Genomic DNA, 57,671 nt, shown 5'->3' on the forward strand with positions numbered 1-57,671 from the left:
GGACTTTTGTTTCAACGAATTAAAAATGAACAAAGTTTTTATCTGCACTTCAGAAATTAATATGGCAAGCCAGCGAATTGCATTAAAACACAATTTTAAACAAGAAGGAATTTTAAGAGACGAATTTAGAAATGGTGATGGCGAATTGCAAAACACGGTCTATTTCGGATTGCTTAAATCAGAATATAATACTCATGAAAGATAAATTTTACGCCTACATACAAAAATTACAAGACCAGATCTGTGCAGGATTAGAAGCTGTTGACGGAAGTACAAAATTCCGTGAAGACCTTTGGAAACGTCCGGAAGGCGGAGGCGGAAGAACACGCGTTATCGAAAACGGAACTGTTTTTGAAAAAGGCGGTGTAAACATTTCTGCTGTTCACGGTAAACTGCCAGAAGCAATGCAAAAAATGTTTGGCGTTGGCGAAGCTGATTTTTTTGCGTGTGGATTAAGTTTAGTAATTCATCCTAAAAATCCGATGGTTCCTACTGTGCACGCCAATTGGCGATATTTCGAAATGTATGATGAACACGGAAAAGTAATAGAACAATGGTTTGGCGGCGGACAAGATTTAACGCCTTATTATTTGTTTGAAGAAGATGCAACCCACTTTCACAAAACGTGTAAAACAGCTTGTGATAAACATAATCCGGAATTTTATTCCAAATATAAAAAACAATGTGATTCGTATTTTTGGAATGCGCACCGTAACGAAGCACGTGGCATTGGCGGTTTGTTCTTTGATTATTGCAAAGCAAATGAAACAATGTCAATGGAAAATTGGTTTAATTTTGTATCTGAAGTTGGAAATAGTTTTCTTGAAGCTTATGTTCCAATTGTAGAGAAAAGAAAGAATTTAGAATATACCTCAGAAAACAGAAATTGGCAAGAAATCCGCCGTGGACGTTATGTTGAGTTTAATCTGGTTCATGATAAAGGCACTTTATTCGGTTTAAAAACCAACGGAAGAATCGAAAGTATTTTAATGAGTCTGCCTCCGCATGTGCAATGGGTTTATGATCATCATGCCGAAAAAGGAAGTGAGGAGGAGAAATTAGTAAATGTATTAGAAAATCCGCGCGAATGGATCTAAAACTGATTTATATAGTATTTTTTGCAAACGCTTTTGGGTGTTTTGCCCAAAAAGATTCGCTGCAAAATCCCTATTTTAAATCGTATGATGATAAAGTTACAGTTAGCTCTTATTATTTAGATACTTCCAACAATTTTCAAATCGGATTTACCACAAACGGTCAAAAGAATTACATTGACCTGATTCCGAATCGACAGGAACAATTAGGTTTGAGTTTAGGCTATAAGTTCGTTGACATAAGTTTTGGCTTTTCGCCGAAGTTTTTTGATGTAAACAAAGATAATTCAGATTCAAAATTATTTAGTTTCAATACCCGTTTTTATCATAAAAAATGGATGCAGTCTTTCACGTTCATTAATCAAAAAGGATTTTATGCCAGCGAAGAAAGTGTTCAAGTTCCTTTTCCGCGAATGCGAACTACAAAAATTGGAGGAACAACTTCGTATGTTTTTAACGATAATTTCTCTTATAAAACTTTAGTGAATCAAAACGAATGGCAAACTAAAAGTTCCGGTAGTTTTATTCCTAATTTTTCGTTTTATTACACGAATTTAAATTTAAATAATGAGCCAAATTCTTCCAACGGAGATTTTTATGTTTTTTCGTTAGCGCCCTCCTATTTTTATAATTTTGTGATTAGTGATAGAATATTAATCGGAACCGGAATTGCATTTGGCGCTGGAATTAATGATATAGATGGTGATGTTTCGGCACTTTATCAGCTGGATCTAAATTTAAAATTAGCATACAATACCGATCGGTTTTTTGCTTTTGCGAGTTTAAATACAATTAATTTTATTCAGAAAGAGTCTGCAAAAGATAGACTTAATGATAATATATCAACTGTAAAATTAAGTATTGGATACCGGTTTGATCCTCCAAACAAAGTAAAAGAGGTTTACGAGAAGGTGAATGAGAAGACTGGCCTTTGAAAATTTTAGAATGAACAATATTACATATGAGCTGAAGCTCGCAATAACGGAGTATTTATAATAAAATAAATTATCATTATGAGAAATATAAATAAGGCACAACTAGATCGCATGCATTCTGGAAAAGGATTTATCGCAGCACTTGATCAAAGTGGCGGAAGTACACCAAAAGCATTATCGTTATATGGCGTTCAAGAAAGCAGTTTTAGTAATGATGAAGAAATGTACACTCTTGTTCATGAAATGAGAACTCGAATAATTAAAAGTCCTGCCTTTGACAGTGACTATATTTTGGGAGCCATTTTATTTGAAAATACAATGGATCGCAAAGTTGACGGCCAATGGACTGCCGACTATTTATGGGAAAAGAAAAATATAGTTCCGTTTTTAAAAGTAGACAAAGGACTTGCTGATCTTGCAAACGGCGTACAATTAATGAAACCTATTGCTGGTTTAGACGAATTGTTAATCCGAGCTGTAGAAAGAAATATTTTTGGAACTAAGATGCGTTCTGTTATAAAAGAAGCTAATAGTGAAGGAATTCGAGAAATAGTTGAACAGCAATTTGCGGTAGGTTTGCAAATTTTTGAAAAAGGACTTGTACCTATTATTGAACCCGAAGTAGATATTTACAGCGCTGATAAAGAAAAGTCAGAAGCAATTTTAAAAGAAGAAATTAAAAAACAACTTAGCCTATTAGATGATAATGTGAAAGTAATGCTGAAACTGTCGATCCCAACTGTGAATGACTTTTATAAAGAATTAATATCTGATCCGCATGTAGTGCGCGTTGTGGCATTGTCTGGCGGATATGGTCAAGATGAAGCTAATTATAAACTATCTCAAAATCACGGATTGATTGCCAGTTTTTCAAGAGCATTATCTGAGGGACTTTCTGCAGGTCAATCTGATGCTGATTTTAATACTAAGTTAGAAAAGACAATTGCGGCCATTTACGAAGCTTCTATTACATAATTAGTCGAAAGATTAAAAGTCATAAAGTCGAAAGTCTTTATAATCAATTAATAAAAAAATTAAGATTGCAGAAAAATCTAAAATCTGCATTGTAAAATCTAAAATTAAACAACATGTTCCCATTACAAAGAAACCGCCGTTTAAGAACCAATGAATCAATTCGTTCTTTAGTTCGTGAAACAAGTTTGAGTCCACAGGATTTTATGCTTCCAATGTTTGTGGCTGAAGGAAAAGATGTAAAAGTTGCCATTCCATCAATGCCAGGAATTTATCGTCATTCATTAGACAATACAATTAAAGAAGTAAAAGAAGCTTGGGATTTAGGAATAAAAGCGGTGAATATTTATGTAAAAGTAAGCGAAAATCTTAAAGATAATAAAGGTGTTGAAGCCTGGAATAAAGACGGATTGATGCAGCAAACTATTCGCGCTATAAAAGATGCTGTTCCGGAAATGATTGTTATGCCTGATGTTGCGCTAGATCCTTATTCTATTTACGGACATGATGGAATTATCGAAAACGGTCAATTAATTAACGACGCAACTGTTGATGCCTTAACCCGAATGAGTTTAAGTCACGCTGAAGCCGGAGCCGATTTTGTTGCACCAAGCGACATGATGGATGGACGCGTTTTAGCAATCAGAAAAGCATTAGAAGAAAACGGACATCTCAATGTTGGAATCATGAGTTACAGTGCAAAATATGCATCTGCATTTTACGGACCGTTTCGTGATGCACTAGATTCTGCTCCTGTCGATTCTCAAAATATTCCAAAGGATAAAAAGACTTATCAAATGGATTATGCCAACAGAATTGAAGGAATTCGTGAAGCATTATTAGATGTTGAAGAAGGCGCAGATATTGTAATGGTAAAACCAGGAATTGCTTATTTGGATATTGTTCGCGAGGTAAAAAATGCCGTTCATGTGCCAGTTGCAGTTTACCAAGTATCTGGTGAGTACGCTATGGTAAAGGCCGCAGCAGAAAAAGGATGGTTAGATCATGACAAAATTATGTTAGAGCAACTTTATTGCATTAAGCGTGCTGGGGCAAGTATTATCTCAACTTACTTCGCAAAAGAAGCCGCTGTAATTTTAAATAAATAATGATGAAGAAAGTATTATTCTTATCCGCTGTTTTGGCTTTAGCATCATGTAAAAAAGAAACAACTGAAAACAAAGTTCAAACAAATACAGAAAATTATTCAGAAGGAGAATCAGCAGAAGCGAAAACTCCAGAAGCTTTAGGAAAAGCTATTTTTGAAGGAAGAGGAAATTGTACTTCTTGCCATCAAGTAGATCAAAAAATCATCGGGCCAAGCATTCAGGAAATTGGAAAAACCTACAAAGAAAAAAAAGGAGATATCGTTACTTTCTTAAAAGGAAATGCAGATCCAATTGTCGATCCAAGTCAGTTTTCTGTAATGAAAACAAATTTCCCAGTGACACAGGCAATGTCGGATGAGGAATTAAAAGCATTAGAAGCGTATATTTACAGCAATTCGAAATAAACAATACTCTTATATCATATAAACAAAAACGGCGCTAAATTAGCGCCGTTTTTTATATTTAAAATATTACCAGATTTTAACTCGTTTTTCTGGTTCTACGTACATCTTGTCTCCTTTTTTGATTCCAAAAGCTTGGTAAAAAGTATCCAAATTCTGAATTGGCACAACCGCTCTATACATTCCTGGAGAGTGCGGATCTGTTTTAACTTGGCTTTTAATAGCTTCGTCTCTAGATTTAGTTCTCCAAACTGTAGCCCAAGAAATAAAGAAACGCTGTTCTGGGGTAAATCCGTCGATTAATCCTGGATTTCCGTTTTCTTTTAAATACAATTGCAAACCGTCGTAAGCTGCGTTTGTACCTCCCAAGTCACCAATATTTTCTCCTAAAGTAAATTTACCATCAACGTGAATTCCTGGCAATGGCTCTAATGCACTATATTGAGCGGCAAGTTCTCCACCAAGAGCAGTAAATTGTTTTAAGTCATCAGCAGTCCACCAGTCAACAAGATTTCCATCAGCATTGTAACGTGCACCTGAATCATCAAATCCGTGTGAAATTTCGTGACCAATAACAGCTCCAATTCCACCATAATTTACAGCTTCATCAGCTTGATAATTGTAGAAAGGAGGCTGTAAAATTGCAGCAGGGAAAACAATCTCATTGTAAGATGGATTGAAATATGCATTTACAGTTTGTGGAGACATTCCCCATTCTGTTTTATCAACTGGTTTTCCTAATTTACCAACATTTTCAGCATAAGCCCATTTTGAAATATTTTTCATATTATCAAAATAAGTACCGCCTTCAGAAACATTTTTAAGCTCTAAAGCAGAATAATCTTTCCATTTGTCAGGATATCCAATTTTAATTGTTAATTTATTTAATTTCTCAATTGCTTTAGTTTTTGTCTCAGCAGACATCCAAGGCAAAGCGTTGATTCTGTTTTTATAAGCCAGCATTACGTTTGCAATCATTTTCTTTGCTTTGTCTTTTGCTTCAGCAGGAAATAATTTCTCTACATAAAGCTTTCCTAAAGCTTCTCCGGTTGCTCCGTTGATAACTTGCAAAGCAACTTCCTCACGTGGACGTTGTTTTAAAGCTCCTGTTAATGTTTTTCCGTAGAAATCAAAATTTGCATTTTCGATATCAGTACTTAAAGTTGAAGCTGCTCTGTTTAAAATAGACCATTTTAAATATTCTTTCCAAGCTTCTATTTTCTTTTCGGTAAAAGTTTTTTCCAGCGCAATCATATAACGTGGCTGCGAAACATTCACTGTATCTAATTTTGCCATTCCGATTCCTGCAAAATATTTATCCCACTGAATTGAAGGTGTATTCTTTTTCAAATCTGCAACTGCAGTTGGGTTGTATTGCTTTCTGCGGTCTCTTCTTTCGACACGGTCCAATCTTGGAGCTGACATTTCAACCTCTAAAGCCAAGATTTGTTTTGCACTTTCTTTAGCTTTTGCTGGAGTTTCTCCAAGAAATTGCATCATTCTAGCTACGTGAACTTCGTATTTCTCACGTTTTTCTTTAGAATCTTTGTCATCTGCATTATAATAATCTTTATCAGATAATCCTAAACCTCCAGGGCCTAAGCTAACAGAGTTTTTGTTACTGTTTTTAGCATCTGCTCCAACATAAACTCCAAAGAAACCAGCACCACCTTGAGGCTGCATTTCGATAAGATAGTTTTGTAAATCGGCTACATTTTTAATAGCGTCAATTTTCTTTAGGTAAGGCTTAAGCGGCTCAATACCTCTTTTATTTCTTCCAACAGTATCCATGATCGTGTTGAATAAAGCGATTGCTTTACCTTGATCTGTATTTGATTTGTACTTTGGATCTTTTGATGCTTCTTTTAAAATGGCAAGAGCATCATTGTCTGTCTTTTGACGTAATTCATTAAAACTTCCCCATGAATTTCTATCATTTGGGATTTCAGTTTTATCTAACCACGTTCCGTTTACATAACGAAAAAAATCGTCACCCGGACTAACTTTTGTATCCATGAAAGAGACATTGATACCTGGTTCTTTTGGTTTTGCATTTTGAGCCTGAACTGCTGTCAATGTAAACATTGCAGAAACAACACAAAACATAGGTTTAGTAAGCTGTTTAATCATTTTAATTTATAGTTTTTAGTATATCTACAAACATATTGTTATTATTTTAAATTCTATGTTAAATTTTTCCAATATTTGACTGGAGCATCTGTATTCAATTTTCGAATAGATTCGACCTAAAATTTTCATGAATATTATCTCACATTTTAGATCAATATTTAAATTGTTTTTGGAATATTTGTCAAAAGAACAAACATAAAAGTGAGAGCAAAAATTCAGAATGCCTTTTCAGGAAAAATAGAAGCCATCGGACTTCCAATTCTGGCTTTGTGCTGGGTAAGTTTCTTTTGGGGAACCACTTGGCTGGCTTCAAAAGAAGGTGTAAAACATATGCCGGCTTTGCAATTGGCGATGATTCGCCAGTTTTTAGGCGGGATAATGTATGTTGGATATTTTATTCTGAAAAAAGAACCTTGGCCAAGAGGCAAGCAATGGGGAACTATTTTGATTCTGGCCATTTTGAATTTTGTCTGCAGTAATGGCTTAAGCACTTGGGGCGTGCAATACATCAGCAGTGGTTTGGGTGCAATTATTGGAGCTATTTTCCCAATTTGGATTGTCATTATCTGTTTTTTTAAAGGCGAACGAATTGCTAAACTAGCGGTAACAGGACTTTTAATCTGCTTTGCAGGAATCTGTATCATCTTTATGGATCATTTGGGTGATTTTTTAAGACCTGATTTTCAATTCGGAATTTTCTTGTCTGTTGCTTCAACCATAACTTGGGCTTTCGGAATCTTGCATACCAAGAAAAAGGCAGCAAGTTTTAATCCGTATTTTAGTCTGGGACTTCAAATGTTTATTTCAAGTTTTATTTTATTTGGAATTACCCAAACTGCAGACATGAACATTCCTTTGACAGAAATACCTATAACAGCTTGGTGGGCAATTTTTTATTTAGTTATTATTGGTTCTATTTTAACTTTCATTGCTTTTATATACACTTTACAGCATCTTCCGACAGAAGTAAGCAGTATTTACGCATACATCAATCCGATTGTAGCCATTATTTTAGCCTTTTTCCTTTTTGGAGAACCATTAACACAAGCCATTGCAATTGGAGTTTTAGTTACTTTAACCGGATTGTATTTAGTTAATAAATCAATCCGGAAATCGAAGCTAAAATAATTTGCCGCCAATTCACGAATTTGTATTTGAATTGTAATTCATGAAATCGTGGCGATGAATGGAGTGTTCTTTGTTAAAAAGAACGGATAATTAGGCTTTTAAAAACCTCTTTTCGTATTTTTGCGCCAAATTATTTTTATGAAATCGTTTCTTTATAAATACCGAAAATTCTTCATTGTTTTAATTGTATTTTCTGTTGTCACCATATCTTTATTTTATTCGGCTTTAAAGCCACAAAAAACATTGCCAATTTACAATCCCGCAGATGTAAACCCAGAATTGGTTGACAGTACAGTTCAATACAAAAGTAAATACCATACTATCGCTGATTTTTCATTCGTAAACCAAAACGGTGATACTATCACACAAAAAAATTATGAAGGAAAAATTTATGTAGCCGACTTTTTCTTCACGACCTGCGGTTCTATATGCCCAAAAATGAGTACTAATTTATCTGAAGTTCAAAAAGCAGTTCTAAATAATCCTAAAGTAATGTTACTTTCTCATACGGTTTTTCCAGAGGTAGACAGTGTTTCTGTTTTAAAAGCGTATGCTGTAAAATATGGTGTTGTAGACAGCAAGTGGAATTTAGTAACTGGAGATAAAAAAGAGATTTACAAAATGGCACGAAAATCATATTTGGCAGTAAAACAAGGCCGCCCAGATCAGTTATATGATATGGTTCATACAGAGAATTTTGTTTTGGTTGATCAAAAACGCCGTGTTCGAGGTTTTTATGACGGGACAAACAAAGAAGAAATCAAACGTCTTATAGATGACATAAATTTCTTATGCGAAGAGTAAAATGCCTTATTTTTAGAAACATTTAGCATATTCAAAAGTGTTAAATGCCTTGCAATAAAGAATAATTGTATACTTTTGTAATCTAAATTCAATCTAAATAAGCTTGCAAAATACAATTCATACCCTAAAAAAAGGCGAAAAAGCCATTATCAAAGATTTTGATATCGATTTAATTCCTTTAAAATTATTAGAGATGGGTTGTTTACCGGGCAACCTGGTCGAATTACTTCAAATTGCTCCTTTTGGAGATCCATTGTATTTAGACATTAACGGCTCGCATGTTGCTATTCGTGTTGAAACTGCTCGTGAAATTGAAGTTGAACTTATCAAAACCAATTTGTAATGAGCATTCAGAATATTAATGTCGCCTTAATTGGGAATCCTAATACAGGAAAAACTTCCGTTTTTAATCAGCTTACTGGTTTAAATCAGCAAGTTGGAAATTATCCGGGAATTACGGTTGAGAAAAAAATCGGGTTTTGCAAATTACCTCACAACATCAAAGCCAACATTTTAGATTTGCCCGGAACGTATAGTCTGAATGCAAGTTCGATGGACGAAAGTGTTGTAATTGAACTTCTCCTTAATAAAAACGACAAACTATATCCTGATGTTGCAGTAGTGGTTACAGATGTTGAAAATCTGAAACGAAATTTACTGATTTATACTCAAATAAAAGACCTAGAAATTCCGACGATATTAGTCATTAATATGTCAGATCGTATGGAAACCAAAGGAATTACACTTGATATTCCGTATTTGGAGGAAAAACTTAAAACTAAAATTGCGCTTGTAAGTTCCCGCAAAGGTTTAGGAATTGAAGAATTAAAAGAATTAATTGTTTCCTATAAAACCATTCCGCACGAACCTTGTTTAAATGCTTCGGTCATCGATGAAGCTTATTTTGAAAAGTTACAACGTGCATTTCCAAACCAGTTATTATACAAATTATGGTTAGTGATTACGCAAGATGTTAACTTTTCGAATTTAGACCGTAATGAAATTCGAAGCACGTTTACCAAATCACATTCAGAATTAAAACGCTTACAGCAAAAAGAAACCATCAAAAGATATCAGTTTATAAATGATGTTTTGAAAGAAGGTTTAAAAGTCGATGCCACGATGGCCAAAGACTTTAGAGCCAAACTCGATCGCGTTTTAACTCATAAATTTTGGGGTTATGTAATTTTTCTGGCCATATTATTTTTAATTTTTCAATCGATATTCAGCTGGTCAACCATTCCAATGGATTTTATCGACAGCACTTTTGCTTCATTAAGCAGCTGGGTTGCTGAAAGATTGCCAAGCGGTATTTTGACAGATTTGCTTTCGCAGGGAATTATTCCAGGGATTGGCGGTGTTATTATTTTTATTCCACAAATTGCCTTCTTATTTCTGTTTATTTCTATTCTGGAAGAAAGCGGTTATATGAGCCGAGTGGTTTTTTTGATGGATAAAATAATGCGCAAATTTGGGCTTTCAGGAAAAAGTGTTGTGCCTTTGATTTCAGGAACGGCGTGTGCAATTCCGGCGATTATGGCAACCCGAAATATAGAAAATTGGAAAGAACGACTTATTACTATCCTAGTAACACCCTTCACAACTTGTTCAGCAAGATTGCCTGTTTATACGATTATCATTTCGTTGGTAATTCCGAATGAAAGATTATTTGGAATTTTGAACATGCAGGGATTAGCATTGATGCTGCTTTATTTATTAGGTTTTGGAACCGCAATTCTATCTGCCTATATCTTAAATAAAATATTGAAATTCAACTCAAAAACTTATTTTGTTGTTGAAATGCCAAGTTATAAAATGCCTCTTTTCAAAAATGTCGGAATCAATGTTGTCGAAAAAACAAAAGCTTTTGTTGTTGGAGCTGGTAAAATCATCTTGGCAATATCTGTTATTTTGTGGTTTTTAGCTTCATACGGTCCTGGAAAAGATTTTAATGAAGCAGAAACTATTGTAAAAGAAAGATTCGCAAATACAACTTTAAACGAAGTTCAGTTTGAGAACGAAGTAGCTTCTCAAAAACTGGAGAATTCATATATCGGAATTATGGGTAAAGCCATCGAACCGGCAATTCATCCTTTAGGTTACGATTGGAAAATCGGAATTGCGATTATCAGCTCTTTCGCCGCGCGTGAGGTTTTTGTTGGAACATTAGCTACTATTTACAGTGTTGGCGATAGTGATAACGAAGCAACAATTAAAAGTAAAATGCAAAAAGAAGTGAATCCAGAAACGGGTCAGAAGATCTTTAATTTTGCATCTGGAATTTCTTTATTGCTGTTTTATGCTTTTGCGATGCAGTGCGCGAGTACTTTAGCAATTACCAAAAAAGAAACCAATTCATGGAAATGGCCTGCAATGCAACTCATTTTAATGAGTGGGCTAGCTTATTTTGTAGCGCTTTTAGCGTATCAACTTTTAAAATAATCGATCATGGTACAAGAAATAATTGCCTTCGGAATATTACTTATTGCCGTTGGTTTTCTAATCAAAAAATTCTTTTGGAAATCTAAAAAGAAAAAAGATTGCGGAAGTAGCGATTGTGGGTGTTCTTAGAGGAAGGTTTAAATTTTCAAAGGGGCAAAGTGACAAAGGTTTAGAAAGCAATTTCGCAGAGACACAAAAAGAAAAAACACAAAGCTTCACAGAGATTTAAATTTCTTTGTGAAGCTTTGTGTTTTCTTGGCGAATCATTGTGGAATAAAAACTATTTAATTCCTTCCCACTCAGCATAAAACTGTGCTAGGAAAGTCTCCATAAATTTATGTCTTTCTGCCGCAATTTGTTTTCCTGCTTCGGTATTCATTTTATCTTTTAAAAGAAGCAGTTTTTCGTAGAAGTGATTTATAGTTGGCGCATTATTCTTTTTATATTCTTCTTTTGTCATGTTAGTTACGGGCGAAATTTCAGGATTGTATAAGGCTCTGTTTTTAAATCCACCATAATTAAATGCTCTTGCCACTCCAATCGCTCCTATTGCATCTAAACGATCAGCATCCTGAACGATATCTAATTCTATAGAGGAGAAGCTCTTTTCGAAATTTCCGCCTTTATAAGAGATGTTTTCGATGATATTTACAACATGCATTATGATTTCTTCTGAAACCTTTTGAGATTCTAAAAACAAGCGTGCTGTTTTGGGTCCAATTGTTTCATCTCCATTATGGAATTTACTGTCAGCAATATCATGAAGCAAAGCTCCTAACTGCACAACCGTAATATCGCAATCCGTTCCTTTTGCAATTAAAAGTGCATTTTTATATACGCGTTCGATATGAAACCAATCGTGTCCGCCTTCGGCATCGTTTAGTTTTTCTTTTACAAACGCGATTGTTTTATTTATTAAATCAGGATTATTCATAGCTGTATTTTCGTGTGATAATAATGGTAAGCGGATGACGCGGATTAGCGCCAATTTTTTTTGTATTCTTTTAAATAAAAATGTTGATTGTCAAAGTTTAAAACCTCAACAATCAACAATATATTTTTTAATCTAAATTCTAAAATTAGAAATCTAAATTTAAAGTCTCGCCGGTTCTACCCATTTAAAGATGTGACCTTCTGCAGGAATTACAAGTCTTTCAGAGATTCTTGCCATACGGGCTGGTAATTTCATTAAGTAATCACGTGCTTTTTCAGCTTCATCTGTCAAATTCGTGATTTTGTCAATTTCCCATTTGTCGATTAATTTTTGCATGATGTCTACATAATCATTTGCTGTGTACACTCCAATACGCTGTGCAGAATCAGAAAACTGTTCGAAAGCAGAACTGATTTTTTGACCAGATTCTCTCAAGAAATGTGCTGGCATAACGATTTTTTGTTTCATCATATATTGAAACGCCAACATCATCTCGCTTGGATCAACTGCAAAAATGCGCGTTACAAATTCGCTGTAAGCATGGTGATGGCGCATTTCGTCACCCGCAATCATTTTACACATTTTAGACAGCTTGTTATCACCAAATTTCTTAGCCATTTGAGCTACTCTATTGTGCGAAACGTAAGTTGCTAATTCCTGAAAACTAGTATATACAAAGTTTTTGTATGGGTCAGATCCAGTCCCGATATCAAAACCGTCGTTGATCAAATGCTGTGTTGTCATTTCGATTTCACGCATGTTCACACGACCAGACAAATACAAGTATTTATTTAATAAATCACCATGGCGGTTTTCTTCTCCAGTCCACTGACGGATCCATTTCGACCAGCCATTTCCACCATTTTCTATCTGGTTTATTCCTTCTACATCCATCAGCCAAGATTCGTATGTTGGCAAAGCTTCTTCAGTGATTGTATCACCTACAAGCGTAACCCAGAAATCATATGGTAATTCTTTAGCAATTTCGCGTAGTTCTTTTACCTCCTCAAAGAAGTTATCTCCTTCAGAATTAGGCAGAAAATCAGACGGCTGCCAAATTTTTTCTACTGGAATTAAATACTGTTCAACGAAGCTGTCAACGTTTTTTTCCAAAAACTGCATCACTTCTAATCTAATGTTTTTTATAGACATTACTTATTTTAGATTTGGGATTTTTGTTTCAAAGTATTTCTGAAATCAAAAATCTATTTATACTCGTTTACTCCTTCTACAACTGCCTTTTCAGTCAATCTCATTAACTCGGCAAAATCATAATCTTTTACTGCCATGGCTTGATGTGCGGTAAAGGTAAGATGATTTCCTAGACCAACTGGGAAAAAACCATACTTTACCATTTTCCATGAATTGTTTATGCTCACGGGTACAACATACGCTGAAGGCGCATATTTGCATAGAATTTTTAAACCGCTTTGAGCAAATTCTTTAGGTTTTCCTGTTTTGCTTCTTGTGCCTTCGGGAAAAATTACAGCAGATCTTGTGTTTTTTTCGATATATTCAGACAAGCTTTTGATTACAGGAATCGCTTGTTTAGGATCTTTACGGTCAATTAGCACTGAACCTCCGTGGCGTAAATTAAATGACACACTCGGAATTCCGCTGCCTAACTCTTTCTTACTTACAAATTTACAATGAAAACGTCTAAAGTACCAAATCATTGCTACGATATCGTACATACTTTGGTGATTCGATACAAAAATCAACGGAACGCCGGTTGGAATTGTCTCTCTTCCTTCAATTTTATAAGTTGTTCCCACAAGATTGGTACATCTTAAAAGGAAAAAATTCAAATAATCAACACTTACTTTATGCGCCTGATAACCAAAAAGATTAAGGCAAATCCATTGTATTGGGTGAAAAACCGCCAAACACAATCCAAAACATAAATAATAAATTACGGAGATTGGATATGAAATTATCTTTTGCATGCTTGAAAAAATTTAAGGCCAAAAGTAGTAAATATATTTTTAGCCGTATAAAAATTATATAAGTATCAACAAATACGGTACTTAAAAGAAAAAAACATCTATAAAACACACGAATTTGTACGAATTGTATTTACATTCAAAAACTCCATTTTACAAAAATAATCGATATCCTCTTATTTAAAATTATAAAAAAGTGCCAATTCATTTCATAAAACCCATGAAGGAATATTTATACAGCAAATAAAAAAATTACCTTTGTCCCTAAAATTGCAATTTTCTCTGAATTAAATGAATTTCACTTACCCTAAAAATGAACGCTTAAAAAGCAAAACCGTAATTGGATTACTGTTTTCTGAAGGAAAATCGGTTTCTAAATATCCATTGCGTTTGGTTTACCGTCAAGCGGAAGCTGATTCAGAAGAAAAAATTAAAATTGGAGTATCGGTTTCTAAGAAATACTTTAAAAGAGCCGTTGACCGAAATTACTTCAAACGCGTTCTTAGAGAAACGTATCGATTAAACAAACATTTGCTTTTAGAAAACATTCAACAGCCTTATTCTCTGATGTTTTTTTACCAGACTAAAGATAAATTATCTTACGAAGAAATCAACACAAAGACAATTCAATTGTTTGAGAAATTTCTATTGCAAGTAAATAAAACAGCCGATTCTGAAAACAAAACAGAATCGCAAAATCCTTTGTAATTAATTCTTTTCTGACTGTTCGTCGATAATCATTTACTGGGAATGCCTTTATTAATGATTTATTCTTATTTTAGTGCTTTATTTATTTCAGATATTACATAAACATGGCTACTTTTTTCAAAAGAAAAATCATTATACCAACCGTTGCGGCGGCATTTCTATTTATTGGAACCAGTTTCAAAGACGACTTTTTTGAAATTGCTAAACAAATAGAAATTTTTACAACCCTCTTTAAAGCGGTAAATACCAATTATGTAGACGAGACCAATCCGGGTGATTTAATGGACAAAGCCATTAAAAGCATGTTAGGAAGTTTAGATCCGTACACTGTTTATTTTAATGAGCAGGATGTTGTAAACTTTAAAATCAATAATACTGGAGAATATACCGGAATTGGCGCTTTGATTTCTAGAAAAAAAGACCGCTTAATAGTTCGCGAGCCTTATAAAAACTATCCTGCAGATAAAGCGGGACTAAAAGCTGGTGACGAAATTATTCAAATTGGAGATGTTTTGATTGCTGATTTTAAAGACGACGCTTCTCAATTATTAAAAGGAACAAAAAACACCAAAATTCAGATTAAATATTTACGTCAAGGAAAAACGTATACAACCGAATTGATTCTTGACGAAGTTGATATTAAATCTGTTCCGTTTTACGGGAAGATTGATGATAAAACCGGTTACATTGTTTTAGCACATTTTAGCAGAAAAGCTGCTGCCGAAGTAAAAGACGCTCTTGAAAAACTAAAAGCAGACGGTGCCAAACAAATTGTCCTTGATTTAAGAGGAAATCCCGGAGGTTTATTGAATGAAGCCATCGATATCTGTAATTTATTTGTTCCGAAAAACGAAGTTATCGTTACCACAAAATCAAGAATTGAAAAACACAACAATACTTATAAAACCACTAAAGAACCTGTAGATACTGAAATTCCGTTAGCAATTTTGGTTAACGGACGAAGTGCATCGGCATCAGAAATTGTATCTGGAGCTTTACAGGATTTAGATCGCGCCGTTATTTTAGGAAGCCGCAGTTTCGGTAAAGGTTTAGTTCAGCGTTCTGTTGATTTAACTTACGGAACGCAATTAAAAGTAACTATTTCTCGTTACTACACACCTTCTGGGCGTTGTATTCAAGCGTTAGATTATGCGCACAAAGACAAAAATGGTGTTGCTCAAAAAACAGATGCAAAAAACTTTAATGCTTTTAAAACCAGAAAAGGCAGAACTGTTTATGACGGAGGAGGAGTTTTACCCGATATCGAATTAGACGAAACCAAGACCAGTCCAATCACGACTGCTTTATTAAAAAATGACGGAATCTTTGATTATGCAACGACGTACTATTATAAAAATCCAAATTTAGGAGATAAAATTCCGGTGCTTACGGATGCTGATTATACTAGTTTCAAACAATACTTAAAAACAAACAAAATCAGTTTTGACACTGAAACTGAAGTGGCATTGAGAAATACTTTGGCTGCAGCCAAAAATGAAAAAATTGACGAAACCATAGCGCCTGAATATCAGCAATTATTAGCCGCACTTGAAAAAAGTGAAACTACGTTACTAGACAAAAACCAAAAAGAAATCAAGAATTTGATTCAAGAAGAACTGATCAAAAGATATCAGTATCAAGAAGGTTTGTATCAATTTTATATCAAAAACAATTCAGAAATTAAGAAAGCGGTCAGCGTTTTAAATAATCAAACTGAGTATAAAACGATTTTAAAAATGTAAAAAAGAGAATGAAACTTTGTAGAGCCTTATTTCTGTTTATTATTTACAATTTATCGGCGCAGCAAAAACCCATCGAAACCATTTATTTTGAGTTTGACAAATATGATCTCACCTCAAAACAAACCGAAGTTGTAACTAATTTCATTAAAAACATTGACACTTCTAAAGTAGAGTCAATACAAATTTACGGATACTGCGACGATCGCGGTACAGACGAGTATAATTTTAGATTATCGAATAATCGTGCTCTTACGATTCAGAATCTATTAGTTTCTGCTGGATTCAATCAGACAAAAATTGTTATTTTAGAAGGAAAAGGCCGGGTAGTTGTGCGGCCTGATACTGTCGAAAGCCTCAGTGAATCTCGTTCTCGGAATCGGCGGGTCGACTTGATCGCCGTGAGACGGAACAGCTTTGGAAAAGGAATTCGAAATTCATTTAAAGACAATCTAAAAGTTGGCGATAAAGTTTGTCTAGAAAGTATTTTATTTGACATTGGAAGTTCAAAACTCACCCATACTTCTAAAAAAGAATTAGATAAAATAGCCGAAACTCTCCTGCATCAAAAAAACATTAAATTTGAAATAAGAGGCCACGTTTGCTGTACTCCAGAAATATACAGCGACGGAATTGACAAAGCAACCAATGAAAGAAGACTTTCCTGGAATCGTGCCAAAACCGTTTTTTACTATTTGAGCTCGAAAAAAATATCTAAAAACAGAATGACTTATCAAGGATATGGCAATAAAAACCCCTTGGGAAAAGGCGACAATCTTGATCGCCGTGTTGAATTCGTCATTACTAAACTATGACATTTATTTGAATAAAAATTCTATTTACTTAAAGTTTAACTTTAAACAAAGTAGTTATTTTTTTAATTTTAAGAAAGTTACAAATCAATATTAAAATCAAAAATTATTATTGCAACATCATTACAATAGTGTTTTTAACCACGAATCATTTCGATATGCGGAATATCGTCTTCCAAATACATTTCGCTTGTTTGCATAAATCCATGGCTTTCATAAAACTTCTTTAAATACAATTGAGCACCAATTGTAATTTTATCTTTTCCAAAATTTGATTTTATTCCTGCAATGGCTTCACGCATTAAATCATGTCCCCACTTTCTATCACGATAATTAGCATCTACCACTACTCTGCCAATTGAAGAATTATCAAAGCTTATTCCAGCGTCAAATAAACGTGCATAAGCAACTATCTTACCGTCATATTCTCCAATTAGATGTAAGGCAAGCTTGTCTTTGCCGTCTGCGTCTAAATAAACGCAATTTTGCTCGACAACAAAGATCTCACTTCTAACTTTAAGCAAATCATATAACTCATGAACCGTTAATGCGTCAAACGGCTTTATTTTCCATTTTAATTCCATTCTATTTTATTTGTAGTTTTTTATCGTTGTTAAGTGTTAAAAGCAAAATTACATCAAATATTATCAAATAGAAATCCCGATTACAATTTGCAATCGGGATTTTCAAAACTTAGTTGTCTAAATTCCTATTTTTTCTTCATGATAATTTCCATGCTCTTATATTCTTGTCCGTTTTTCGTATCGAAAGTTTCTAATTTGCGGGTAGATGCATCAACAATGGTATATAATTCTCTATAAGGCGATTTTTTTCCATTTAACGGACTTACCATTTCGCCTTTAAATTCTATACTTTTGCTCGCTTCGTCATATTTTCCAAGTGCGACCATCATACCCGTTCCCATATTATCAATAAAAGTAGTGGTGTATTCTTTGCTGGCGTTATTATAAGCCAGTGTACTTTTCCCTTCAAATGGCTGACCCATCATAGTTCCGTTATAATTTGCTTCTTGATAACGGCCACCAAGTATCATCTTGATATTTGCTGTCGAAGTGGCTTTGCTCGGTTTTCCGTCGGGTTCTTCCCAAAAAGTCATATCACAGTTCCAAGTTCCTGTTTCATCTGCCATCAATTTGTGTGGAGCAGTAGGCGCAGCATATGCTTGCCATGCCTTCATTTGTGCTGCAGAATCTAAAACTGGTTCTGCAATTGCTTCTTCTGTTTTTACACTAGCAGTGTCTTTTGTGGTTACCATTTCAGTTTTTACTTCCTTTTTACAAGAAGCAAAACACAAAACTAACATTGATAATGCTACATAATAATTTTTCATAAGTATCTCATTTAATGTTTGTTATAAACAAAAGTATGAAAAATTATAATAAAATTATCTTTTATCTATTTTAACCGATTTTATAATGGCTTCTAAATCAAGCATTAAGTCACGTTCTTGATTGGATGGTGAGTAGCAGAAACCTTCGATAACCAATATTCGATTGTATGTTTCATCAATTATTGCATAATTGATAAAAGGTCCAGCCATGAAATCGTTTTTAAGCTCCCAAGTTCCTTTTGTTTCATACGCTTTCTTTCCGTCTAAAAGTGTGTTTGAAAAATAAGGTGCATAAGCTTCACCGGTAATCATGCGTGTATTGGGTTCTCTTCCTTTGATGTAAGTCCCAATAGAATCTCGCATTCTAATGATATTAGCGACAACGTTAGATTTCTTTTTAAAATTACGAAGCGGAATCTGGTAAATAAGCAAACTTGTATTACCGCTGATTATATCATTTTTAAGCCAAATAAAATTCTTTTTATGAAGCATGTATTCATATCCCGTTGGAATCTGGAGATCGATATGAAATTTGTTTTTGATGACAGCCGGATTCAGTAATGATTTGCTGTTATCCTGCTGAATTTTTTCGATTTCAGCATCTCGAATCATTTTGATAATTTGTGCAGAATTGAGTTCGATACTGCAAATAATATCATCTACAGATTTTCCGTAAATACGAAAAGTATTGTGGGGCAGATTTTTGCTTCTTGTGATTTCAAATTTATCTGTTGTGGCTTTTTTTACAACAATAATACTTCTGCTGTCGGTAACAAAACCTTCTAGCAAACGGGCAGGATATTGATTGATTGTAAAAAGAGGCTCTTCTTGAGTAAGGCCCCAAACTGGAGATGCAAATTTATTACGAATACTGTCGCCTACTTCTCCATACCACAATTGGTCGTCAATGATTATAGAAATTGTGTTGGTTTTACCAGATACAGGCTGAGGCTGTTTATCGGTTTTTAAACACGAAATCAGCAAAAGAGGCAATAGTACTAATAAAAAATGGGTTTTATTCATTTTTTTAATTTATGAAATAAAACCCAAATTTAGATGTTTTTTTATTATCCGTTTATTTTAAGTTTCATTCCGGGTTTTATATCTCCGTCTTTAATACCATTCCATTTTTTAATATCTGAAATTGTAACTCCAGGATATTTTTTAGAAATGCTATACAAAGAATCTCCTTTTTTAACATAATAATCTTCGCCCATTTTAGCTGATGAAGCACCTTTCTTGAAAGAATCAACAGATGCATTTGTTGAAACTATTGCATTGTTAACTGTACTTGGCTCATCTATTTCTAGAACTGCTTTAGAAACTATTAATGTTTTTCCTAAACCAATGTTGTTTGAAGGCAGATTATTAAGTTCTTTTAAGTCAGCAATAGTTGTGCCGAATTTTTTAGCAATACTTCCTAAATTATCTCCTGCAGCTACAACATATTCTTGAGTTTGTCCAGACGTTTTTTCTTTTTCATCTGCAGTGGCAACAGCTTCAGTTGGTTTTTTATCTGTTTCAGGCATTGCTTTCAAATCTTTTGGATTTTTTGCAATAGGATCTGCATTCGATTTTATTTTTAAATTTTGTCCAAGAGCGATTGAGTTTCCTTTAATGTTATTCCATTTTTTTAAATCTAAAATAGAAACATCGTATTTATCTGCAATAGCGCCCAGATTATCTCCTTTTTGAACTTTATAGATTTCTGTTTCAGTAGGAATTGTTTTCTCCAGCTTTGCTTTTGCTTTTGGACCTACTTTCAAAGCCAATTGTTTTGACATTGTTCTAATTCCAGATTGGTGCTGAACGTATGCATAAATTTGATCTTCATTAGAAACAAAAGTTGCAATTTTATCTTTTGGAAGTCGCAAAAAGTGCGGTTCGCCTTGATAATGAGGCACAACATTTAATTTATACGAAGGGTTTAAAAGTTGAATCTGAGATTGTGGCATATCTAACAAATCAGCAATTTGTTTGAATGTCATCTCATTTTTGATGTTAACTGTATCTGTTTCGAAGTTTTTAACTACAGCTCTTTCAGGGTTAATTCCGTGTTCTTTGTGATATTCAAAAAGATACATTGTAGCATAAAAAGCTGGAACATAACCTTGTGTTTCTTTAGGAAGATTACTGCGAATGTCCCAATATTTGGTCTGACCTCCAGAACGGCGAATTGCTTTGGTAACATTTCCAGGTCCAGAGTTGTATGACGCTAAAACAAGTTCCCAATCGTTAAATACATTGAACATTTTGTTCATGTATTCACTGCAGGCTGCGGTTGCTTTCATAGGATCGCTTCGCTCGTCTATATAAGAATCAATTTTAAGTGCGTATTGTTTTCCGGTGCCGTACATGAATTGCCAAAGACCCGTAGCGCCCATTTTAGAAACTGCTTTAGGATTTAAAGCAGATTCTACAACGGCTAAATATTTAATTTCTAAAGGAATATTATGTCTTGAAAAAGACTCCTCAAAAATTGGGAAGTAATATTCTGATAAAGCCATTAATCGAGAAAACGATTTTCTTCGATTCTTAAGAAATGACTTTATTATGTTTTCTAAACCTTGATTGTATTCAATATTAAAAGGTGATTTTTCGTTCATCGCCTGCAGACGCTGTTTCAGCAATTCTGTTGGCAACTCTTCATCAACTGTAATATCAGTGTTAATGGTTTGAATGTCTTTTGATAAATCGTCATAAATATCTAAGCTTGTCAGCTCTTTCATCCACAAACTGTCTACTCTCGCAGCCATGTCATTTTTTTTGAAAGAACTTTTAACAGAATCTAGATAAGATAACTTAACTTCTGGTTTTATTTCTAAAGATGCTGTTGCAGTTTCCTGTGCAAACATCGATATTGAAAAAAAAGCTGTAACGACTAAGGAGATTTTCTTTATAATCATATAACATTTTTTTAAAATTCTATAAATCAAATAATTATAGAAGCTTTAGTTTTGCAAACTTAAAAAGTTTACCGCCTAAATATACGTAAAAAAATGTTAATTGTGATTTTTTAGTCTAAAATTGCCGCAATTCCTGGTAAAACTTTTCCTTCCAGCATCTCTAACATCGCTCCACCACCTGTAGAAACATAGCTCATTTTATCTTCTAGACCAAATTGTTTTACAGCAGCAACAGAATCTCCGCCTCCAACTAATGAAAAAGCTCCTTTTTCAGTAGCTTCAGCAATATACTCACCTAAAGCAATAGTTCCTTTTGCAAAAGATTCCATTTCAAAAACACCTAATGGACCATTCCATAAAATAGTTTTAGACTCTAAAATTACTTTTTTGAAATTTTCTAAAGATTTAGGGCCAGCATCAAGACCTTGCCATCCGTCTGGAATTGCAGTTACGTCTACAACTTGTGTATTTGCAGTGTTTGAGAAATCATCAGCAGCAATTACGTCAACAGGAATATGAACTTGAACTCCCTTTTCTTTCGCTAATCTTAAAATTTCAAGAGCCAGTTCTTGTTTGTCATCTTCGCAGATAGACTCGCCAATTTTTCCGCCTTGTGCTTTAATGAAAGTAAAAGTCATTCCACCACCAATAATCATGTGGTCTACTTTATCTAAAATATTTTCGATAACTGTAATTTTTGAAGAAACTTTAGAACCTCCAAGAACCGCAGTTACAGGTTTTTCGCTGTTTTTTAATACTTTATTCAAGCTTTCAATTTCTTTTGCCAATAAAGTTCCGAAACATTTTTCAGTTGGGAAAAATTGTGCAATAATAGTTGTCGAAGCGTGCGCTCTGTGAGCCGTTCCAAAAGCATCGTTTACATAAATATCTCCTAGTGATGCCAATTCTTTTGCAAAAGCAACATCTCCAGCTTCTTCTTCAGCATGAAAACGTAAATTTTCTAATAATAAAACTTCTCCTGGCTTAAGGTCTTTTGCCGCAGTTTGAGCTGGTTCTCCCACACAGTCTGTAGCAAATTTAACTTCAACTCCTAAAATTTTAGAAGCAGTTTTTAAAATATGTTTTAAAGAATATTTTTCTTCAGCGCCTTTTGGTCTTCCTAAGTGAGACATTAAAATTACACTTCCGCCTTGCGCTAAAATAGTATCAATTGTAGGTTTTGCAGCTTCGATACGTGTAGCGTCTGTTACGTTAAAATTTTCATCTAAAGGCACATTAAAATCAACACGGATTATTGCTTTTTTATTTTTGAAATCGAAATCGTTTAAAGTTTTCATTTGATAGTTTTTTAATTTTTTTAGAGAGAACAACAAATATAGAACTTTTGGAGTAGTTATAAATTCGAATAAACTAAAAAATCGATAATTAAAAGAACGAAAACGTTATAATTTCACAAATAAAATGGTTTATTAAATTATAAACACAATTTTGAATACTAATTTAACATCCGGATCATATAAAAAAACCTTCTCTGCCAAAAGAAAGACAGAAAAGGTCAAAAATGAATCGATTTATTTTTGTTTTTGGAGATTGCCTGCTATTATTTTTGAATGTAACAAATTGACAAATGTTTTTGAACGGGAAACATCAGCGTTTCGTATTCATTTGCATTGTCGGTATTTTTAGAAACGAGATAATTTCCTTCAATAATTCCGAAATACGTTAACAAGGGCGAATAAAATGTGATGCCAATTCTGTGCTTTGAGATATCGGTTATATCTGTATTTAAAATATCAAGCTGATAGTTTATAAATGGAAAATAATTATTTCCGAGAACATCAGAAACTCTGTGAAAATTTCCTTTTAATTGCGAAACGTAACCGCTGGCTGCAATTCCGGTTAAGAAATGAAGCTGATCTGCTTTTTCATTTTCTGCCAAAAGTTCTCTGAAAGTATTTTTTTTGTTTTCACCAGAATTAAATTGCTGACTTTGCATATTATATTCTTTGAAGGTATCTTCAAAAACATATTTATCCCACAAAAAAGTAGAGGAATTATCAATAATGACGCGGTACGCTAATTTAATTTTAGTGATTTCCATAACTTAATCCTTTGATGTTAAAGGAACTTCCATAACCAGTAAAATTGCATTTTCTGATAAAGCTTCCCACTCAATTGTACCGACTTTTTTAATTCCCAAACCGTCTTTTGCCTCTAATAACCTGTTTTCGACTTCAAAAGCTCCGTGAATCACAAAAACAAAAACGCCGTTATTCGAATTTTTCAAAGCATAAAAACCTTCTTTTCTTCCGTCATAAATTCCGATGAACCCAATCGCTCTTTCAATTTCGAATAACAGGTTGAGTTTATTTCTTTTACTAAAATCAATGATATACTGCTGAAAATAATTTTTGAAATACTGTCTTCCCATCTGAAAAGCAATTTCCAGATAACTAACATTTTCGCTTTTGTACGGATTAAAGATCTCTAAAGACAAATCGTCATCGGCTGCCAAAACCCGAATCTGTTCGACACGTAAAAATTCCTCATTACCAATATTGTCCTTATAATCTATGCCTCCAAATAACGGCAGAATAATTACATTAGAATTCGAATTTATAAATCGGGTAATACGTTGTTGGGGAGCAAGAATTACCTCATTTAGAATTTTTAAAGATCCGAAGGCGTTTCTGGACAAATCTTGGTAATGTTCAAAGTTAAAAGTCGCAAAACAATTGTGATTTGCAGAATTTAAAGCGCCTCTTGCATCTGACTTATAAATTTGAGTGGGAATTTGAACTATCATTATAAACTATTTTAGAAAACTAACTTGCCACATTTATGGTATGCGCTAAAACATATCCATCGCTTACACTCCCAGTAAGTGTTGCCAATTCGTTTGCAACAGAATCTGAAAACACATTATCAGAAGCATTATATGTATACCCGCTTAAACCTTTGGTATAACCATTTGCAGTTGATGCGTTTACTAAAGCGACTGCACTATTTGTACCTTCTGGAAAAGCAATTTGTGTAACCAGCAAAGAAGTCCCGCTCGCATTGTAAATATGAACGTGAATATGCGTCGCTCTGCCAGAATACCAACCTGGAAATATCGAGGTAAAAGTCACTAAGCCATTATCATCTGTAGTTTGTCTGCCTCGTAAAAAGTGTACTGAAGTATAATTTACAGACTGCATAGAAGTACCGCCATATTCAGAATAATAACCGTCTTTATCGCAATGCCAAATGTCAACTAATGCGCCTTTTAAAGCTGCACAGCTTGCATTTGTGTTTTTGACTGTAATTTTAATTGTAAAACCAACTCCGGTTCTGTCCATTACAATATTAGATTTTACTAATGAAGATGGTGTGATGGTCGGAAATGGACCAGCCGTTTCTGATGGTGTAACACTGCAATTGCCGGAAGATCCTGAACCAGAATCTGTGCCTGTGGCCGTATCTGAAGAATCGCCATCTTTGCTGCAGGAGTTAATAATTGGAATTGCTAAAGAGCTGATTCCGATTAAACCCAAACCTCTTAAAAACTCTTTTCTTTTCATCGCTTTTTAATTTAAATGTTAGATCAATTGAATGATTAACAGTTATTTTCGAGTAAAATTATTCGAAATTAGAGCGTTGGAAAAAGTTTGAGGTAAACCATAAAAATATTGAGGTGAACAGCGAAAAAAATATATTTTGTAGTAAAAATAAGTAAAAACTGATCTGTTCTATTTTTGATCTAAAAGTGCAAAAAAAGCTTCTTCGTAACTCGCACTTATTGGTATTTCAGTTTGTTCGATGTAAATAATCTTGTTTCTGATTTTTTCGATTTTTGAAATTGGAATAATAAAAGAACGATGTACTCGGATGAATTCTGTATCAGGCAGTTTTAGAAGAATGGCTTTTAATGTCATTCTGGCGACAACAGTTTTTTGATTTTGAATATGAATTTTCAAATAATCATCTAAACCTTCAATGTATAAAATATCTGAAAAGAGGATTTTAATCAAACTGTAATCGGCACGAATAAAAAGATACTGCTGTTCGATATTTTGGTTTTGAAGTTTCCACTGCGAATAGGCTTTTTCTACAGATTGTCGAAAACGGTCAAGTGAAATGGGTTTTAAAAGATAATCTGTTGCACTTAAAGTAAAGCCTTCTACAGCAAATTCAGAATAAGCCGTTGTAAAAATTACCATTGTTTTATGTGGCAGTTTTTTATAGAAATCTAAACCTGAAATCGACGGCATATTGATATCTAAAAATAATAAATCGACAGGATATTTCTTTAAATATTTAAAAGCTTCATCAGATTTTGTGAAGGTTTTCTTCAGTTCTACGTACTCAGTAGTACTGCACAAACTCTGAAGAATCTCCAGTGCCAATGGCTCGTCATCTAATGCAATAGCTTTAATCATCCTATTTTTATGGCCAAGTTTACAATGTATTTTTCTGAAGTATCTTCAATTTTGAGTTCATGCTTGTTAGGATATACTAACGATAATCTTTCGATTGTATTTTGCAGTCCGATACCGCTATCCGACTGAACTGAAAAGGTCTTTTTATTCGAAACGAATAAAGTCAGCATTTCTTCGTCAATATCAATATAAACACAAATTTCAGAAGTTTGATCTGGATTTACACCATGTTTAAAAGCATTTTCTATAAAAGAAATTAAAATAAGGGGCGTTATGGCTTTTCCGAAAGCGTTTCCGGTTACTTTATAATCGACACTTACAGTATTTCCTAAACGTGTTTTTTGAAGCGATATAAAATTATTGATGTAATTAATTTCTTTATTGAGATCAATAACCTCATCATTAGAATTGGTCATGATGTAACGCATTAACTCAGAAAGCTGTACAACGGCATCTGGAGTTTTGTCATCTTTTTTAAGTGCTAATGCGTAAATACTATTTAAAGTATTAAATAGAAAATGCGGATTAATCTGTGCTTTTAAAAACGCTAATTCTGATTTTACTTTTTCTTTTTCGACACTTTGCAATCGGCCTGAAATAGCAAACAGCAAACTAGAGATGACACCGATTAAATAAACTAAAGTTGTGTGTCCGTATTGCGTGGGCGGACCACCGGCAAATTCAAAAGGCATATCTTTTCCCATTGGCGGAGGCGGAAATCCTTTTGGGAGATTGTGATCGTCTAAAAAAGGTTCAGCATGATTTCTAAAATCTAAAAAATTCCGGCTTGGATGATCCAGAACAGTTGATATCCAAAGAAAAAACAATAAAAAAACAATAATGATTATATAGTATAAAAGCTTTTTATCAGCAAAATATAATTTCGGAATCAGATAATAATAGTTGAAATAGAAAAAGCAAAGAAGGGTAAAATAAATGAAAAGGTAAATGCGATCGTGTGCGTTGGTATACAAATGCGGCAACGAAAAAACATTAGTTGTCGATGTAAAAGCATACGGCAAAAATAAAAAAGCGAGGCACAGAACTATATGTTTCGCATAAAGTGAAAATTTTGCTTTCATAAAAAAAATTTGGCTAACGCTTTTGCCGAAACAAAATGACATTAGCCAAATTTAATCTTATTGCTTGTTTATTTCAAATTATTGCGGTAAAAACACATAATGTTGCGACCCGCTGAATAATTATGGCTTATCTGCCATGAATAATCTGTTTAGTCGTGAACCGGACTTTGCGTACAAGGACAGTTACTGATCGCTTGTAAGAAATCGAATCCAATTGTGATCGAGTGTGTTCCTGTATTATAGTTACCAAGATCATTGAACATTACTTGGTATGAATATCCGAAATAGAATTTAGATTTCATAAAACCAACCATTGGTCCTACTGATAATGGTTTTGGAAATTGGTCATTTAAGAAACGGTATGAAACTCCAATCCAATAATAATCTTCGTAACGATTGTAACGTCTGTATTTGAAGTTGATATCGGTTGTAGAACGCCCGTCGCTGGCAAAATATTGGTAGTAAAGAGATGGTTCGTATTCGATACGGCTGTTTTCGCCATCTTTAAAAACCATACCAGTATACACTTGGTAATTTGAAAGCAAGTTAGGTTCAACTCCACGATATTTATCCGTGTTTTTCTTTAAAACGTTGTTCGCATTAAAACTCGCATAGAAGTTTTTGTTACGATACAAAGCACTAATATCAAAGTTATTGTTTGTTGTATAACGATTATCCGTAACAGAAGGATCTAATATTGGGTGTTCAATAGTGTTATTGAATTCATCAATATCAATTCTAAAACTATTGAAGTTATACGAAAGACCAAAAGACAAATACTGCTTAGAATAATAATCTAAAATGATATGGTGTGCAAAAGAAACTTTCGCTCCGGTTTGCCTCGTATAACCATTTTTATCATTGTAAATATTGATACCAACTCCAGATCTGTCTAAAACTCTAAAATCTGCATATAACGATTGGTTATCGGGTGCATCTTTGATTCCTACCCATTGTGTCAATCCGTTTGCTCTAATTCTTAAGTTATCTCCAATACCGGCAAAAGCAGGTGATATAACAAAAGGATTGTCTGCTAAATACTGTGTAAATACAGGTAGGTTTAACTCTTGGCTGTAACCTGATGTTACAGCCATGAGTACTAAAGATAAAATAAACTTTTTCATTGTGATAATTTTTTTAGACAACATCATTAGGGGCTCTTATTTTGTTATCTGTATAAAGTGAAATGTCCTACAAACTCTCTGTTATCCTTTTCATCATTCAATTTAAGAACATACCAGTAATCTCCTGAAGGTAATTCTGCTCCGTTATATCTACCATCCCATTTTTGACCATAGTGATATTTAGCAATTACACGACCGTATCTGTCGAAGATTGAGAATTCAAGGTTGTTGTAAATATTAGTACAACCAGGACCCCATGTATCGTAAACACCGTCTCCGTTAGGAGTAAAGTAATTATCAAGACAAACATCAATATAAACCATTGGTACAGTGATTGTCGCAGTACATCCGTTTTGATCTCTTACTACTACTACATAATCTCCCGATTTGTAGATTTTGTATGTATTAGAAGAACTGAACGGCTCTCCGTTGAAACTGTATTCGTATGCTGGAGATCCTCCTGAACCTGTAACCGAAATTACGTTCATTTCAGGTTGTCCTGCTGATAATGCAATCGCTAATGGATCAACAGCAATGATATCAAAACTTGCAGTTGGTACTTCACAACCGTTCGTATGTCTTGCCGTTACGTAGTGAATACCTGGAGCAACATTTGTAAAGATATTGCTTGGTTGGTAAGCTCCAGCTCCGTCAAGTTGGTAATCAACTTCGGCAAGATTTGTAATACTTGCATCAACAGTGATTGTAACACTGTTTGCAGCATGATTATCAACACAGTCATAATTTACTTCTGCTTTAGGATCTAAAACAACCGGCAGAGGCATATTAATCTCTAATAGGTTTGAACATCCTGCAGCATCTTTATAGTATACAATGTGTTTACCACCCGTAAGATTCGTAAAATCAAATATTGTCTGACCTGCTGCACCTTGTGTATAAGTTCCTGTTTCATTATCAAGACTTACACTGTATGGAGCAGTACCTCCAGTAACTTCTACACTAAATGCTCCATCTTTATCTCCAACACAAACCTCTGGAATCATTGAGTTTGGAACTTCTTTAGCTTTAAGAACTTCTGGCTGCGTGATCGTAAAGTCATGTAATACGAAACATCCATTTTCATCTTGAACAATTACCTGATAATCACCAGGAGCTAATTTTTCAAATGTAAACTTAGTATCAAATTGATTTAAGTCTGGTGAAAGTGCGTATTTAATAACACCTGTTCCGCCTGCAGCAACGATTTCAAGTTTACCATTATTCTCTCCAAAACAACTAACGTTAGTTGGGAAGAATTGAGCAGTTAAAGGAGTTGCTGGTTCATTGATTGTTATTACTTCAGAAGTAGTACTACAATCACCGCTGTCAACTTTTACTCTATAGGTACCCATTACAAGATTTTCGAATCTACCGTTATCTTGAGAAGGAAGTAATGCAGTTCCAGCACCATTAAGAAGTGTGTAAACATAGTTTCCTAATCCTCCAACAGCATCAGCAGAAATAACTCCTGTTGCTTCGCCTGTACATTTTACAACTGCATTTGATACATCAAGTTTAATTGTCAATGGTACTAAAGGAATGATTTCAATTGTGTTAGAAACAAAACTAGTACATCCATTAGCATCTTTCACGAAATATTTATGAGCTCCAACAGGAACATCAAATGAAATAGATGAAGTAAATGATCCTAATACTGTTGTACCGTCAGTACTGTAAGTATAAGGTCCTGTTCCTCCCTCTGCACTTAATGTAAGCTCTGTAAGCGTCTGACAAGTTTGTGCTCTTGACTCTACAACACTAGCTAATACAACTGTTGGCTCGTCGATTACGATTTCAGCAGATGTAGCTGCACATGTAAATCCGTCTGTAACCGTAACACTATATCTTCCTGCTCCTAAACCACTGAAAATTGGTGATTGTACTGGACCAGAATTTACAACTGGATCTACAGAAAGATAATTTAATGTATACATATAATTACTTCCTTGACCGCCAGTTGGAAGATCAACAGTTATAACTCCAGACTTATCACCAAAACATGGCAACATAGTTACGTTAGCACTAGCTGTTACAACAATTGGCAACGGCACTATTAATGTTTGAGTTGTAGAAGCTGTACAGCCATTAAAATCTCTAACATTGATTGTATACACTCCTGCATCTAAACCTGTAAAGTTATTTTGAGCAGAATAGTCTATCACAGTACTAGTTCCTTTTACTAATTGATATTCATAAGTCGTATCCCATCCGCCTGTGGCAGTTACAGAGATTTCTCCATCATTATTACCAGTAATACAAGTAATGTCTGCTTTTGATGATGTAGCTGCTAAGACTGCATTTGGCTGTTCAATAGAGAATATAGTTTCAACTGAACAATAAGGAATACCTTTTAATGTAGCAACAACTTTATATTCACCAGCAGTTAAGTTAGAAATTCTAACTGGACCCGCATTAGATGAAGTTCCAGAACTTGGTACTGGACCTGTAATTACATAATCAAAAATACCAGCATCGTCTTGTGGAACTAATTGGTTATCAATAAAAGTTAAATCAACACTTCCGTCATTAGCTCCAAAACAAATTTTACCATTAACAGTTTCTGCTTTGATAGTAAATGTATTTGGATCAAATACGTTATGAATTTTTTGAATTGTACATCCAGTAGCTGGATTTACAACCGTTATAATGTATTCTCCTATTGGCAAATTAGTAAATATACCGTTTGTATTAGCTGGATTTCCTGGAACAGCAGCTCCAGAAGAGTAAGCAATAGAATAATTTAATGTTGCTGGAGTTCCGCCTGTTGTCTCTACTGCAACACTAATGTTTTCGTTTGTAGGACAAGTAATAGGAGCCGTAACTGTAACATTTACTTTATCTAAACTAATGTACGGAGCAATAACATATGTTCCGGCATTAGTACCAATACAACCATTATTATCATAAACATTTACAGTATAAGAACCACCTAAGTAATCCATTTCAGTGTAAACGTTTTTAGGACCATAATAAACTCGAGCGCCATTTTTTATAAACTCATAGTTAGTGTAAGTTCCTGAACCGCCAGTTACACCAGAGATTGTAATCGTTGCAAAATTGCTGTTGTTTTCTGTAATACAACCGTATTGAACAACTGCAGGATTTGGAACATCTATAATAGCTGGTTCACTAACTTTTACAATTTTTGAAGCTTGACAACCTCTTGCAGAAATTACTGCTACAGTATAATCACCAGCAATTAATCCTTCAAATACAGGACTAGCTTGCGGAGTTCCTCCGTTTATACTGTACATGTATACCGGATTGTCATTAACCCCTACGCTTGGTACTGCTATACTTGCAACTATTTTACCGTTGTTTCCACCGTTACAAGTAACTGGAGTTGCAATTGCATCGAATCCTGTAACAGGAGTTGCTGCACCTAAAGTAAAGTTTACTTTAGCGGTACAAGTTGTAGTTACATCAGTAACTATAATTTCATGTGGACCTGCATTTAAGCCTGTGAATTCTATTGGAGCGATAGTCTGAGTAGTTACACCATCGATAGTATAACTATAATTACCAGAACCTCCAGTTGCTTCAGCGCTAACACGTCCGTCAAAGTCAGCACAGCTTGGCAATGCTGCTACATTATATTTTAAATCTAATGGCTGTAGAATATTAATCGCAGCAGGGAATGTAGATTCGCAACCGAATTTATCTCTTACTACTAGATCGTATGCTTTTGCCACGTTTACTGTGAATGATGTACCTGATTGGAATCCGCCTCCGATACTGTATTCGAAAGGGAACATACCTGTACCAGGAGTCACGACAATTTCATAGTTGCCATTTGTATCAGCACAGTACGAAGTTACATTTGCTGTAAATCCGGCTGGCAATGGATCTGTTGTTATGTTTACTGTTATAGGAGCAGAAATACATCCGTTTTGATCTTTAGCATAAACATACCATGCAGGAGTTAAAGGATCAAGTTCTCTTGTAACAGCCGCATCAAAAGCACCAGCTGGTGCTCCAGCAGTTACAAATGAGTAGGTATAATCCGGAGCTCCGCCATTTCCAGCAACCGTAACAACGGCACCTCTTTTACAATTAGCATTAACGTTGCTCACTTCAGTTACCGTTACCACAGTTGGTTGTTTAACTACAGCTGAATAAGTTGTAGGACAAGTTGTGATGTCATCTGTTGCAGTAATTTCATAAGTTCCAAACGCTAAGTTTGTTAATGGAATTAAATTCGCAGATGTAGTAGTTGCTGCTACAAAAGGAGCGCCATCTTTAGTTATTGTATAAGTATAAGTACCTGCAAAATCAGAAACTTCAAAAGTTACTTTACCGTCATTTGTTGTATTACAACTCATATCCGACACTAAAGGATTTGTTACCGTAATTCTAATAACATCTTTAATGGTCATCAATTCATCATAAGTACATCCGTTACTGTCTGTCACTCTAAACTTATAATCACCAAAAGGCAATCCGTTAAAAGTTGTTGAAACAGTATTATCGGCTACCGTTTGAGCAGGATAAGCCACCGCAGGAGCCGCACCGTTAAATTCAGTAATTGTGAATGTTAATATTCCAACACCGTCTGTTGCTTTAACCGTTACATTGCTGCTGTTTCCAGTTAAACAAGTAATCGCTGTAGGCGTGAATGTTAAATCTTTCGGTTTGTTTAATGGATTAATTGTTACAGTTACTGGAGCTGTCTCACAACCATTGCCATCTTTTACAGTATACGTTACAGTTTGAACAGCTGTATTGTCATTTACTGTAAATGTGTTATTTGTATCATAACCTAAATTATTAAAATTATAATAGTATCCTCCTACTCCTGCACCTGTTGGGGTACCATCGTGACCTGTTACTGTAATTACAGTTGCAACACTACAAGTAGTATTAACAGGAATCGAATGAGTCGCAGTAAGCAACACCGGTTGACCGATTGTAATTGTAGTTACTGCTGAAGGACAATTTTTAGCATCTGTCGCTATAACAGTATAAGTACCTGCTGTTAAGCCTGTGTATTTTCCTGTTGTATCTCCAGTATTATTTGCACCTGTACCTGTAAGTGTGTACGTGTAAGGAAGACGTCCGCCTGTTGCTTCAACAGTTAGAGTTCCGTCGTTACCATTAAAACAGCTTACATCAGTGTGAGAGTCTGCAAGTGTTGGAATCACTGTTGGGTCTACTGTAACTGTATTAGTTGTTACAGAACAAGCTGGTGTGTTACTATCTGTAATTACAAAATAATAATCTCCGGCTGCAGCTACAGAAGCTGTAAAAGTATTTCCTGTTACTGTATTTGGTCCGCCGGCTACTAATCCGCCATTAAAATACGTTTCATATGTATAACCCGCAACACCGTTAGAAATCTCAACATCAATTGTTGCATTTATTGGAGCTGCGCAGTATAGATCTTTAGTTACAGATGCTGTAGCTATTAATTGTTTTTGGATTATATAATCTACAAAAGAAGTACATCCATTATCATCTGTTAAAACAATTCTATAAGTTCCATCAGATGTGAATGTTGCTACACTGCCTAAAGTTGGTAAACCATTTACAGTAAATGATTTTACTCCGTTATATGTAGTTGATAAAGCTGGATCAGCTAAATCTATTACTATATCTGCACCTACAAAACATTGTTGAGGTGGTACTGTAAGATTTGGAGCTGCATTATAAATAACTGGTACATTAACCAATTGAGAAACACAACCTTTTGCGTCTTTTACGTAAACATCCCAAGATAAATCTGTTAAATTAGTATCTACGCTTAAAACAGGGTTATTCACAAAAGTTGTTGGAGCTGGATCACCCGCTTTTACTACGGCATATGAATATCCTCCTGCTCCACCATTTTCTGAACTTACTGTAATCTCAGAAATATCTTTAGAACAAAATACTTTTGTTGATAGAGCAGTAAATGTTATCGGTGTAGGCTCTGCAAAAGTTAAACTAGCACTTTTAATACAATGAGTTGTATTATCTATAACTTCAACTGTATAAGTACCGGCAACTAAATCGCTTAATGTGATTACATCACCACTAGTTGAATTTGTATAAGGCAATCCAGCAGGAGAACTTGTTATATTAACAGCATAATTACCAGAAGCACTAAAATCTGTAACAGTAAATTTAGCATTGCCGTTATTATTTGTTCCGTTTAATATATTACAAGAAATGTCGCTTGTTTTTTCTGCAACAATCTCAATTGGAACTACTGCATCAATTGTATAATAAGCCTGAATAGAACAGTTATGATCATCAGTAACTTTAAACAAATAAGTATTTGGAGCTAATCCTGTGAAAAGATTAGAAGTTCCATTATCTTGAGCGAAAGCAACTGGTTCTATAATTTGGTATTTCGCCATTGGTGTATAACCACCAGTAATATCAACTCTTACATCCGCAACGTTTGTTGGACAAACTGGCGCTGTTACAACAACAAAATCAATTGCTGTTAAAGCTTGATAAGGAAGCACAACCTGAGAACCGTTAAATAGACAGCCATTGCTATCTTTTACTGTATAAGCTATAGTTCCTCCTACAGTTCCGTTAACAGTAAATGTGTTGTCATCAGAATAATCTGTGTATCCAGGGAACAAATAACGGTAAGGTTTTGTTCCTGTTGTATTATCTACAGTAACGATTACTGTTGCTGATTGTTGAACATTTGTTGCAAGATCACAAGCATAATCTGTTACTGAAGATATTGCATTTAAAAGAAGTGGTTCAGTAATAATTATTGCTGGTGTTGTATATTCACATAAATTTGAATCTTTTACAAAAACCTGATAATCAACCCCTGCAACTAGGCCTGTAAATTGACTAGATCCTGAATATGCTGTAATTATAGTAGCTCCTTTCATCAACTGATATTCAAAAGGTCCAACTCCTCCAGTTACAGATACGGAAATAGTTCCGTCTGTTCCAGTATTACAAGTCACGTTTGTACTAGACGGAGTAATCGTTGGAAGTGGAATTGGGTCTAATTTAATATCTGATGTAACCTGACAAGTAGTTGCATTATTACCATCAGTTAATCTGAAAGTATATGTAACGTTTGTGGCTCCAGTAGTCAATTGGTTAGTAGTCATTGTAGTCCATGGACCGGCCAAACCAGTTGTTGAATACTCGTAAATATAATTTGCTGTCGGAATTATATTTCCGCCTTGAGCTGTTAATGTAATTACGGCATTTGGACTTGTTGAACAATCTAGCTCTTTTGTTACTTTAGTCTCTAGTTTTAATTGAGGATAAACAATATAGTCAACATCATCTGTACAACCATTACCATCTTTAATAACTAAATTATAAGTACCTGCAGCATTAAATGTAAAAGCTGGATTTGTTGTAAACTCACTTCCATTTACACTATATGTAGCACCTCCAATAATTGCAGGATCTACAGTACCAGCAACAGTAATTGTAAATGGATTACCATCATAACAAATACTTGCCGGCGGCGTGATTGCTGGATCAGCATCTTTATCTAAAGTGATAGCAAATGGCTTAATACATCCATAAGCATCCAATGCATATGCAATGTAACTTCCTGCATCTGCAAAGAATGTATTATCAGTGCCCCATCCTAAATCTGTTGCTGTTGGAGCTGGATCAGTAGCCAATAATAACATGTATTTATAATAAGCTGGACCAGTTGCTGGAAGTACAGGAACAAAAGCAGTTCCGTCTTTTGCAACAACAGTGATTACACCAGATTTTGCATTACAATTTGCATTTTTAGAAACTGAGCCACTAATTGACAATAGTTTTGGTGATTCTTTTATATTAAAGTTTGCTGATGAAACACCACATCCTATATTACTTCCAGATGTTTCGCTTACTAAAACATAATAAGTTCCAACTGGCAAAGGAGTTGTAGTCGCTGCTGGGTTAATAATAACAGTAGCTCCTGCCGGAATTGTTCGAGTACCAGTATTTCCAGTAGAAATATTAGTAAATGCATTTATAATATCATAACTAATATCTACAGAAGTCGCATATGAACTCTTTATATCAAAACTAACATTTCCATCATTTGCACCAGTACAACTTATGTTCTGAGGAACAAAACTGTCAATTTGCAATGTTGAATTAGTTGGAACTGGTCCAGTAGATGTTTGGAAATAGTAACATTTTGTATCTTCATCATATACAATAAAAGTATATGTTTTACCTGGAGTAAGTCCACTAAATACAGTCGATTTACTTCCCGCAGGATTTTCATCCAGCCATCCATTAGCTAAATTCACTGCTGGAGTAAGGATATTCCATGTTTGACTACTTCCATTGTAAATATTAAAATGGAATGGACCATTTCCTGTAAAAGCAGACAGGATTTTAACTGTTGCAGAACCTCCTGCACAACTTGCTACAATGTTAACATCGATACCAAGCTCGGTTGGTGGAGCAGCAATTAATACATCTTGAATTACAGCTGAACAGCCATTTTGATCTTCAACTCTAATTTGATATAGACCAAAATCTACAATTTCAAATACTGCGCTACCACCAGTTTGTCCTGGAAGAGATTTGTTGTAGTTATTAATTCCAGTAACATAATAAGTATAAGTTGGTGTTCCTCCACTTACAGAGTTAATCGTAATTGTTCCTTGTGTAATTCCAGACCCATTACATTTTAGAGATGTTGGAGTGAAAGAAATTAAAATAGGATCTGGTTCAGTGATTCTAATATTAAAAGTGTCAAAACACTGTTTTGAATCTGTTAAAGTAACTACATAATAACCTGCAGGCAAACCTGAAGTTTGAGTACCAAAATCTTTAACCAAAGTAGTATGTGCTAGATCTAAATATTGCTTAACATTTATTACAAAAGGACTTACACCTTTCGTAGCATCATAAACAACATTTATTGCTGCAGTACTTTGTCCGCTACAGCCAATTGTTTGAGTTTGAGTTACCGAAGTAATTGATGGTTTAACTGGCAAAGTTATAACAATTGCATCTGTTGTTGTTGCAGAACAGCTATTTGCATCTGTTACCGTAAATGTATATGAACCTGGAGTATTAGTTGTAAATACATTACCAACAAAAGTTCCAGTTGCAGGATTGCTTGTGTATGTATAAGCTGTTCTACCACCAGTTGCAGTTAAAGTAATTTTAGCATCTTCATTTCCAACCTGACAAGTAATATTTTTATCTAATTTAGATGATATTGTGATTTTATCATAAACAGTTACTGCATTACTTGGTGCAGTACATCCGTTTCCGTCTTTAATTGTAACAATATAAGATCCTGAAACGGTAACATCAAAAGTATTACCTGGTTGATATGAACCACCATTAAGACTGTAAGTCAATGGTAATACTAAACCTGTCCCAGGCGTTGCTGTAATAGTATAGGTACCACTACCTAAACATTGACCTGCTGCTGAAGCAGTAACTGATGGTGTAGCGTCTGCAGCAATAGCAACATCTAATTTAATCTGACAACCATTAGCGTCTACAACATACACATCCCAATTTAAGTTTGTTGCAGGGTTAAGATTGGCAACAGGTGATGGTGTCAATGTACCAATACCAGCACCATCCTGAACAAATGAGTATTTATAAGACGGAGTACCATTTGATGCAGTAATTGTAACTTCTGCAGTGGCAACTTTACAATTAGCATTTACAACTTTAGCTATTGCCGATAAGGCTGCTGCTGGTTCAGTAATAGTAACATCTTTATCAGCACTACAACCAGTAGTTAAATCAGTAACTTTTACATTATAGACTCCTTTTCCAAGATCTGATAATGTAATAATATCTCCTGAAACTGTTTGAGTAAATGGCAATGAAGCCGGAGTACTTGTAACTGTTATCGAATAGTTACCGGTAGCACTAAATTTTGTTATAGTATATTTTGCTATTCCGCTTTTACTTCCAAAACATTGAGCATTAGCAAAAGCTTGGCCTGCAATCTCAATAGGTGTAACTTTATTGATTTTATAACTTTCTGAATAATAACAACCGTTATTATCTGTTACTCTAAACAAATAATCTCCTGGAAGTAAACCAGAAAACAATCCAGTAGTTGCTCCACTAGTATTTACTGTTGGTCCAGAAACTATAGTATAATTTAATGGCGCAACACCATTAGTAGCTGTTAACTGAATATTTGTTGTAGTAGCCAAACATGTTATTGCAGCTGGCGTTCCAAAGTCTAAATCTGTAGGAGAGTTTAGTGGCGCAATAGTTACAGTTTCTGGCACAGAAAGACAGCCGTTTGCATCTTTAACAATTATAGTAAAACTTTGAGACGATCCAGTATTACTAACTGATATACTGCTATTTGAAATAAATGTTGAACCATTATTATAACTATAAGTATATCCTGCTTTACCACCACCTGCTACTACCGAAATAGTTGTTGAAGTTGGAGTATTAGCTGTATTACAAGTTAATTTTCCTGCAGTAACAACACCTGTTACAGCAGAATTCTCACCAATCGTAACAGATGTTGAAGCAGCTGAAGTACAGCCTAATGCATCTGTAACAACAATATCGTACGTACCAGCAGTTAATCCAGAAGGATTATTTACGGTATAATTTGTAAATGGTGCAGTACTTTTTGTAATGCTATAAGTATAAGGTGCTTTACCAGATGTTGGTGTAACTAAAATACTTCCTGTAGCATCACCATTACATTTTACATCTACTTTACTTGTCGTTATTGTTAAAGTAGTTGCTTTTATGGTAACCGGAATATCAGCAGTTACAGCAGAACAAGATGGAGTTGCCGAATCAGTAACTCTGAATTTATAAGTACCTGTTGCAGTTGCTACATAAGGACTAGTAGTCGTTGTGTAACCACCGCCGTTTATAGAAACTGCGTAAGTTTTAGTACCTGTCCCTCCTGTAGAACTTAAACTAATTGTTGTATTTGGAGTACAAGTAACGTCTGGAACAATTGTTGGAGTAATTGTTAATTGGTCTGCTACTACATAAGTAATAGAAGCTGGACATCCAAAACCATCTTTTAAAGATAATTGGTAAGTTCCAGGAGTTAAGCTAAAACTAGCCGAACTGCCATAATTTACACCATCTTTACTATAAGTAGCAACTCCTGTAAATGTTCCTGTAATCGTTACATTTATTGGAGTTCCTGTATAACATTGTGTCGCTATAGGGTTAATTGTTGGTACCGCTTCTGATGCAATAGTCACTGTTTTCTTAACAAAACAGCCATTTGTATCTTTTACATAAACATCGATGTTTGTTGTTAAAGTTGCAGTATCAACATTTAAATTAGTTCCATAAGCTGTAGTTGGTGTCGTAGATGGACTAGGTGCATAAGCATAAGTATATCCAGGTGATCCTCCCAATAAAGATGATATCGTTAATGTTGAAACTGTAGTAGAACAGTTAATTTTTGTTCCATTTACATTGAACGTAATAGCTGTTGCAGCATTAATAGTAACTTGCTCAGCATTAGACGTACATCCTGTAGTTTTATCTTTAACAGTCAAAGTATAAGTACCTGCACCTAATCCGGTTACTTTTACCTGATCTCCGCTTTGAACAATTGTTCCTGAGGCAGGGCTTAAAGTATAAGTAAAATTACCTGTAGTGCTTGCTCCTGTAATATTGAATGTAGCTGTACCGTCATTTGCACCAACACAATTTTCGTTTGTTTTTGATCCCGCAACTGAAATTGTTGGAGCAGGATTAATTGTGGTAGAACCAACAGCCGTACATCCATTAGCATCTGTTACCTTAAAATCATAGGTTCCAGCAGTCAATCCGCTAAATGTACCTGTTGAAGCTCCTGTTGTATTTACGACAGGACCAGCAGTAATTACATAAGTAAACGGTGCTACACCAGCAATTGCAGCTACAGTAACACTTGTTGTTGTTGCATTACATGTAATTGCTGCAGGAGTTGAAACCGTAAGTCCTGTTGGAGGATTGTATGCAGGAACAACAATTGTGTTTGTATCAATACAACCATTAGAATCTTTTACTGAATACGTAATAGTTTGTGCAACATTTTTATTTGTAACTAATAATGTATTCGTGTTATTGTAAGATGTATTACCTGCACCAAAGTTATATGTATAACCTCCAGAGCCATATTGGCCTGAAGTTGTAATTAAAGTCGTAGCGCTACAAGTTGTATTTGGTGTAAAAATAGCACTTGCAACAACTTTTGTTGGGTTCGTTAATGTAACATTGTAAGTTGGAGAAATACAGCCTTTGCTGTCTTTAACTTGATACGTATAAGTTCTAGTATTTACGCCACCTACAAAAGCATTTAAACCTGAATAAGTTGCAGAGGTACCAAAAGCACCGCCATTAAAACTATAAGTATATGGTGCTCCATTTCCTCCTTCTGCTAAAACTGTAAATTGTCCGTCTGTACCATTGTTACATTTTGGATCGTTTTGACTAGTTATTGAAGCAGTAGGGTCAACCTTAGCATCTACTTTAACTGCCAGTGTTACAAATTTACATCCTTTTGAGTCTGTTACTCTAAATACAAAGCTTCCAGCTACTGATGTAGGATAAATATTTGATCCTATTGCAGTATAACCGCCACCATTTACAGATACTTCATAAGTATATCCAGGAGTTCCGTTTTGAGGCGTAATTGTAATTTGAGCATTTGGCGATGCCGTACAATCTAATTTCTTAGTTACATCTGCACTTGCTGTTAATTCGTTTGCGATTGTTGGAATTCCAGTAACATTTGCTGTACAACCATTTGCATCGGTTACTACAATAGTATGTAGACCTGTTCCAACAACAAAGCTATTGCCTGATTGACCAGCTTGACCATCCAAACTATAAGAAAACGGTGCTAGTCCGTTGCTTACGCTAACTACTAATGTGGCCTTATTAGCTAAATCATAACATAAATCTGAAGCCGTTAAGTCTAGTGTTGCTGTTGGAGGTACTGCAGGAGTAATGTTAACAGTATTTGAAGCTCCAGAAGAACAAGGACCAGCATCTTTTATAAAAACTACAAAATTACCTGTTTGATTTAAAGCAAGATTAAATGTATCACTATCTTGAAATGGTACTACAATAGTTCCATTAGTTAGACGCAGTTCGTATTTATAATTTGGAACACCACCTCCTGCAATCGCTTTTATAGAAGCTCCAGTAGTACAAGTTGGTTGCGTAACTACACTAGCTGATATTGTAAGTGCTGTTGGGGCGCTAATTGTTTTTGTAAAAGAAGTTGAACATGTTCCAGCAGTATCACTTTTAACAATTATATTATATGTTCCAACTCCTAAACCAGAAATTGTAAATGGCGAAACTGTTGCAGTACTCCATGTCGAACCATTATTGATTGAATATTGATAACTGCCTGTAAAATTCTTTACAGTAAGAGTAATTTTTCCGTCTGGAGGCGTTACACCATTACAGCTTACATCATCAATAATTGGCTCGTCGACTTGAAAAGCTTTATTTGAATCAATAATAACTTTAAAGTCTTTTTGAGCAATACATGATCTTGGAACTTGATAAACTGAAATATCATCTATTAATAAATCATTTCCATTATACTCTAAACTTCCTGAACGAACTACAAAAGTTAAGTTCGTATTATTTCCTGGATCCAAAGAAAACGTTGGTATAGCTACCCATTTTGCTCTGTTAGGATCAGTAGTAGCTTCTGCAATTTTGCCTGTATCTGCCTGAGCAACTACATTACCAGAAGGATCAACTAATTGAAATCTAACAATTGGTGCAGCTCCACTTACTCCTACATTTAATAAATTCGCTACAAATAAATCAACTTTAACTGGTTGATTTGGAATAACATCAACAATTGGTTTACTGTATAATACTCCGTAAGGACCAGCCACAGAACCAATATTAACTGCTAAAAATCTTCCATTTGGGTTTGCGCCCAATGAAGTATGGTCTCTAAACGGGTACCAGCTTCCGTTATTAGGAATAATAGCGCTTGTTACTTCATATTGATTATCCTCTAAAGTAAGTCTTGTATCCGAACAAGTAGAAGGTACTACTGATAAATCATGAAAACAATATGCTGCTGCAATTCCTGGTGTAGTCGTATTTTGACCACTGCCAAAATCTTCTTTTAGTAAATTACTAAAAGTAGTAGCTGTTGTTACGTTGTATTTAACAGAAACAATATGCGTCCCTGAAGGAACATTGGTAAATGTATTATTTGTAATAGGTGTATTTGGCTTGGTGTCTAAATAATATTCATAGGTATAATTAGCAGAAGTACCATTTGTAACCGTTACTTTACTTGTTGCAGTTCCGTTACAGCTAAAAACAGGATCCTCAACTATAATAGTTGGATCGGCAGGTTTTTGATCAAGAGTAATATTATAAGGAATAGTATATTCGCAACCTAATTTATCTCTAACTTTTAAAATGTATGATCCTGGCAATACATCTTTTTCATTTGTTGTCTGCCATGAAGTACCGCCATTAAAACTATATTCATAACCAGGAGTTCCTCCTTGCACATTAGTAATTCGTAATAAACCACCCTGATTTACTCCATTTGCATCAGGAAGCGTACAGCCTGCTAATGCGCCAACACCTGCTGAAGCAGTAAGTGCTGCTGTTGGTCCTGTGATTTTTATACTTTGAGAAGCATCAAAACATTCCTTTTTAACTCCATTTGTTGTAATACTGTATCTAACCTTAACTTTATAATCACCAGGTGATAAATTAGAAAATAAAGGATTTGTAGAATAAGAACCGCCATCATTTATACTATATCCCATAGTATATCCATTTGCAACAACGTTCTCTATTGATATTGAAGAAGTGCCTCCATAACATGTACTGTTTGTACTTTTTATGTCATAAGTTGGTTTTGGAGCATCTGTAACAGTGATAGAAGTCGTTGCTTTACAGCCTTTACTGTCTACCATTTCAATATTATACGTTCCTCCAGCAGTATATTCGAACGGATTTGTATTAATATAAGTAGGTGATCCATTTACGAAATACGTATATGGAGCAGTACCTCCTGATCCAGTTAATAAAATTTTTCCTGGGTTACAAGCTGTTAAAGGTTCGCTTATACTAGCAACTACTTTCGTTTGACTTGTGACTGTGTTAATTTTAATATTTGCTGTCTTTACATTACAAGAAGGAGCTGGTGGAGTCGGAGATCCAGTAAGGGCAGAACTCGTAATTCTAACATAATAGGTAACTCCTGGTGTTAAAGATGCAAAAGTCTGATTAGGAGTTGATACTGGTCCTACAGTTTGTAATAATGTATTGCTGCTGTTGTAAAGATAATAGTAATATTGATCTAAATTTTGAGCTCCAATTTTAATACTTCCTGTTTCACCGTAACAAACTGGTTGTGTAATTTCAGTATTTACAACTAAATCTAAACTTCTAACTAAAATATTAGGTACATTAAAAATACATGGATTTGTTGTAACTCCTTTTTGTCTAATATTAACACTATAAGAATTAGCAGCATTTGCAGCAATAGGGAAAACATTACTATTTTGCCAAGCTCCATAAGCTCCATTTGGATCTGTTCTTATAGCATATTCATATCCAGCAGGAACACCTTCTATTGTAATACTTCCTGCTTTTCCGCAAAGAATATCTACAACTTTCGCTGTTGGGTCTAATGAATTTGTATAGACATTAAAATAAAAACGGCTAAAACAGCTTCCAGCATAATTAATCGTCAAACGATATTGTCCTGCTATACTTGCCTTATAATCTGGACCAGTGCCCGCCGGAAGCCACTGACAAGCAGTTCCTTCGTTAGCACAATTTTCGTTTGTTGTTGCCGCACAGCTGGCAGTGTTTAATCTTTCCCAAACAATATTATTGCTATCGCTGATACCTGTTTTAATGTCTTTAAAAGCATTAGCCCCACATAAGAAAATATTTGGGAGCTTCTTTCCGTCATTAGGACAAGTAACAATTTGATCTGCAAAAGCAAGTACTGGGTTGTCTGCTGTAGCTCCAAATCTGGTTACAGTAAATGACTCCGAAATAGATCTACATGGCGCTGGCGCAAGATTGTAAACATAATAAACTCCTGGGTTTTTTACCGCAAAAGTTTGTCCTGTTCCAATTTGGTTTTTCATAGCGGCATCGCTATACCAAGTATAAGTAGAATATCCATCTGCAGCAACCAAGTTTACACTATCTGTACACAACGTTGCTGTTCTTTTATATTCACAACCCGCAACGTTAACCAAAAAGTTAGTCGCTTTTGGTATTAAAAGACAACCTGTATTAGTGTTCACACTCGGGTCATCAGAAATTACAAAAGTTGTATTTTGGGTACCTTTATAAGTTGCATATGCCGAGTTGTCAATACTGTTAGAACAAGCTTCATCCAGCATTGTACAGTCAGGAATTACTTGAACTTTAAAACCAATAGTTGTTTCAGTAATTCCACCTTTTTTAACTAATGAATTATCAACTTCAAAAACAATACTTCTAGTAGCTGGATTCCAAGATTTAACGCTTACACCAGTAGGTAAAGGAAGTAAATCTGCTGGATAATTAAAAATTACATTGATAGGCAATTGATCTCGAATTGTAAATGACGTTGCATCATCATTACCTGAATTTCTAAAACCAATTTTATAATTTAAAAGTTGTCCTAAAGTTACATTTTGTCCACCAATATTATTTCCTTGTGCATCTTGTACAATTTTTGTTAAAACAATTTTAGGCTCAATAATTTCAACATTAAAGGCATTAAAAAAGAGTCCGTAACCGTCACCGCTGGTCCTTAACTTTAAAGTTGCTTTAGTATCTCCATTTTTAATAACAGAATTATTTGCATTATTTAATTTAATAATTCCGGAGTCATATCCTAAAGTGTTAACACTTTTTGGATTTCGATCCGTAAAAGGACCATCTATGTTATTGATTGTACTGTTAAAAAAATTGTCTACTGGTCTTTCATTAGTAAAAATATCTGTACCATTTATAGAATAACGGTCTCCCGTAGTATTTCTATCTCCTTCATTAGCTGCAAAAGCAAGTTTTGCATTTACGTCTCCTGTTGGAATTGTTTTAAAACCTGAAATATCATAAGTTACATCTGGGCTATTTGCCTTAATAAATCTAAAACCATCAAATGATGTAATATATTTTGCAGTAGCTTTAGGATCTTCATAAATAACAAATAGCGACCATCCTGCAGCAAAACCTCCATTAATTGTACCTCTTGCAGATATAACATCGGCAACAGTATAAGTACCTTGAGGGTTTGTTAATCCTTGTAATAAAGTTGTTACATTATAATAGTAAGCATAAATAATTTGATCACCATTTGCAGTATCTGGATAATAATCATAAACTTTTTCTCCTACAATAGGTCTATAGGCTGTCTCACCAGGAAGCTTAAATTTTACATTTCCAATATTAGCACGAATCGTGGTACCATCGTCAATAGAAGCTTTGCTTAAGATACCAGTCCAGTACAAACCTGCGTAAACAATTTTATAACATTCTGCACTTGCAGTTGGTATCGCCAAATTAGCTGTACTTGAACTGAATGTACCATTGTCTCCATCAACATCAATATATTGCATATTGAGATCATTGTTGTTTTTATCAGTCGCGTCAAAAGCATTGTTAGGGCGCTCACCTGTTTTGTTTGCATCTCTATTCAAAATGTTATTACCAATCAAGAGCATGTCTCCTTTTAAGCTCGTATCGTAACGAACAGAGAAATCCTTTTGCGAGAAAGCAATAAAACTTTGTATAAAAAGCAATACAACTAAAACTGATTTTAAAGTAGTAGGTTTTTTCATAATATTATGGTTTCAGTTTAACTAACTGTTCCCTTGAAGGGGCATTCAAAAAAACAATATGTAATCTTATTTATTCTTAATTTTTAATATATCCTTCTTAAAAAAGAAGTTATCATTCCTATTTATATTCTACAATAATCTATTAATTCTCCACTTTTACGATAGCCATTTTCCCGTTGTATGGCTTGTTTCCTTTTGCTTCTAATGCTTTAGTTGCTTCTGGTAAACCATCAAACTTTTCGTAATAGATATAATATTTACTTGTTGTTACATTATAAAAGAAATTAATATCTGAACGTCCTGCTGCAACAGCCTGAGTCAGGAATTGATCTCTTTTTTCAACACTGCTGTGAACAGCAATAATCATATAATAACCACTTTCAGAATTTTTAATATTCTTGATAATCTGCATATTCGATTGGTCTTCACCAAAATCAAAATCACTTGCTGTTAATGGCGTGTTGCTTACTTTGGTAGTTTCTTTTATACGTTTAAGCGCTGCGAGATCCTGTGCATATCTACCTTGATCATTTTCATAAGCCGCACGTTTAATTCTACGTTTTTTCTCTATTTCAGTTTCAGCTTTAATACGCTCTAAATTCGCTAATAAATCTGCACTGTCCTGCTCCATTTTTAATTGAGCCGCTTTCAGTTCATTAATTTTCTCTAGGTAAGCCTTGTTTAAAGCATCATTTTTATTTGGTACTTTTTTAAGTCTTTCGTTATATAAATTTGTCAGCTTATTAAGCTCGTCTTTTGAATTTTTATTTGCCTCAGCAAGCTGTAATTTGAAAGCTTCTAACTGACTGTTTTCTGCTGCAACACTTTTAAATGGTTTAGGCTCTCTGTAGATTCCTTTTTCACTTAAATCATTCTCTTCTCTCAAGTCATCTAAGTCCTTTTGTTTATTTGCTACTGTTGCCGTAAACTGTGAATACAACTCTTTTTGTGTTTTAATAGCGGCTTCTATAGCTTTAGACAAGGCCTCAATTTCTTTTGCTGAATCATCTTTTGGAGTTGCCGCTAATTTTGCAGCTGCATCTGCATCTGCTTTCGCTTTTGCATCGGCCTCTAATTTCGCTTTCAATTCTGCTTCTTCAGCAAGTCTTGCTTGTAGAGCTTCTGCATCTGCTTTCGCTTTAGCATCTGCTGCTAATTTTGCCAAACGCGCTTCCTCGTCAGCTTTTGCTTTTTGTTCTACAGCTTGTTTCGCTTGAAGTGCATCAGCATCGGCTTTTGCTTTGGCGTCAGCAAGTAATTTTGCCTGTAATGCTATTGCGTCAGCTTTTGCTTTCGCATCGGCAGCAAGTTTAGCTTTAAGTGCTTCTGCATCGGCTTTTGCTTTGGCGTCAGCATCTAATTTTGCTTGACGAGCTTCTTCAGCAGCTTTTGCTTTAGCGTCAGCAGCTTGTTTTGCCTGAAGTGCTTCTGCATCTGCTTTCGCTTTTGCATCTGCAGCAAGTTTTGCTTTAAGAGCATCTGCGTCAGCTTTTGCTTTAGCATCAGCCGCAAGTTTAGCTTGTTTTGCTTCTGCATCTGCTTTTGCTTTTTCATCAGCAGCTAACTTAGCCAAGCGGGCTTCTTCAGCTGCTTGTAATTGTTTTGCCTCTGCTTCTGCTTTCATTCTTTCAGTTGCTTCTGCATCCGCTTTTACTTTTGCATCAGCAAGTAATTTTGCTTGTAATGCTTCCATATCGGCTTTTGCTTTTGCATCTGCAGCTAATTTTGCTTGTTGCGCCTCTGCATCTGCTTTTGCCTTTGCATCTGCTGCAAGTTTCGCTTGTAATGCTTCTGCATCTGCTTTCGCCTTAGCATCTGCTGCTAATTTTGCTTCAGCTGCTTGTTTTGCTTGAAGTGCTTCTGCATCCGCTTTTGCTTTTGCATCTGCTGCAAGTTTCGCTTGTAATGCTTCTGCGTCAGCTTTCGCTTTTGCATCTGCAGCTAATTTAGCTACACGCGCTTCCTCATCCGCTTTTACTTTTGCTTCAGCAGCTTGTTTTGCTTGAAGCGCTTCTGCATCTGCTTTTGCTTTTGCGTCTGCTACTAATTTAGCTTGCAATGCTTCTGCATCTGCTTTCGCTTTTGCATCTGCAGCTAATTTTGCTTGTTGCGCTTCTGCATCAGCTTTTACTTTTGCTTCAGCAGCTTGTTTCGCTTTAAGCGCTTCTGCATCAGCTTTTGCTTTTGCATCTGCAGTTAATTTTGCTTGACGTGCTTGTTCAGCCTCTTCTAATTGTTTTGCTTCTGCTTCAGCTTTTAATTTCGCTGTTGCTTCTGCATCTGCTTTTACTCTTGCATCAGCAATTAATTTTGCTTGTAATGCTTCCATGTCAGCTTTTGCTTTCGCGTCTGCGGCAAGTTTAGCTTGTACTGCATCTGCTTCGGCTTTAACTTTTGCTTCAGCGGCTTGTTTTGCTTGTAATGCTTCTGCATCAGCTTTCGCTTTTGCATCTGCAGCTAATTTTGCTTGCAACGCTTCTGCATCGGCTTTCGCTTTTGCGTCGGCAGCAAGTTTAGCTTGTACTGCATCTGCTTCGGCTTTAACTTTTGCTTCAGCAGCTTGTTTCGCTTGTAGTGCTTCTGCATCAGCTTTCGCTTTTGCATCTGCAGCTAGTTTTATTTTCAATGCTTCTGCATCTGCTTTTGCTTTTGCTTCAGCTGCAATTAATGCTTGTCTTGCTTCTGCATCCGCTTTCGCTTTTGCATCAGCAGCTAATTTTTCTTTTAAGGCTGCTTCCTCTGCTGTTTTTGCTTTCGCGTCAGCGGCTAATTTTGCCTTATTTGCGGCGTCGATATTTGCTTTAGTTTTTGAGTCTGCAGCAGCTTTTGCTTTTGCGTCAGCGGCCAGTTTTGCCTGATAAGCATCTGAGTCTGCTTTTGCTTTTGCATCAGCAGCTAAAATTGATTGTAAATCAGCAGCTTCGGCTTTCGCTTTTGCATCGGCTTTTCTCTTCGCTTCAGCAGCATCGGCTTTTGCTTTTGCATCAGCAGCAAGTTTAACTTTTAATGCTTCTGCATCAGCTTTTGCTTTTTCAGCTGTTAACTCTGCTTGTGTTTTTTGTGCCGTTGCAGGCTCGCTTGCCGCTTTTGCTTTAGCAGCATTTTCAGCGTCGGCTTTCGCTTTAGCATCTGCAGCTAATTTTAATTTTAATGCTTCAGCATCAGCTTTTGATTTGTCTGCCGCTAATTGTGCTGCAGTTTTTTGTGGTTCTGGCTTAGCAGCTGCCGCTTTCGCTTTTGCAGCTTCAGCATCAGCTTTTGACTTATCTGCAGCAAGTTTTATTCTTAGTGCTTCAGCATCAGCTTTTGATTTGTCTGCCGCTAACTGTGCTGCAGTTTTTTGTTCTCCTGTTGCTGTCTTGCTTGCAGTTAATGCTTGTGCTCTTGCAGCAGCAGCAGCATCTACTCTAGCTTTATTATCTGCAGCTAATTTTATTCTGCGTGCTTCAGCATCAGCTCTAGCTTTATCTGCAGCCAATTGGGCTTGTGTTTTTTGTTCTGTCGAAACTGCTTTGTTTGCAGTTGCTGTTTGGGCTCTCGCAGCAGCAGCAGCATCTGCTTTAGCTTTAGCTTCGGCAGCTAATTTTAGTTTTTGTGCTTCGGCAGCGTCTACTTTCGCTTTATTGTCTGCTAGTAATTTTGCTTTTGCGGCTTCGGCGTCAGCCTTTGCTTTTTCTGCAGCAGCTAATCTCACTTGTTGGGCTTCTGCGTCAGCTTTCGCTTTTGCTTCGGCTGCAAGTCTTGCTTTTTCAGCAGTATCTACTCGAGTTACCGGTGTAGTTGACTTTTTAGCCATTACTGGTTTTGACTTAGCAGGATCAATAAGCGAACCTTCTTCATCATCACCGTAATAGTAATTTTTGCTTTTGAATTTGTAGGCAATTGCAAATTCATGAGAACCACCTAAATTAGAAAAGTTGCCCATTCCTCTTTCGTAGTTGTATTCTATAGCAATGCTAGGAGAAATATTTACTCCCAATCCTGCAGAAACTCCGTATAATGTATTATAGCCAGCTTGAGCCCAAACTCCTTGCGGAATTGCGATCATCGCCAGACCTGAAAGTACTGTTTTATCTTTTTTAAGTTCTGTTCTTACAATTCCAGAAAATTTACTTCTGTCAAAAAAGCCATAACTATCAATATATCCGGTGTACATTGCATGCAGTTGAATAGCTCTCTCTGGATCGTCTTTAACCATTCCAGAACCAAAATTATAAAGTACTAAATTGTTTACTGCTAATCCGAAATCAAGAAAAGCTGTCCCGTAATTAATACCTGGATTTACAGTAAGAATTGTATTGGATGGATAATCACCAGTTAAAACGGTGTCATCCTCTGATATTATTTTCCCTTTGTTTAAGCCACTTTGATAAGCCCCAACATTTAAACCAAAAGTTAAATTACTGTCCTGTTCTAAAACAATGTTGTGTGCAAAATTCGCTACTCCGCCAAAAACGGTCATTAAACCATAATTTTGCTGAAATAAGCCAAAAGCAAATGCTTCATTTTCTCTAAAACGTCCTGAGTAATTAAACAAATAAGTATTTGGAGCATCTTCAAATTGTACCCATTGTCTTTTATTATAAAAACTAACATACGCATTTGTTTCGCGAACAAAACTGAATGTTGGATTAATTAAATATCTATTAAACTTTAAAGAATTTCTGATAGGTATGGAAAACGAAACAACTCCATTCTCAGGAGCATCCTGTGAATAGAGTACATTTGAAAAACCGTAAAATAAAGTTATGAATAGTAGGATTTTCTTCATATTATTTTATCACAGTTATTGATCCTTTTTTTTCACCTGCGTCGCCTTTAATGACATAGTAATAAACTGGATTTACATTTTTAAAATCAATTGAGGTCTGGGGCCAGTCGCCTTGATAATCGACGACATCTAAAACCTTATCGCCATTCGAACTTATAATCATGACGGTAGTAGCTGCATTTTTATATTCGTTTGGAATATTCCAATATGGATTTAAACCACTCAAATTAATAATGTTTGGGATAACTCCTGAAGGGCCTGAATTTCCTAAAACTTTAAATACTAATTCTTTTGTAGCTATACATCCTGAAGCTTGCGAAATTTTTACTTTATAATTACCTCTAACGGCTATTAGATAAGTGTCTGTCGTTGCACCAGAAATAAGAGTATTGTTTAAATACCACTCATAAGTTGGACTTGTTGCATCTGTTGTTACAGTAGCATTTACAGTTTCACCTTCGTTAAGTTCAAACTCATCTGCAACATCAATACTTGCATTAAAACTATTGTTTTTAAGATCAATTGTTCCCGTAGCTTTACATCCTCCAAAATCAACATCAACCGTATAAACAGCTTCTTCATTTGTAGTATAATTTCTACCTGTCTCGCCAGAGATTACTGTGCCATTCTTCTTCCAAACATAACTGTTTCCAGATGTAGCTGTTAAAACTGTACCTGTTCCGTTTGAACAAAAAGGGTTTCCTAAACTTGAGGTTACAGTAACTCCAGATCCTGAACTTGAAGAAGTTACAGTAACACGATTAGAACTAAAGTTAACATCAGAACATAACCCATAATCAATCTCTGCGTAGTATTTTCCGGTAGTATTTACAAGTAACGTACTAGAGCTTTGTCCTGTAATTCGAACATCGTCTTTATACCACTTGTATTTAATTTTTGAATAATTTACTGGAGATGAATTTGGAACAGTTGGCGTTTCGTTATTAATCGTAAGCGTTAGACTTCCGCCAGAACATATCATAGCAGCATCGCTTCTGTTATTAATAAAGAAAGAAGCTTCGTAATCTTTGTAATAGGCGGGAAAAGAAGTGTTTCCTAAAGAATTTTTGAATCTTGTACTCGTTACTCCTGTGGAGCTTTTTACTCTTAAACCATAAGCATCAGATCCAATTAAATCAGTTGGTACGGCGTATTTAATTGTTTTTTGTGTTGCTGAAACATCAGTAGTAAGAAGTAGCGTTGTTGCAATTGGATTATTTGCACTATCAACCAATTCAACTACAAACGTTGTACCTGCAGGAAAATCTACATAACTAAATGTGGCATAAAATTCATTAAAACTTCCACCGGCGCATAATTTCTCTAAACCGTCAAACTGCTGTGGCACAATGGTTTGCGCGTTAACATTTGATTCGAAAGCAAATAATGCGCCGAAGAAAATTAAATATTTAGTTAAAAATAGAGTAGTTTTTTGAATCATATAGTGCGTTTTCTTGCTAAATCTATATTCTCAAAAAACAAAATATCAATGAATGTTTCTGAAAAATCATACTTATAGTTCTCGATAATGTCTTTTGCAAGAACAGAATAAGAGCCTGTAATTAACGATTCTTCTTGGCATTCTAAAGTCTGATTTTTTCCATCAGCTGCCATAGCAAGACTACCCTTGGGGATGGATAGTCCTGCTATAAACTGATTAGAATTATCTAATTTGCTAATACAAGCAGTATCAGCTATCTCGATCTTTTGGTTGCTGTTAAACGCCGTTGCAGTGCATTCTAAGTCATTAGAAACTGTAGTTGTTTCTGATTTACTTTGTGCGTGTAAACTTAATGCAATAGGCGAAACCAAAAATATAATATAAATATATTTTTTTATAGATGGGGCCATTATGTTTTGATCTTTATTTGAGTCCTGTTCGAGACGAATACATAAATTGTGTCTGGGGACTTAATTAATAAAATTTACGCTCTGAAATAAAAATCTAAATCTATCTATCTGTTTCCGCTAGATGCTGTGATTTTGCCTAACTGTAATCTGAAATCTGGTTTTTTAGGATTGTAGATATCAATGAATGTTTCTTTGTTATCACTTTGTGCCATAACATTGAAAAACACAGGGTTTCCGTACCAGCTTTCTAAATCTTCATTGTTTGAATTATACTCTGTAAAGATATTTCCGTTACATAAGTTAAAGTACATTTCTTCAATTTTAATTTTCTTAAGATTGGCATCATTAATCTCTGTCTTACTGTCTAATAAAACAGCAGGGTTAAATCCAGAGATCACACTGCGCTTCATTTCAAGAGAAGCAGTTTCAGCAACATAAATTGCCTCTTTTACTAAACCAGCCTGAATATCGGCTTTGATGTTCTCACTGTCGTTAAGCATTGTAATATTTGTAGCAACAACAAGTGTTTGTTTTTTAGTAAAATCTGTTTCATTTTTCTTTTCGAAAGATTTTACCTCTAAACAACGAGATCCGTCTTTATTACTAGATAAATAAGAAGATCTTACTGCCAATGAGTTGAATAAACGGCATTGAACACCTTGAGTAAATTTATAATCGTCGTTGATTGATTTGTAAGACACTAATTTAGTAGCATTTACATCACCTCCAAAAAAGGCAAATGAGTCACCACCAGAGTAGCTAACCATAACGTTTTCAAGTATTGTTTTGTTTCCAACACCAGCAACAGTTAAACCGTTAAAAGTATCAACTCCTTTAACTTTTTTTCCTGCAAATTCGATTCTCACATATCTTAAAATTCCTGAATTTCCCGCAACATTGTCACCACCGTAAGTAGTAAGTGTAGGATCAAGATCCATGTTGTAAGAACCAACATTTCCAAATTTATTGATTGGAGCATCTCCAAGAAGAACAAGTCCACCCCAGTCTCCAGCTTTTTTCTGGCTGCGGTTAGATGTAAATACGATTGGGTCAGTCTCTAAACCATCTGCAACTATTTGTGCACCTTTTGTAACTACCAAAGTTCCTTTAGTTTCGAAATCTCCGATAATTAAAGTTCCTGGCTCAATTGTTAAAACGGCATTGTTTGTAACATAAACGTTTCCTTGCAAAACATAAATATTCTTCTTCAGCAATTTAGTATTAACAGAAATGTTTCCTGCTAAAATTTGGTTTGCTTCTCCATACTCTACTTTGTTAGGCTTAAATTCGGTCCAGTTGTTCAACCAATTGTTATAGCCCATAATTCCTTTTTCTTGCTGAGCAGTCATACTTGTAACTGTCAAAAGAACACAGATCATTTGAGTAATTTTTTTCATGATATGGGGGTATTAAGGTTAATATATAAATTTGGGTATGCGTATGCGTATGCGTAAATGAAAAAACTCATCTCGATTTTTTCTGGCTTAAATCAGAACACATCGAGAACGAGTTGTTTTTTATCTCTTTTTAAAAATGACGCTTGAAACCCAATCCAATTACGTAAACACTTCAAAAAAGGTTTTAAAAAATATTTTATTTATTACATTTCATTCAATTCGTTGAATTCGTGTAATGATTTCAATGTGCTTTCGTAAAATAAAATTGCAGCAATTAAGTTTCCTTTATCTGAATAAGGCATCATTTTTCGCTGAAAATCTACAGTAGTATCTAAGAAGGTTGTAGTACCAACTGCCTGAGCATCTAATACTTTTTTGTGCTCACTATCGTCCGGAATACCTAAGTCTGCCATAGTAACACCTGGTTTAGTAACCAAAGCAATATAAGGAAGAGTCTTAACTAAAACTTTAATACGCTCAATGTACAACTCTAAAAGTTCTCCTTTTTGCATACCGCTCAATTCTTTTTGATCATGGTATTTGCGAATAAGAGCTGTTGTACTGATAATACTTCTTGGAGCATTTTTTGCTTGTGCTGAAATAGCGCCAGTTGTCAAGAAAAAAAGTGCACTTAAAAAAATAATTTTCCCTTTCATAGATTCTTATTTATAATTGGTTGTTATGAAAACAAAAATATATAAATTAACTTAAATTGCAACTTTATTGATTTCTTTTTTCAAAAAAAAACCTTAAAGAAATCTTAAAATTTAGTCTTATGTCGAGAAAATATGCGTTTTAACGAGCTTTTTGTTAAATTTGTTAAGGCTTAAACTGTAAGGCAATAATTATTAAAAAAAGCCAAATATTTCTATTAATAACCAAAAAACACATACGATAATCGGTTTTTTGAAAAAACTATTAACAAAAAAGTCTTAATATCTCCTCGAAATGATCTCTTTATTAACACAAGTTGGTTAACAAGCTTAAAAAAATAGCCCAAAAACTTTTATTCTGCTATAAATAAAACTGCTTCGATAAACTTTTGCGCGAAAATTTTTGACTACATCATTTTCTTCTATCTTTGCTTCATGCAATTTTCTCAAATTTTAGGTCAAGATTACATCAAAAGTCACTTGATAAAAAGTGCAGCTTCTGGACGAATTCCGCACGCGCAATTATTCATAGGTCCAGAAGGAAGCGGTACATTATCAACGGCTATTGCTTACGCTCAATATATTTTATGCAGCAACACGGGCGATGAAAACTCAAACGGAAATGATTCCTGCAATTTGAAGTTTCAAAACATTTCGCATCCCGATCTGCATTTTATTTACCCAACTGTTACAACCGAAGATGTAAAAACCAAACCCAAAAGTTTAGATTTTATCCAAGATTGGCGCACATTTATTCAAGAAATGCCATACGGCGGATTATTTGACTGGTATAAAATTCTTGGTGTTCAGAACAAACAGGGAGAAATTCGTGTTGAAGATGCACAGGAAGTTTTAAAATCCCTCTCACTAAAATCTTACGAAGGCGGGTATAAAATTATGATTATCTGGATGGCCGATAAAATGAATATTGCGGCTTCAAATAAATTATTAAAGCTTTTAGAAGAGCCTTCTGATAAAACTATATTTATTCTGATTTCTGAAAACGAAGAAGATATTATTCAAACCATACGTTCTCGCTGTCAGGTAATTCACTTTAATGGACTACCAGAAAAAGTAATTGCAGAAGCTTTAGTTTCTCAGGAAAACATAGATCCTAATTTGGCTAAAAAAATTGCACATCAGGCTCAGGGAAATTTCAATAAAGCAATTCATCTTTTAAAAGAAGATGATTCTGAATATCCTTTTGAACAATGGTTTGTAAATTGGGTTCGCGCCGCTTTTAGAGCAAAAGGAAATGCAGCAGCAATTCAGGACTTGATTTCCTGGAGTGAAGAAATTGCATCTCTTGGACGCGAAAGCCAAAAAAAATTCATCCAGTTTTGTATCGAAATGTTTCGTCAGGCGCTTTTGCTTAATTATGAAACGCCAAGCTTAGTTTATATTGAACCAAAAGTTGACAAGTTTAAACTTGAAAATTTTGCGCCTTTTGTAAACGGAAATAATATTCACGAAATTTTCAAAGAGCTTTCAGATGCCATGTATCATATTGAAAGAAACGGAAATGCAAAAATAATCCTAACCGATTTATCTATAAAATTGACTCGTTTAATTCATAAAAAATAGTTTTCAAATGAATAATGTTGCCTCTATTTTACTTTTAGCGTTTTTAGCTTTAACGTTTTTACAATCCGGATATGAAAAAATATTTTATTGGAATGATAATGTTACCTGGCTTAAAGAACATTTTGCAAAAACACGTTTAAAAAACCAAGTGCCGCTTGCTTTGCTTCACCTTTTAATTTTAGAATTAATTTCTGGGGTGTTATGCGTAGTTGGTGCTATACAATTACTCACAAACAGCGGACGCGAATTTGGTTTTTACGGAGCCATTTTTTCGTGTATCAGTTTGTTAATGATGCTTTTCGGTCAGCGATTAGCCAAAGATTACGATGGTGCAAGAACCATTGTTATCTATTTTATTCCGGCTGTAATGGCTGTTTATTGGCTGAATTAAATCAGCTTGCTTATTTTAAAAATTTATATTAAAAAATGAATCCAAAACACCCTTCAGAATCTCTAACTATATTAACAGATTTAGTTTTACCGAGCGAAACAAATCCGCTAAACAACCTTTTTGGCGGCGAATTATTAGCCCGAATGGATCGAGCAGCAAGTATTGCAGCCCGCAGACATTCACGCCGAATTGTAGTTACAGCATCTGTAAATCACGTTGCCTTTAACAGAGCAATTTCTCTTGGAAGTGTTGTTACGGTTGAGGCAAAGGTTTCAAGATCTTTCAAAAGTTCGATGGAAGTTTTTATTGATGTTTGGGTAGAGGACCGCGAATCTGGAAACAGAACAAAAGCAAACGAAGCTATCTATACATTTGTTGCTGTTGACGATACCGGAAGACCTGTTGAAGTGCCGCCAATAGCGCCAGAAACCGAACTTGAAATTCAGCGTTTCGATGCAGCTTTACGAAGAAAACAATTGAGTTTATTACTTGCTGGAAAAATAAAACCTTCTGAAGCTACAGAATTAAAGGCTTTATTTTTATAGTCATTTTGATACAATTTGGAACAATGAACTTCAAAAAAAAGAACTAATTTTACACCATTACAAGCCTGATACAAATCTAAATCAGTACGTTATTAATTTCTGATTTGTTTTGAGAATGAAAGAATTATAAAATTTTAGATGAAAGAAAAAGAAAAAAAAGAGATGAGTTCAGAGAAAGATGCCAAATTAAAAGCGTTACAACTTACGCTTGACAAACTAGATAAAACTTACGGAAAAGGAACCGTAATGAAAATGGGTGACAAAGCCATTGTTGAAGTAGAAACTATTTCTTCAGGTTCTCTTGGTGTTGATTTAGCTCTTGGGGTAAATGGATATCCAAAAGGAAGAATTATCGAAATATACGGACCAGAATCATCTGGTAAAACTACTTTAACATTACATGCAATTGCTGAAGCTCAAAAAGCGGGAGGAATTGCTGCTTTTATAGATGCTGAACATGCTTTTGATAGAAATTACGCTGAAAAATTAGGCGTAGATATCGAAAACTTGATCATCTCTCAGCCAGACAACGGAGAACAAGCTTTAGAAATTGCAGAAAACTTGATTCGTTCAGGCGCAATTGATATTGTGGTAATTGACTCGGTTGCGGCTTTGACTCCAAAAAGTGAAATCGAAGGTGAAATGGGAGATTCTAAAATGGGTCTTCACGCACGTTTAATGTCTCAAGCTTTGAGAAAATTAACGGGTACAATCAGCAAAACAAATTGTACTGTTTTCTTCATCAACCAGTTGAGAGAGAAAATTG

Annotated in this window: 39 protein-coding genes (2 of these 39 cut by a window edge); 18 read left to right on the forward strand and 21 right to left on the reverse strand. The window is 34.9% G+C overall.

All coding sequences use genetic code 11. From position 1 onward, the window contains the following. The 6 genes from IRZ83_RS05985 to IRZ83_RS06010 all read left to right on the forward strand — a co-directional run. Positions 1–205: the 3' end of a GNAT family N-acetyltransferase gene (locus tag IRZ83_RS05985; RefSeq protein WP_194567511.1), read on the forward strand. 347 nt of this gene lie to the left of the window's left edge; the window shows 205 of its 552 coding nt (coding positions 348–552); its start codon lies off the left edge, out of view; the stop codon is at positions 203–205. Beyond that, a complete protein-coding gene (hemF, locus tag IRZ83_RS05990) occupies positions 195–1,097 on the forward strand; it encodes an oxygen-dependent coproporphyrinogen oxidase (RefSeq protein WP_194567513.1) in 903 nt (300 codons plus the stop codon). The genes IRZ83_RS05985 and hemF overlap by 11 nt, the downstream gene beginning before the upstream one ends. After that, positions 1,088–2,029, forward strand: a complete 942-nt coding sequence (locus IRZ83_RS05995) for a DUF4421 family protein (RefSeq protein ID WP_194567515.1) — start codon at positions 1,088–1,090, stop codon at positions 2,027–2,029. The genes hemF and IRZ83_RS05995 overlap by 10 nt, the downstream gene beginning before the upstream one ends. An 87-nt stretch (positions 2,030–2,116) precedes the next feature. Beyond that, on the forward strand, positions 2,117–3,004 hold the full coding sequence (locus tag IRZ83_RS06000; RefSeq protein ID WP_194568279.1) for a fructose bisphosphate aldolase: 888 nt from the start codon (positions 2,117–2,119) through the stop codon (positions 3,002–3,004). 113 nt (positions 3,005–3,117) lie between these two features. Next, complete coding sequence (gene hemB / locus IRZ83_RS06005) at positions 3,118–4,110, forward strand: porphobilinogen synthase (RefSeq protein ID WP_194567517.1); 993 nt, start codon at positions 3,118–3,120, stop codon at positions 4,108–4,110. A 2-nt stretch (positions 4,111–4,112) separates the two neighbouring features. Continuing rightward, entirely contained in the window at positions 4,113–4,514 is a 402-nt protein-coding gene (locus tag IRZ83_RS06010) for a c-type cytochrome (protein ID WP_029271250.1), read from the forward strand. Positions 4,515–4,580: 66 nt separating this feature from the next. On the opposite strand, the gene IRZ83_RS06015 is transcribed toward IRZ83_RS06010, so the two are convergent. Continuing rightward, complete coding sequence (locus IRZ83_RS06015; RefSeq protein ID WP_194567519.1) at positions 4,581–6,641, reverse strand: M13 family metallopeptidase; 2,061 nt, start codon at positions 6,639–6,641, stop codon at positions 4,581–4,583. A 201-nt stretch (positions 6,642–6,842) separates the two neighbouring features. On the opposite strand from IRZ83_RS06015, the gene IRZ83_RS06020 reads away from it, so the two are divergent. The 5 genes from IRZ83_RS06020 to IRZ83_RS06040 all read left to right on the forward strand — a co-directional run bounded on the left by IRZ83_RS06020 (position 6,843) and on the right by IRZ83_RS06040 (position 11,144). Next, complete coding sequence (locus IRZ83_RS06020) at positions 6,843–7,769, forward strand: DMT family transporter (protein ID WP_029271252.1); 927 nt, start codon at positions 6,843–6,845, stop codon at positions 7,767–7,769. A gap of 138 nt (positions 7,770–7,907) precedes the next feature. Continuing rightward, complete coding sequence (locus IRZ83_RS06025; protein WP_194567521.1) at positions 7,908–8,573, forward strand: SCO family protein; 666 nt, start codon at positions 7,908–7,910, stop codon at positions 8,571–8,573. Between the two features lie 103 nt (positions 8,574–8,676). Next, complete coding sequence (locus tag IRZ83_RS06030; protein ID WP_017495803.1) at positions 8,677–8,916, forward strand: ferrous iron transport protein A; 240 nt, start codon at positions 8,677–8,679, stop codon at positions 8,914–8,916. Further along, on the forward strand, positions 8,916–11,015 hold the full coding sequence (gene feoB, locus IRZ83_RS06035) for a ferrous iron transport protein B (RefSeq protein WP_194567523.1): 2,100 nt from the start codon (positions 8,916–8,918) through the stop codon (positions 11,013–11,015). Before IRZ83_RS06030 ends, feoB begins: the two co-directional genes overlap by 1 nt. Before the next feature lie 6 nt (positions 11,016–11,021). After that, positions 11,022–11,144 (forward strand): FeoB-associated Cys-rich membrane protein, encoded by a 123-nt coding sequence (locus IRZ83_RS06040; protein WP_082447142.1) that lies wholly within the window; start codon positions 11,022–11,024, stop codon positions 11,142–11,144. A gap of 151 nt (positions 11,145–11,295) precedes the next feature. Here IRZ83_RS06040 and IRZ83_RS06045 read toward each other — a convergent pair whose 3' ends face one another. The 3 genes from IRZ83_RS06045 to IRZ83_RS06055 all read right to left on the reverse strand — a co-directional run bounded on the left by IRZ83_RS06045 (position 11,296) and on the right by IRZ83_RS06055 (position 13,895). Next, positions 11,296–11,949, reverse strand: coding sequence for an HD domain-containing protein (locus IRZ83_RS06045; protein WP_194568280.1), 654 nt, complete (start codon positions 11,947–11,949; stop codon positions 11,296–11,298). A 159-nt stretch (positions 11,950–12,108) separates the two neighbouring features. Continuing rightward, a complete protein-coding gene (locus IRZ83_RS06050; protein WP_029271258.1) occupies positions 12,109–13,101 on the reverse strand; it encodes an acyl-ACP desaturase in 993 nt (330 codons plus the stop codon). Between the two features lie 53 nt (positions 13,102–13,154). After that, positions 13,155–13,895, reverse strand: a complete 741-nt coding sequence (locus IRZ83_RS06055) for a lysophospholipid acyltransferase family protein (protein ID WP_029271260.1) — start codon at positions 13,893–13,895, stop codon at positions 13,155–13,157. Positions 13,896–14,183: 288 nt separating this feature from the next. Between IRZ83_RS06055 and rnpA the strand changes: the two genes are divergently transcribed. The 3 genes from rnpA (at position 14,184) to IRZ83_RS06070 (ending at position 17,154) form a co-directional block, all read left to right on the forward strand. Continuing rightward, complete coding sequence (gene rnpA / locus IRZ83_RS06060; protein WP_029271262.1) at positions 14,184–14,600, forward strand: ribonuclease P protein component; 417 nt, start codon at positions 14,184–14,186, stop codon at positions 14,598–14,600. A gap of 104 nt (positions 14,601–14,704) precedes the next feature. Beyond that, complete coding sequence (locus tag IRZ83_RS06065; protein WP_029271264.1) at positions 14,705–16,342, forward strand: S41 family peptidase; 1,638 nt, start codon at positions 14,705–14,707, stop codon at positions 16,340–16,342. An 8-nt stretch (positions 16,343–16,350) separates the two neighbouring features. Next, complete coding sequence (locus IRZ83_RS06070) at positions 16,351–17,154, forward strand: OmpA family protein (protein WP_194567525.1); 804 nt, start codon at positions 16,351–16,353, stop codon at positions 17,152–17,154. Positions 17,155–17,288: 134 nt separating this feature from the next. Here the strand turns inward: IRZ83_RS06070 and IRZ83_RS06075 are convergent, their stop codons facing one another. From IRZ83_RS06075 to IRZ83_RS06155, 17 genes are all read right to left on the reverse strand, one after another. Next, entirely contained in the window at positions 17,289–17,735 is a 447-nt protein-coding gene (locus tag IRZ83_RS06075; protein WP_194567527.1) for a GNAT family N-acetyltransferase, read from the reverse strand. 125 nt (positions 17,736–17,860) lie between these two features. Next, positions 17,861–18,502: a DUF1579 domain-containing protein gene (locus IRZ83_RS06080; RefSeq protein WP_029271269.1), complete on the reverse strand. Its 642-nt coding sequence runs from the start codon at positions 18,500–18,502 to the stop codon at positions 17,861–17,863. 54 nt (positions 18,503–18,556) lie between these two features. Beyond that, on the reverse strand, positions 18,557–19,525 hold the full coding sequence (locus tag IRZ83_RS06085; RefSeq protein ID WP_194567529.1) for a DUF4837 family protein: 969 nt from the start codon (positions 19,523–19,525) through the stop codon (positions 18,557–18,559). A 44-nt stretch (positions 19,526–19,569) separates the two neighbouring features. Next, positions 19,570–21,408: a LysM peptidoglycan-binding domain-containing protein gene (locus tag IRZ83_RS06090; RefSeq protein ID WP_194567531.1), complete on the reverse strand. Its 1,839-nt coding sequence runs from the start codon at positions 21,406–21,408 to the stop codon at positions 19,570–19,572. A gap of 110 nt (positions 21,409–21,518) precedes the next feature. Then, positions 21,519–22,706 carry a phosphoglycerate kinase gene (locus IRZ83_RS06095; protein ID WP_029271274.1) on the reverse strand — a complete coding sequence of 396 codons (1,188 nt, stop codon included), beginning with the start codon at positions 22,704–22,706 and terminating at the stop codon, positions 21,519–21,521. A 263-nt stretch (positions 22,707–22,969) separates the two neighbouring features. Then, positions 22,970–23,470, reverse strand: a complete 501-nt coding sequence (locus tag IRZ83_RS06100) for a hypothetical protein (RefSeq protein ID WP_194567533.1) — start codon at positions 23,468–23,470, stop codon at positions 22,970–22,972. Between the two features lie 3 nt (positions 23,471–23,473). Beyond that, a complete protein-coding gene (locus IRZ83_RS06105; protein WP_194567535.1) occupies positions 23,474–24,175 on the reverse strand; it encodes a pirin in 702 nt (233 codons plus the stop codon). 19 nt (positions 24,176–24,194) lie between these two features. Continuing rightward, on the reverse strand, positions 24,195–24,932 hold the full coding sequence (locus tag IRZ83_RS06110; protein ID WP_194567537.1) for an intradiol ring-cleavage dioxygenase: 738 nt from the start codon (positions 24,930–24,932) through the stop codon (positions 24,195–24,197). Between the two features lie 168 nt (positions 24,933–25,100). After that, positions 25,101–25,790: a LytR/AlgR family response regulator transcription factor gene (locus IRZ83_RS06115; RefSeq protein WP_029271281.1), complete on the reverse strand. Its 690-nt coding sequence runs from the start codon at positions 25,788–25,790 to the stop codon at positions 25,101–25,103. Beyond that, positions 25,787–26,872 carry a sensor histidine kinase gene (locus IRZ83_RS06120; protein WP_029271283.1) on the reverse strand — a complete coding sequence of 362 codons (1,086 nt, stop codon included), beginning with the start codon at positions 26,870–26,872 and terminating at the stop codon, positions 25,787–25,789. Before IRZ83_RS06120 ends, IRZ83_RS06115 begins: the two co-directional genes overlap by 4 nt. Before the next feature lie 149 nt (positions 26,873–27,021). Next, positions 27,022–27,996 (reverse strand): type IX secretion system membrane protein PorP/SprF, encoded by a 975-nt coding sequence (locus IRZ83_RS06125; protein ID WP_029271285.1) that lies wholly within the window; start codon positions 27,994–27,996, stop codon positions 27,022–27,024. A gap of 44 nt (positions 27,997–28,040) precedes the next feature. Then, a complete protein-coding gene (locus IRZ83_RS06130) occupies positions 28,041–45,713 on the reverse strand; it encodes a T9SS type B sorting domain-containing protein (RefSeq protein ID WP_194567539.1) in 17,673 nt (5,890 codons plus the stop codon). A gap of 142 nt (positions 45,714–45,855) precedes the next feature. Further along, positions 45,856–50,484, reverse strand: a complete 4,629-nt coding sequence (locus IRZ83_RS06135) for a type IX secretion system membrane protein PorP/SprF (RefSeq protein ID WP_194567541.1) — start codon at positions 50,482–50,484, stop codon at positions 45,856–45,858. A gap of 1 nt (position 50,485) precedes the next feature. Beyond that, positions 50,486–51,925, reverse strand: a complete 1,440-nt coding sequence (sprC, locus tag IRZ83_RS06140; RefSeq protein ID WP_194567543.1) for a gliding motility protein SprC — start codon at positions 51,923–51,925, stop codon at positions 50,486–50,488. Beyond that, positions 51,922–52,335, reverse strand: a complete 414-nt coding sequence (locus IRZ83_RS06145) for a hypothetical protein (protein ID WP_029271291.1) — start codon at positions 52,333–52,335, stop codon at positions 51,922–51,924. The genes sprC and IRZ83_RS06145 overlap by 4 nt, the downstream gene beginning before the upstream one ends. Before the next feature lie 104 nt (positions 52,336–52,439). Next, positions 52,440–53,732, reverse strand: coding sequence for a hypothetical protein (locus IRZ83_RS06150; protein WP_029271293.1), 1,293 nt, complete (start codon positions 53,730–53,732; stop codon positions 52,440–52,442). A 203-nt stretch (positions 53,733–53,935) separates the two neighbouring features. Beyond that, on the reverse strand, positions 53,936–54,388 hold the full coding sequence (locus IRZ83_RS06155; protein WP_029271295.1) for a hypothetical protein: 453 nt from the start codon (positions 54,386–54,388) through the stop codon (positions 53,936–53,938). 432 nt (positions 54,389–54,820) lie between these two features. Between IRZ83_RS06155 and IRZ83_RS06160 the strand changes: the two genes are divergently transcribed. The 4 genes from IRZ83_RS06160 to recA form a co-directional block, all read left to right on the forward strand. Further along, positions 54,821–55,969, forward strand: coding sequence for an ATP-binding protein (locus IRZ83_RS06160; protein WP_194567545.1), 1,149 nt, complete (start codon positions 54,821–54,823; stop codon positions 55,967–55,969). A gap of 7 nt (positions 55,970–55,976) precedes the next feature. Beyond that, on the forward strand, positions 55,977–56,360 hold the full coding sequence (locus IRZ83_RS06165; RefSeq protein ID WP_029271298.1) for a hypothetical protein: 384 nt from the start codon (positions 55,977–55,979) through the stop codon (positions 56,358–56,360). 35 nt (positions 56,361–56,395) lie between these two features. Continuing rightward, on the forward strand, positions 56,396–56,905 hold the full coding sequence (locus IRZ83_RS06170) for an acyl-CoA thioesterase (RefSeq protein WP_029271300.1): 510 nt from the start codon (positions 56,396–56,398) through the stop codon (positions 56,903–56,905). Between the two features lie 162 nt (positions 56,906–57,067). Continuing rightward, positions 57,068–57,671: the 5' portion of a recombinase RecA gene (gene recA / locus IRZ83_RS06175; protein WP_029271301.1), read on the forward strand. The gene runs 404 nt beyond the window's last position; the window shows 604 of its 1,008 coding nt (coding positions 1–604); it begins with the start codon at positions 57,068–57,070; its stop codon lies beyond the right edge, outside the window.

The sequence above is a fragment of the Flavobacterium sp. JLP genome, assembly GCF_015350755.1.
GTDB lineage: Bacteria > Bacteroidota > Bacteroidia > Flavobacteriales > Flavobacteriaceae > Flavobacterium.

What these genes read in the sequence shown, in the direction of transcription:
- hemF (WP_194567513.1), top strand. Translation starts at nt 195, where the DNA reads ATGAAAGATAAATTTTACGCCTACATACAAAAATTACAAGACCAGATC.
- IRZ83_RS05995 (WP_194567515.1), top strand. Translation starts at nt 1,088, where the DNA reads ATGGATCTAAAACTGATTTATATAGTATTTTTTGCAAACGCTTTTGGG.
- hemB (WP_194567517.1), top strand. Translation starts at nt 3,118, where the DNA reads ATGTTCCCATTACAAAGAAACCGCCGTTTAAGAACCAATGAATCAATT.
- IRZ83_RS06010 (WP_029271250.1), top strand. Translation starts at nt 4,113, where the DNA reads ATGAAGAAAGTATTATTCTTATCCGCTGTTTTGGCTTTAGCATCATGT.
- IRZ83_RS06015 (WP_194567519.1), bottom strand. Translation starts at nt 6,641, where the DNA reads ATGATTAAACAGCTTACTAAACCTATGTTTTGTGTTGTTTCTGCAATG.
- IRZ83_RS06025 (WP_194567521.1), top strand. Translation starts at nt 7,908, where the DNA reads ATGAAATCGTTTCTTTATAAATACCGAAAATTCTTCATTGTTTTAATT.
- feoB (WP_194567523.1), top strand. Translation starts at nt 8,916, where the DNA reads ATGAGCATTCAGAATATTAATGTCGCCTTAATTGGGAATCCTAATACA.
- IRZ83_RS06040 (WP_082447142.1), top strand. Translation starts at nt 11,022, where the DNA reads ATGGTACAAGAAATAATTGCCTTCGGAATATTACTTATTGCCGTTGGT.
- IRZ83_RS06045 (WP_194568280.1), bottom strand. Translation starts at nt 11,949, where the DNA reads ATGAATAATCCTGATTTAATAAATAAAACAATCGCGTTTGTAAAAGAA.
- IRZ83_RS06050 (WP_029271258.1), bottom strand. Translation starts at nt 13,101, where the DNA reads ATGTCTATAAAAAACATTAGATTAGAAGTGATGCAGTTTTTGGAAAAA.
- IRZ83_RS06055 (WP_029271260.1), bottom strand. Translation starts at nt 13,895, where the DNA reads ATGCAAAAGATAATTTCATATCCAATCTCCGTAATTTATTATTTATGT.
- rnpA (WP_029271262.1), top strand. Translation starts at nt 14,184, where the DNA reads ATGAATTTCACTTACCCTAAAAATGAACGCTTAAAAAGCAAAACCGTA.
- IRZ83_RS06065 (WP_029271264.1), top strand. Translation starts at nt 14,705, where the DNA reads ATGGCTACTTTTTTCAAAAGAAAAATCATTATACCAACCGTTGCGGCG.
- IRZ83_RS06070 (WP_194567525.1), top strand. Translation starts at nt 16,351, where the DNA reads ATGAAACTTTGTAGAGCCTTATTTCTGTTTATTATTTACAATTTATCG.
- IRZ83_RS06075 (WP_194567527.1), bottom strand. Translation starts at nt 17,735, where the DNA reads ATGGAATTAAAATGGAAAATAAAGCCGTTTGACGCATTAACGGTTCAT.
- IRZ83_RS06080 (WP_029271269.1), bottom strand. Translation starts at nt 18,502, where the DNA reads ATGAAAAATTATTATGTAGCATTATCAATGTTAGTTTTGTGTTTTGCT.
- IRZ83_RS06085 (WP_194567529.1), bottom strand. Translation starts at nt 19,525, where the DNA reads ATGAATAAAACCCATTTTTTATTAGTACTATTGCCTCTTTTGCTGATT.
- IRZ83_RS06090 (WP_194567531.1), bottom strand. Translation starts at nt 21,408, where the DNA reads ATGATTATAAAGAAAATCTCCTTAGTCGTTACAGCTTTTTTTTCAATA.
- IRZ83_RS06095 (WP_029271274.1), bottom strand. Translation starts at nt 22,706, where the DNA reads ATGAAAACTTTAAACGATTTCGATTTCAAAAATAAAAAAGCAATAATC.
- IRZ83_RS06100 (WP_194567533.1), bottom strand. Translation starts at nt 23,470, where the DNA reads ATGGAAATCACTAAAATTAAATTAGCGTACCGCGTCATTATTGATAAT.
- IRZ83_RS06105 (WP_194567535.1), bottom strand. Translation starts at nt 24,175, where the DNA reads ATGATAGTTCAAATTCCCACTCAAATTTATAAGTCAGATGCAAGAGGC.
- IRZ83_RS06110 (WP_194567537.1), bottom strand. Translation starts at nt 24,932, where the DNA reads ATGAAAAGAAAAGAGTTTTTAAGAGGTTTGGGTTTAATCGGAATCAGC.
- IRZ83_RS06115 (WP_029271281.1), bottom strand. Translation starts at nt 25,790, where the DNA reads ATGATTAAAGCTATTGCATTAGATGACGAGCCATTGGCACTGGAGATT.
- IRZ83_RS06120 (WP_029271283.1), bottom strand. Translation starts at nt 26,872, where the DNA reads ATGAAAGCAAAATTTTCACTTTATGCGAAACATATAGTTCTGTGCCTC.
- IRZ83_RS06125 (WP_029271285.1), bottom strand. Translation starts at nt 27,996, where the DNA reads ATGAAAAAGTTTATTTTATCTTTAGTACTCATGGCTGTAACATCAGGT.
- IRZ83_RS06130 (WP_194567539.1), bottom strand. Translation starts at nt 45,713, where the DNA reads ATGAAAAAACCTACTACTTTAAAATCAGTTTTAGTTGTATTGCTTTTT.
- IRZ83_RS06135 (WP_194567541.1), bottom strand. Translation starts at nt 50,484, where the DNA reads ATGAAGAAAATCCTACTATTCATAACTTTATTTTACGGTTTTTCAAAT.
- sprC (WP_194567543.1), bottom strand. Translation starts at nt 51,925, where the DNA reads ATGATTCAAAAAACTACTCTATTTTTAACTAAATATTTAATTTTCTTC.
- IRZ83_RS06145 (WP_029271291.1), bottom strand. Translation starts at nt 52,335, where the DNA reads ATGGCCCCATCTATAAAAAAATATATTTATATTATATTTTTGGTTTCG.
- IRZ83_RS06150 (WP_029271293.1), bottom strand. Translation starts at nt 53,732, where the DNA reads ATGAAAAAAATTACTCAAATGATCTGTGTTCTTTTGACAGTTACAAGT.
- IRZ83_RS06155 (WP_029271295.1), bottom strand. Translation starts at nt 54,388, where the DNA reads ATGAAAGGGAAAATTATTTTTTTAAGTGCACTTTTTTTCTTGACAACT.
- IRZ83_RS06160 (WP_194567545.1), top strand. Translation starts at nt 54,821, where the DNA reads ATGCAATTTTCTCAAATTTTAGGTCAAGATTACATCAAAAGTCACTTG.
- IRZ83_RS06165 (WP_029271298.1), top strand. Translation starts at nt 55,977, where the DNA reads ATGAATAATGTTGCCTCTATTTTACTTTTAGCGTTTTTAGCTTTAACG.
- IRZ83_RS06170 (WP_029271300.1), top strand. Translation starts at nt 56,396, where the DNA reads ATGAATCCAAAACACCCTTCAGAATCTCTAACTATATTAACAGATTTA.